51 protein-coding genes and 1 pseudogene (1 of these 52 cut by a window edge) are annotated in these 56,212 nt (G+C 75.0%); 31 read left to right on the top strand and 21 right to left on the bottom strand.

Annotation, left to right across the window (positions count from 1 at the left end; all coding sequences use genetic code 11):
- A pseudogene (locus AB0H75_RS11415) lies at positions 1–370 on the top strand (hypothetical protein); the annotation flags it as partial.
- Between the two features lie 143 nt (positions 371–513).
- Here AB0H75_RS11415 and AB0H75_RS11420 read toward each other — a convergent pair.
- Positions 514–1,737 carry a hypothetical protein gene (locus AB0H75_RS11420; RefSeq protein ID WP_367794262.1) on the bottom strand — a complete coding sequence of 408 codons (1,224 nt, stop codon included), beginning with the start codon at positions 1,735–1,737 and terminating at the stop codon, positions 514–516.
- Positions 1,734–2,249 carry a SigE family RNA polymerase sigma factor gene (locus AB0H75_RS11425; RefSeq protein ID WP_367794265.1) on the bottom strand — a complete coding sequence of 172 codons (516 nt, stop codon included), beginning with the start codon at positions 2,247–2,249 and terminating at the stop codon, positions 1,734–1,736. Before AB0H75_RS11425 ends, AB0H75_RS11420 begins: the two co-directional genes overlap by 4 nt.
- Before the next feature lie 211 nt (positions 2,250–2,460).
- Between AB0H75_RS11425 and AB0H75_RS11430 the strand changes: the two genes are divergently transcribed.
- The 4 genes from AB0H75_RS11430 to AB0H75_RS11445 all read left to right on the top strand — a co-directional run bounded on the left by AB0H75_RS11430 (position 2,461) and on the right by AB0H75_RS11445 (position 6,926).
- On the top strand, positions 2,461–3,453 hold the full coding sequence (locus AB0H75_RS11430) for a LacI family DNA-binding transcriptional regulator (protein ID WP_367795979.1): 993 nt from the start codon (positions 2,461–2,463) through the stop codon (positions 3,451–3,453).
- Positions 3,454–3,844: 391 nt separating this feature from the next.
- Positions 3,845–5,176, top strand: a complete 1,332-nt coding sequence (locus AB0H75_RS11435; RefSeq protein WP_367794268.1) for an extracellular solute-binding protein — start codon at positions 3,845–3,847, stop codon at positions 5,174–5,176.
- On the top strand, positions 5,176–6,096 hold the full coding sequence (locus AB0H75_RS11440; RefSeq protein WP_367794271.1) for a carbohydrate ABC transporter permease: 921 nt from the start codon (positions 5,176–5,178) through the stop codon (positions 6,094–6,096). Before AB0H75_RS11435 ends, AB0H75_RS11440 begins: the two co-directional genes overlap by 1 nt.
- Positions 6,093–6,926, top strand: coding sequence for a carbohydrate ABC transporter permease (locus AB0H75_RS11445; RefSeq protein WP_367794274.1), 834 nt, complete (start codon positions 6,093–6,095; stop codon positions 6,924–6,926). Before AB0H75_RS11440 ends, AB0H75_RS11445 begins: the two co-directional genes overlap by 4 nt.
- 24 nt (positions 6,927–6,950) lie before the next feature.
- Here AB0H75_RS11445 and AB0H75_RS11450 read toward each other — a convergent pair whose 3' ends face one another.
- Positions 6,951–7,805 carry a calcium-binding protein gene (locus tag AB0H75_RS11450; protein ID WP_367794277.1) on the bottom strand — a complete coding sequence of 285 codons (855 nt, stop codon included), beginning with the start codon at positions 7,803–7,805 and terminating at the stop codon, positions 6,951–6,953.
- 166 nt (positions 7,806–7,971) lie between these two features.
- On the opposite strand from AB0H75_RS11450, the gene AB0H75_RS11455 reads away from it, so the two are divergent.
- The 3 genes from AB0H75_RS11455 (at position 7,972) to AB0H75_RS11465 (ending at position 11,268) form a co-directional block, all read left to right on the top strand.
- Complete coding sequence (locus tag AB0H75_RS11455) at positions 7,972–9,150, top strand: glycosyltransferase family 4 protein (RefSeq protein WP_367794280.1); 1,179 nt, start codon at positions 7,972–7,974, stop codon at positions 9,148–9,150.
- 100 nt (positions 9,151–9,250) lie between these two features.
- Positions 9,251–10,132, top strand: coding sequence for a D-alanyl-D-alanine carboxypeptidase family protein (locus AB0H75_RS11460; RefSeq protein ID WP_367794283.1), 882 nt, complete (start codon positions 9,251–9,253; stop codon positions 10,130–10,132).
- Positions 10,133–10,197: 65 nt separating this feature from the next.
- Entirely contained in the window at positions 10,198–11,268 is a 1,071-nt protein-coding gene (locus AB0H75_RS11465) for a WD40/YVTN/BNR-like repeat-containing protein (RefSeq protein ID WP_367794286.1), read from the top strand.
- Between the two features lie 84 nt (positions 11,269–11,352).
- Here AB0H75_RS11465 and AB0H75_RS11470 read toward each other — a convergent pair whose 3' ends face one another.
- On the bottom strand, positions 11,353–11,982 hold the full coding sequence (locus tag AB0H75_RS11470; RefSeq protein WP_367794289.1) for an alpha-ketoglutarate-dependent dioxygenase AlkB: 630 nt from the start codon (positions 11,980–11,982) through the stop codon (positions 11,353–11,355).
- 86 nt (positions 11,983–12,068) lie between these two features.
- The gene (locus AB0H75_RS11475; protein WP_367794292.1) at positions 12,069–13,283 is read right to left on the bottom strand and encodes an amidohydrolase family protein; all 1,215 of its coding nucleotides are present in this window, start codon (positions 13,281–13,283) and stop codon (positions 12,069–12,071) included.
- Between the two features lie 78 nt (positions 13,284–13,361).
- Here AB0H75_RS11475 and AB0H75_RS11480 point away from each other — a divergent pair, with 78 nt between their 5' ends.
- Positions 13,362–13,976, top strand: a complete 615-nt coding sequence (locus AB0H75_RS11480) for a TetR family transcriptional regulator (protein ID WP_367794295.1) — start codon at positions 13,362–13,364, stop codon at positions 13,974–13,976.
- Between the two features lie 164 nt (positions 13,977–14,140).
- Complete coding sequence (locus AB0H75_RS11485) at positions 14,141–15,325, top strand: MFS transporter (protein ID WP_367794297.1); 1,185 nt, start codon at positions 14,141–14,143, stop codon at positions 15,323–15,325.
- Positions 15,326–15,379: 54 nt separating this feature from the next.
- Here the strand turns inward: AB0H75_RS11485 and AB0H75_RS11490 are convergent, their stop codons facing one another.
- The 3 genes from AB0H75_RS11490 to AB0H75_RS11500 all read right to left on the bottom strand — a co-directional run bounded on the left by AB0H75_RS11490 (position 15,380) and on the right by AB0H75_RS11500 (position 17,069).
- Positions 15,380–15,925, bottom strand: coding sequence for a CGNR zinc finger domain-containing protein (locus AB0H75_RS11490; protein ID WP_367794300.1), 546 nt, complete (start codon positions 15,923–15,925; stop codon positions 15,380–15,382).
- Positions 15,926–16,019: 94 nt separating this feature from the next.
- The gene (locus AB0H75_RS11495) at positions 16,020–16,379 is read right to left on the bottom strand and encodes a DUF2203 domain-containing protein (RefSeq protein WP_367794303.1); all 360 of its coding nucleotides are present in this window, start codon (positions 16,377–16,379) and stop codon (positions 16,020–16,022) included.
- A 9-nt stretch (positions 16,380–16,388) separates the two neighbouring features.
- Positions 16,389–17,069 carry a GntR family transcriptional regulator gene (locus AB0H75_RS11500; protein WP_367794306.1) on the bottom strand — a complete coding sequence of 227 codons (681 nt, stop codon included), beginning with the start codon at positions 17,067–17,069 and terminating at the stop codon, positions 16,389–16,391.
- Between the two features lie 93 nt (positions 17,070–17,162).
- Here AB0H75_RS11500 and AB0H75_RS11505 point away from each other — a divergent pair, with 93 nt between their 5' ends.
- The 5 genes from AB0H75_RS11505 (at position 17,163) to AB0H75_RS11525 (ending at position 21,428) form a co-directional block, all read left to right on the top strand.
- Positions 17,163–18,503 (top strand): MFS transporter, encoded by a 1,341-nt coding sequence (locus AB0H75_RS11505; protein ID WP_367794308.1) that lies wholly within the window; start codon positions 17,163–17,165, stop codon positions 18,501–18,503.
- 85 nt (positions 18,504–18,588) lie between these two features.
- Complete coding sequence (locus AB0H75_RS11510) at positions 18,589–19,332, top strand: SPFH domain-containing protein (protein ID WP_367794311.1); 744 nt, start codon at positions 18,589–18,591, stop codon at positions 19,330–19,332.
- A gap of 125 nt (positions 19,333–19,457) precedes the next feature.
- Entirely contained in the window at positions 19,458–20,225 is a 768-nt protein-coding gene (locus tag AB0H75_RS11515; RefSeq protein ID WP_367794314.1) for a sirohydrochlorin chelatase, read from the top strand.
- 43 nt (positions 20,226–20,268) lie between these two features.
- Positions 20,269–20,820 carry a GNAT family N-acetyltransferase gene (locus AB0H75_RS11520; RefSeq protein ID WP_367794317.1) on the top strand — a complete coding sequence of 184 codons (552 nt, stop codon included), beginning with the start codon at positions 20,269–20,271 and terminating at the stop codon, positions 20,818–20,820.
- A 146-nt stretch (positions 20,821–20,966) separates the two neighbouring features.
- The gene (locus AB0H75_RS11525; RefSeq protein WP_367794320.1) at positions 20,967–21,428 is read left to right on the top strand and encodes a hypothetical protein; all 462 of its coding nucleotides are present in this window, start codon (positions 20,967–20,969) and stop codon (positions 21,426–21,428) included.
- A gap of 18 nt (positions 21,429–21,446) precedes the next feature.
- On the opposite strand, the gene AB0H75_RS11530 is transcribed toward AB0H75_RS11525, so the two are convergent.
- Complete coding sequence (locus AB0H75_RS11530) at positions 21,447–28,253, bottom strand: CHAT domain-containing protein (protein ID WP_367794323.1); 6,807 nt, start codon at positions 28,251–28,253, stop codon at positions 21,447–21,449.
- Positions 28,254–28,388: 135 nt separating this feature from the next.
- Here AB0H75_RS11530 and AB0H75_RS11535 point away from each other — a divergent pair, with 135 nt between their 5' ends.
- Positions 28,389–28,793: a nitroreductase family deazaflavin-dependent oxidoreductase gene (locus tag AB0H75_RS11535; RefSeq protein WP_367794326.1), complete on the top strand. Its 405-nt coding sequence runs from the start codon at positions 28,389–28,391 to the stop codon at positions 28,791–28,793.
- 108 nt (positions 28,794–28,901) lie between these two features.
- On the opposite strand, the gene glgA is transcribed toward AB0H75_RS11535, so the two are convergent.
- Complete coding sequence (glgA, locus tag AB0H75_RS11540; protein ID WP_367794329.1) at positions 28,902–30,068, bottom strand: glycogen synthase; 1,167 nt, start codon at positions 30,066–30,068, stop codon at positions 28,902–28,904.
- A gap of 159 nt (positions 30,069–30,227) precedes the next feature.
- On the opposite strand from glgA, the gene glgC reads away from it, so the two are divergent.
- Positions 30,228–31,463 (top strand): glucose-1-phosphate adenylyltransferase, encoded by a 1,236-nt coding sequence (gene glgC, locus AB0H75_RS11545; RefSeq protein ID WP_367794332.1) that lies wholly within the window; start codon positions 30,228–30,230, stop codon positions 31,461–31,463.
- Between the two features lie 241 nt (positions 31,464–31,704).
- On the opposite strand, the gene AB0H75_RS11550 is transcribed toward glgC, so the two are convergent.
- The gene (locus AB0H75_RS11550) at positions 31,705–32,085 is read right to left on the bottom strand and encodes a hypothetical protein (RefSeq protein WP_367794335.1); all 381 of its coding nucleotides are present in this window, start codon (positions 32,083–32,085) and stop codon (positions 31,705–31,707) included.
- A gap of 178 nt (positions 32,086–32,263) precedes the next feature.
- Between AB0H75_RS11550 and AB0H75_RS11555 the strand changes: the two genes are divergently transcribed.
- Positions 32,264–33,742, top strand: coding sequence for an Nramp family divalent metal transporter (locus AB0H75_RS11555; protein ID WP_367794338.1), 1,479 nt, complete (start codon positions 32,264–32,266; stop codon positions 33,740–33,742).
- Here the strand turns inward: AB0H75_RS11555 and AB0H75_RS11560 are convergent.
- The 4 genes from AB0H75_RS11560 to AB0H75_RS11575 form a co-directional block, all read right to left on the bottom strand.
- Positions 33,732–34,373 carry a hypothetical protein gene (locus tag AB0H75_RS11560; protein ID WP_367794341.1) on the bottom strand — a complete coding sequence of 214 codons (642 nt, stop codon included), beginning with the start codon at positions 34,371–34,373 and terminating at the stop codon, positions 33,732–33,734. The two genes, AB0H75_RS11555 and AB0H75_RS11560, sit on opposite strands and share 11 nt — an antisense overlap.
- A complete protein-coding gene (locus AB0H75_RS11565) occupies positions 34,370–34,732 on the bottom strand; it encodes a hypothetical protein (protein ID WP_367794344.1) in 363 nt (120 codons plus the stop codon). Before AB0H75_RS11565 ends, AB0H75_RS11560 begins: the two co-directional genes overlap by 4 nt.
- A 122-nt stretch (positions 34,733–34,854) precedes the next feature.
- Positions 34,855–36,984, bottom strand: a complete 2,130-nt coding sequence (locus AB0H75_RS11570; protein ID WP_367794347.1) for an alpha/beta hydrolase-fold protein — start codon at positions 36,982–36,984, stop codon at positions 34,855–34,857.
- 343 nt (positions 36,985–37,327) lie between these two features.
- Positions 37,328–38,302 carry a sporulation protein gene (locus AB0H75_RS11575; RefSeq protein ID WP_367794350.1) on the bottom strand — a complete coding sequence of 325 codons (975 nt, stop codon included), beginning with the start codon at positions 38,300–38,302 and terminating at the stop codon, positions 37,328–37,330.
- A 169-nt stretch (positions 38,303–38,471) separates the two neighbouring features.
- On the opposite strand from AB0H75_RS11575, the gene AB0H75_RS11580 reads away from it, so the two are divergent.
- The gene (locus AB0H75_RS11580) at positions 38,472–39,077 is read left to right on the top strand and encodes a hypothetical protein (protein ID WP_367794353.1); all 606 of its coding nucleotides are present in this window, start codon (positions 38,472–38,474) and stop codon (positions 39,075–39,077) included.
- A 21-nt stretch (positions 39,078–39,098) separates the two neighbouring features.
- Here AB0H75_RS11580 and AB0H75_RS11585 read toward each other — a convergent pair whose 3' ends face one another.
- Positions 39,099–40,610, bottom strand: coding sequence for an IclR family transcriptional regulator C-terminal domain-containing protein (locus AB0H75_RS11585; RefSeq protein ID WP_367794356.1), 1,512 nt, complete (start codon positions 40,608–40,610; stop codon positions 39,099–39,101).
- A gap of 115 nt (positions 40,611–40,725) precedes the next feature.
- Between AB0H75_RS11585 and AB0H75_RS11590 the strand changes: the two genes are divergently transcribed.
- The 8 genes from AB0H75_RS11590 to AB0H75_RS11625 all read left to right on the top strand — a co-directional run bounded on the left by AB0H75_RS11590 (position 40,726) and on the right by AB0H75_RS11625 (position 49,137).
- Positions 40,726–41,475 carry a CoA transferase subunit A gene (locus AB0H75_RS11590; RefSeq protein WP_367794359.1) on the top strand — a complete coding sequence of 250 codons (750 nt, stop codon included), beginning with the start codon at positions 40,726–40,728 and terminating at the stop codon, positions 41,473–41,475.
- Positions 41,475–42,104, top strand: coding sequence for a CoA transferase subunit B (locus AB0H75_RS11595; protein ID WP_367794362.1), 630 nt, complete (start codon positions 41,475–41,477; stop codon positions 42,102–42,104). Before AB0H75_RS11590 ends, AB0H75_RS11595 begins: the two co-directional genes overlap by 1 nt.
- The gene (locus AB0H75_RS11600) at positions 42,101–43,246 is read left to right on the top strand and encodes an acetyl-CoA C-acyltransferase (RefSeq protein ID WP_367794365.1); all 1,146 of its coding nucleotides are present in this window, start codon (positions 42,101–42,103) and stop codon (positions 43,244–43,246) included. Before AB0H75_RS11595 ends, AB0H75_RS11600 begins: the two co-directional genes overlap by 4 nt.
- A gap of 16 nt (positions 43,247–43,262) precedes the next feature.
- On the top strand, positions 43,263–44,015 hold the full coding sequence (gene pcaH, locus AB0H75_RS11605) for a protocatechuate 3,4-dioxygenase subunit beta (protein WP_367794368.1): 753 nt from the start codon (positions 43,263–43,265) through the stop codon (positions 44,013–44,015).
- Positions 44,012–44,539: a protocatechuate 3,4-dioxygenase subunit alpha gene (gene pcaG / locus AB0H75_RS11610; RefSeq protein ID WP_367794370.1), complete on the top strand. Its 528-nt coding sequence runs from the start codon at positions 44,012–44,014 to the stop codon at positions 44,537–44,539. The genes pcaH and pcaG overlap by 4 nt, the downstream gene beginning before the upstream one ends.
- 67 nt (positions 44,540–44,606) lie before the next feature.
- The gene (locus tag AB0H75_RS11615; protein WP_367795982.1) at positions 44,607–45,815 is read left to right on the top strand and encodes a lyase family protein; all 1,209 of its coding nucleotides are present in this window, start codon (positions 44,607–44,609) and stop codon (positions 45,813–45,815) included.
- Positions 45,816–45,819: 4 nt separating this feature from the next.
- Positions 45,820–46,902 (top strand): 4-carboxymuconolactone decarboxylase, encoded by a 1,083-nt coding sequence (gene pcaC, locus AB0H75_RS11620; protein ID WP_367794373.1) that lies wholly within the window; start codon positions 45,820–45,822, stop codon positions 46,900–46,902.
- Positions 46,903–47,043: 141 nt separating this feature from the next.
- The gene (locus AB0H75_RS11625; RefSeq protein WP_367794376.1) at positions 47,044–49,137 is read left to right on the top strand and encodes a SpoIIE family protein phosphatase; all 2,094 of its coding nucleotides are present in this window, start codon (positions 47,044–47,046) and stop codon (positions 49,135–49,137) included.
- A gap of 28 nt (positions 49,138–49,165) precedes the next feature.
- On the opposite strand, the gene AB0H75_RS11630 is transcribed toward AB0H75_RS11625, so the two are convergent.
- Positions 49,166–50,125, bottom strand: a complete 960-nt coding sequence (locus tag AB0H75_RS11630; protein WP_367794378.1) for a cation diffusion facilitator family transporter — start codon at positions 50,123–50,125, stop codon at positions 49,166–49,168.
- A complete protein-coding gene (locus tag AB0H75_RS11635; RefSeq protein ID WP_367794381.1) occupies positions 50,125–50,538 on the bottom strand; it encodes an ArsR/SmtB family transcription factor in 414 nt (137 codons plus the stop codon). Before AB0H75_RS11635 ends, AB0H75_RS11630 begins: the two co-directional genes overlap by 1 nt.
- A 102-nt stretch (positions 50,539–50,640) precedes the next feature.
- Here AB0H75_RS11635 and AB0H75_RS11640 point away from each other — a divergent pair, with 102 nt between their 5' ends.
- On the top strand, positions 50,641–51,894 hold the full coding sequence (locus AB0H75_RS11640) for a cytochrome P450 (RefSeq protein WP_367794384.1): 1,254 nt from the start codon (positions 50,641–50,643) through the stop codon (positions 51,892–51,894).
- On the opposite strand, the gene AB0H75_RS11645 is transcribed toward AB0H75_RS11640, so the two are convergent.
- Genes AB0H75_RS11645 through AB0H75_RS11655 form a run of 3 tightly spaced genes read right to left on the bottom strand, consistent with a single transcriptional unit; the run spans position 51,860 to position 54,057 of the window.
- Positions 51,860–52,339 carry a VOC family protein gene (locus AB0H75_RS11645; protein ID WP_367794387.1) on the bottom strand — a complete coding sequence of 160 codons (480 nt, stop codon included), beginning with the start codon at positions 52,337–52,339 and terminating at the stop codon, positions 51,860–51,862. The genes AB0H75_RS11640 and AB0H75_RS11645 overlap by 35 nt on opposite strands.
- 48 nt (positions 52,340–52,387) lie before the next feature.
- Positions 52,388–53,446 (bottom strand): MaoC family dehydratase, encoded by a 1,059-nt coding sequence (locus AB0H75_RS11650; protein ID WP_367794390.1) that lies wholly within the window; start codon positions 53,444–53,446, stop codon positions 52,388–52,390.
- Positions 53,443–54,057 (bottom strand): MarR family winged helix-turn-helix transcriptional regulator, encoded by a 615-nt coding sequence (locus AB0H75_RS11655; RefSeq protein WP_367794393.1) that lies wholly within the window; start codon positions 54,055–54,057, stop codon positions 53,443–53,445. The genes AB0H75_RS11650 and AB0H75_RS11655 overlap by 4 nt, the downstream gene beginning before the upstream one ends.
- A 72-nt stretch (positions 54,058–54,129) precedes the next feature.
- Between AB0H75_RS11655 and AB0H75_RS11660 the strand changes: the two genes are divergently transcribed.
- From AB0H75_RS11660 to AB0H75_RS11670, 3 genes are all read left to right on the top strand, one after another.
- A complete protein-coding gene (locus AB0H75_RS11660; RefSeq protein WP_367794396.1) occupies positions 54,130–55,299 on the top strand; it encodes a flavin-dependent oxidoreductase in 1,170 nt (389 codons plus the stop codon).
- Entirely contained in the window at positions 55,296–55,745 is a 450-nt protein-coding gene (locus AB0H75_RS11665; protein WP_367794399.1) for a DUF3237 domain-containing protein, read from the top strand. Before AB0H75_RS11660 ends, AB0H75_RS11665 begins: the two co-directional genes overlap by 4 nt.
- A 148-nt stretch (positions 55,746–55,893) precedes the next feature.
- Positions 55,894–56,212: the 5' portion of a CocE/NonD family hydrolase gene (locus tag AB0H75_RS11670; protein WP_367794402.1), read on the top strand. The gene runs 1,280 nt beyond the window's last position; the window shows 319 of its 1,599 coding nt (coding positions 1–319); the start codon lies at positions 55,894–55,896; its stop codon lies off the right edge, out of view.

Consider the following 56,212-nt stretch of genomic DNA (forward strand, 5'->3'; position numbering starts at 1 on the left):
AGGCAGGGAGCCGTCTCCTTCGACTGTACGGGGACGCATGCACTGGCACGCCTACCTCTGGGCCGGCAACGGCCAGGAGCTCAAGCACGAGGCCGGGCGACGTCCCGCCTCCCCTGGCTTCACCACCTCCCCTCTGCCGCCGATGCGGACCGGAGATTGGCTGATCAAGCCACGGTCGAGGATCGCCGAGACGTTCGAGGACGTGGACAAGGCCGGGGAGTGGATGGCGGGTGCGTACGCGCCGCACCGGCCGGACCGGGACGTGATTCCCCTGCAACACCGGCTGGCCGGAGCCGCCGACCTGTTGCCCCAACCGGCATGTGACCCATCCGTGCCCGGCAGCCTGGAGTTCACGTACCGAATGACTTAGGCCCCATCACCGGACGAGGCTGAGTCGTTGAGAGGCCAAGCCGCAGCCCCAGCGACCGTGACCGGCGTTCCGGCGTCCTTCTTGACCCTGCTGCGCGACCTCGCGAGCCGCGGTGCGCCGTGGGTGCCTCTGGGTGATCATGATCAGGGGATTCTGGACAGGTCGATCACGTATCTGCCGTTCTTGGTGCGGTACGTCATGAACCGGCCGGTGCGGTCGGCGACCGGGACCTCGCCCTGGGCGGCCTCCTCCCCGATGCCCAGGTCCGCCAGGGTGCCGGTCTTCAGGTCGTACAGGCCGAGGCCGGGGCCCTGGCTGTGCAGCGTCCTGACGTAGAAGCGGCTCTGGCCGGGCGGCTCGGGGATCTGGAAGCCGGTCGGCACCTCCTGCTGCTCCGAGCCGTCCCGCTGGCGGGTGAAGGCCCTGGCGCCGCCGGACGTCGTCACCAGGCAGGACCGCACGCCGCAGGCGAGCAGCTGCTCGCCCTCGCGGGCCGGGGCGGCGTCGTCGGCCTGGCCGGTCTCCAGGTTGACCAGGTGGGTGAAGGGCGCGCCGTCCTTCGGCGACCAGCTTCCGGGCGAGCCCGCCCACGGCCAGGTCAGCAGGTGCAGCCCGTCGCCGTGCTCGACCGGCCGCACCTGTCCCCCGGCGACGGGGACGCCGAACACCCCGCCCCCCTGCACGGAGAACACGATCGAGCCCTTCGCCACGGCCAGGCTGTCGATCATGTCGCCGCCGGTCTCGTACGCGGCCACCTGCCTGGCCTGGCCGCCGGTCAGCGGCGCGGTCCAGAGGCGGACGGACTTCTTCGCGGAGGTCCACCACGCCACCACGCCGTCGCCCATGCCGAACCCTTCGGCGGGCCCCTCGCTCTTCCTCTTCGGCCGGGGCAGGTCGGCGACCTCGCGCAGCACCGCCTGGTCGAGGTCGTACCGGTAGAGGACCTCGTCGGCGGAGCCGCCCTCCGCCCTGCCCCGGGCGACCACCAGCAGGGTCCCGTCGCCGTCCAGGGCCACGGGGCGCAGCTCCCGGCCCGCGGAGTCCTCGGCGGGCATCGTCCTGACCGCCCGCGGCCAGACCTTCTCCACGGGCTCGGCCGGGGTGCTGATCATCGCGGACGGCACCGCCGACGGGCCGGTGGCGGGCCCCGGGCCGTCCCCGCCCGGTCCGCGCAGGAGGCCGATCACCCCGCCGATCACCCCGCCGGTCACCACCACGACGGCCGCGGCCGCGACCAGCGCCCGGGAGCGGTGCCTGCGCCGCCGGTAGCCGCTCTCCAGCCGGTCCGCCGCCGAGGCGGCGAGCCTGGGCGCCCCCTCGGCCGCGTTCCCCAGCGTGCTGCGCAGCCGTTCCTCGAAACCGTTCACCGCCGCCTCCCGTGATCCCCCATGACGCCTTCCTCGATGTCCTCGCTCATCGCGGCCCGCAGCTTGCCGAGCGCCCGGGACGCCTGGCTCCGCACGGTGCCGCGCGAGATCCTCAGCGCGGCCGCGATCTCCTCGTCGCTCAGCCCCTCGTAGTAGCGCAGCACCAGCACCACCCGCTGTCTTCGCGGCAGCCCGGCCAGCGCGTCCCACATCGCCCGCTCCTCCTCGCCGGACAGCGCGTCGTGGTGCCCGCGCTCCGGCGGGTCCCAGGTGAGCAGCTCGCGCCGGCGCAACCGCCAGGCGGCGACGTGCAGCCTGGCCATGGTGGTCCGTACGTAGCTCTCGGGGTTGTCCTTGGCGCGCAGCCGGGACCAGGACGCGCGGAGCTTCAGCAGCGCCTCCTGCACCAGGTCGGCGGCGTCGTGCGGGTTCCCGGCCAGGACATAGCCGTAACGCAACAGCGCGTCGCCGCGCTCGGCGACGAACCCGGCGAACCGGGGGTCTGCTTCCAACTGCCTTCGCCTTTCGTCGTCCATGTCATGTCCCAGATGGACTCGCCCGGCGAACTGTTGCATCGACCGGGAAACAGGCGGCGGGCAACCCTTCCTGTCCTGATCGTGACTCCCGTATGTGATCGCGCGCGCTTACCCCTTGCGCCTGTTAGCGTTACCGGCAAGGGGGTGAGCCGCGGTGAAATCCAGGACGGGCAGACCTGCGGTGCTCATGGACGTCGCCGTCCTCGCAGGGGTCTCCACGATGACGGTCTCCAGGGTGCTCAACGCGCCCGAGCGCGTCCGGGCCGAGACCAGGGCGCGGGTGCTGGCCGCCGTCAAGGAGCTCGACTACCGGCCCAACCACGCGGCCCGCCAGCTCGTGACCGGCCGCTCCGGCGTGCTCGGCGTGGTGAGCATCGACACCACGCTCTACGGCCCGGCCTCCACGCTCTACAGCGTCGAGCAGGCCGCCCGGCACGCCGGCTACAACGTCAGCATCGCCAGCCTCAGCTCGCTCGACCGCACCTCCATCCGGGAGGGCGTGGAGCGGCTGCGCGCCCAGGCCGTGGACGGTGTGATCATCGTGGCGCCGCACGAGTCGGCCGCCGACGGGCTGCGCCACCTGCCGCCGGAGATGCCGGTGGTGGCGGTGGACGCCGGTGACGACATCCCCGTGCCGGTGGCCAAGGTCGACCAGCGGGCCGGCGCGGTCCGGGCCACCCGCCACCTGCTCAGCCTCGGCCACGAGACCGTCCGGCACGTGGCCGGCCCGGCCGACTGGCTCGACGCCAACGACCGCATCGCGGGCTGGCGCGAGGTGCTGGAGGCCGCCGGCCGGCCGGTGCCGGAGGTGCTGCGCGGCGACTGGAGCTCGCGCTCCGGCTACCAGCTCGGCCGCCGCCTGGCCGCCGACCCCGAGGTCACCGCGGTGTTCGTGGCCAACGACCAGATGGCGCTCGGGGTGCTGCGGGCGCTGCGCGAGGCGGGGCGCCGGGTGCCCGAGGACGTCAGCGTGGCCGGGTTCGACGACCTTCCCGAGGCCGCGTACTTCTGGCCGCCGCTGACCACCGTCCGGCAGGACTTCGGCGAGGTCGGCCGGCACGCCTTCCACATGTTGCTGGACCGGATGGCCGGCGCCGAGCCCGAGGCCCGGCGCATGGTGGAGCCGGAGCTGGTCGTGCGCGAGAGCACCGGCGCCGCGCCGGGGCTCAGCCGAGCCTGATCACGTTCCAGGAGGCCGGGGGCGGCAGGACTGTCATCGGGTCGTGCCGGATGTCGGGGCCACGCGCAAGGCGGGCCGATCGTGGGTTCGGCCTGGTGCACGAAGGCGGCTCCTGTGGTGTGAGCGTGACGTCGTGAGACTGATTGATAGCGCTATCAGCGGACGCGGTCAAGAGGGACGGGGACGCGGCGGGGAGCGCGGGAAGCGGTTGCTCCCTGGGCCTTGACACGCTCCGTGTTACCGCTAACACTCGGATAACCCGTTCGCCACGCCTCGCCGCGCACCGCGCGCCGGGGCTCCTTCCTTACTGGCTCGATCCCTCCCTCCCACCGCGAGAAATCCGACCGCGAGAATCTGGCCGAACGACAGCTCGGTGAAGGAAGAGGCCACCGTGCAAGGTCCCCCTCACGTCTCCCGCCGGACCCTCCTCGGCGGCAGCCTGGCGCTCGCCGGAGCGGCCGCCGCAGGCTGCGCCCTCCCCGTGGGGCTCGGCTCGTCCCGGACCCACGTCCAGTACTGGCACTTCCTCGGTGCCAGCGACGGCATCATCATGAACCAGATGGTCCAGGCGTTCGCCAGGACCGCCCCGGACATCTACGTCGAGGAGAACGTGCTCGCCTGGGGCGAGCCGTACTACACGAAGATCGCCATGGCCGGCTCCGGCGGGCGCTCCCCCGACCTGGCCACCTTCCACCTGGCCCGGCTGGCCGGCATCGGCGCGGGCGCCATCCTCGACCCGATCGACGTCAAGCTGATGGAGGAGGCGGGGCTGCGCGGCTCCGACTTCTCGCCGCCGATCTGGGAGCGCGCCCACCTCGACGGCGTGCTGTACGCGATCCCGCTCGACGCCCACCCCATGGTCCAGTACTACAACACCGACCTGTGCGCCAAGGCCGGCCTGCTCGGCTCCGACGGCAAGCTGCTGCCCACCAAAGGCGAGGACGAGCTGCTGGCCATGCTGCGCAAGGCCAAGGACGCAATGGGCGGCAAGCCGCCGCTCGCCTTCGACGCGCTCGGCCTCGGCACGGTCGGCCCCTGGCGGGTGTGGTGGTCGCTCTACCCGCAGAGCGGCGGCACCCTGCTGTCGCCGGACGGCACCAGGATCACCATCGACGACGACAAGGCCCTGGCCGCGCTGCGCCTGATGGCCCGCCTCGGCTCGGAGGGGCTGTGCGACTGGCGCACCGACTACGGCGCCTCGGTCGCGAACTTCACCAACGGCGAGGCGGCGTTCCTGTGGAACGGCGACTGGGAGGTCACCGGGCTCAAGGAGCGCAAGACGCCCTTCAGCATGGCCCGCTTCCCCAGCGTCTTCGGCGGCGCCTCGGCGCAGGCCGACTGCCATGCCTTCGTGCTGCCGCACCAGCGCGACCGCGACCCCGAGGTGGAGCGGGCCGTGTACCGCTTCATCGCCTACCTGGTCAAGAACAGCGCCGACTGGGCCGTGGCCGGGCACGTCCCGGCGTACCTGCCGACCCTCGACCAGCCCGACTACCTCGCGCTGCACCCGCAGTCGGAGTACCGCTCGGTCGTCACCGAGGTCGCGCTCGACCCGCAGGTGTGGTTCACCGGCTCGGCCTCGCGGTTGTGGATCGAGTTCGGCGAGGCGTTCTCCCCGGTCATCAGCGGGCAGCGCTCGCCCGAGGACGGCCTGGCCGCGGCCAAGGCGTCGCTGGCCAGGCTGCTGGCCGCCCCGAACCCCTTCCCCAGGCAGGAGCGCTGATGGCGACCACCGTCGCGGCCCCCGCGGCCGCCCCGCCCGCCGCCGAGGTCAAGGTCAGGCGCGCCTGGACGCAGCACGGCCTGCTGTTCGTCGCGCCCTTCCTGGCGGTCTACCTGGCCTTCCTGGTCTGGCCTGTGGTGCTGGGCCTGCGGATGAGCCTGTCCAGCGTCAACATCGCGGGCACCAACGACGCCTTCGTCGGCTTCGCCAACTACGCCGAGGCGTTCGGCGACCCGCGCATGTGGCGCTCGTTGTGGAACACGCTGGTCTTCACCGCGCTCAGCACGGTGCCGCTGGTGCTGCTCGGGCTCGCCTTCGCGCTGCTGGTGCACCACCTGCGGTTCGTGCAGTGGTTGTGGCGGCTGTCGTTCTTCGGGCCGTTCCTGCTGCCGTCGGCCGTGGTGTCGCTGCTGTGGCTCCAGATGATCTACCCGCCGAGCTACGGCCTGATCAACGGCACGCTCGGCATCGACGTGCTGTGGCTGGGCGACCCGTCCACGGCCATGTGGTCGGTGGTGCTGACCACGGTCTGGTGGACGGTCGGCTTCAACTTCCTGCTCTACCTGGCCGCGCTCCAGTCGATCCCGCAGCACCTGTACGAGGCCGCCGCCATCGACGGGGCCAACGCCTGGAACCGGCTGCGCTCGATCACGCTGCCCCTGCTGGGCCGCACCACGGCGCTCATCGTGGTGCTGCAGTTGCTGGCCTCGCTGAAGGTCTTCGACCAGATCTACCTGATGACCGGCGGCGGCCCCCAGGACAGCACCCGGCCCATCATCGAGTACGCCTACGACGTCGGCTTCACCGGCTATCGCGTCGGCTACGCCTCGGCCGTGTCGTACATCCTGTTCGCCATCATCGTCGTCGTCTCCCTGGCACAGCTGCGGCTGTTCCGCAAGCGCGCGGAGGGCTCCTCATGACCAAGCGGTTCCGCCCCGGCCAGCTCGTGCTGCTGCTGGTGGCGCTGGTGCTGGCGGCCATCTGGCTGGCGCCCGTGGCCTGGGCGGTGGCCACCTCGCTCAAGCCCGAGACCGAGACCACCAAGATCCCGCTGGAGTGGTTCGGCAGCACGCTCACGCTCGACGCCTACCGGCTGGTCCTCGGCACCGGCGGCATCGTCAAGTGGGCGATCAACTCGACGGTCACGGCGGTGCTGGTCACTTTCCTGACCGTGCTGCTGTCGGCGATGGCCGCCTACGGGTTCGCCCGCACGCACTTCCGCGGCCGGCGGGCGCTGCTGGCGGTGATCCTGGCCGGGATCATGGTGCCGCCGCAGGTGCTGATGGCGCCGCTGTTCGCCGAGATGGTCGCGCTCGGCCTGGTGGACACCTGGTGGGCGATCATCCTGCCGCAGGTGGCCGCGCCGCTCATCGTGTACGTGCTGTTCAAGTTCTTCCAGGACGTGCCGCCGGAGCTGGAGCAGGCCGCGTTCGTGGACGGGGCGGGGCGCTGGCGGGTGTTCTTCACCATCGTGCTGCCGCTGTCGCGGCCGGTGCTCGCGGCGGTGTCGATCTTCACCTTCATCACCACGTGGAACAACTTCCTGTGGCCGTTCCTGGTCTCCACCGACCCCAACACGATGACGCTGCCGGTGGGCCTGGCCAACGTCGTGCAGGGCACCTTCGGCCTGCGGTACGCGCAGATCATGGCCTCGCTGGTGCTGGCCGGGCTGCCGCTGCTCGTGGTGTTCGTGTTGTTCCAGCGGCAGATCGTGCGCGGCGTCGCGCACACCGGCCTGGCCGGGCAGTGACGGCCGGGCCGGTGGCGCCGCGCCCTAGAAGTTGATCACTTCGGTGGTCTCGCAGCCGACGAAGGTGTCGACCGGCTCCGGCGCGAGCCGGATGTCGGAGGTGCAGTGGTCGGCGTTCGCGCCGCCGTCCAGGGTGCCGCCGCCCCTGGCGGTGAGCCGGTCGTCACCGGCCAGGCCCTTGATCCGGTCGTGGCCGCCGGTGCCGTCGATGACGTTCGGGCCCGCGTTGCCGGTGAGCACGTCGTCGAATCTGGTGCCCACCAGGTTCTCCACGTCGCCGGCGATGGTGTCCCTGGCGCCCGCGGGCCCGTCCTCGGCGCTGCCGTCGTCGCCGGTGGCGCCGTCCAGGTCGGCGGTGACGCCGGTGCCGACCGGCGGGCCCGAGTAGCCGGCGGTGTCGTCGCCCGCGCCGCCCTGCACGAGGTCGGCGCCGGCCCCGCCGATCAGCTCGTCGCCGCCGGTGCCGCCGGTCAGGCGGTCGTCGCCCGGGTCGCCGTTCAGCTCGGCGGGGAAGGAGGTGGCGTTGGTGATGACGTCGTCGCCGTCCAGGCCGCGGATGCGGATCCGCGGGGACGGCCCGATCGGGCAGCGGGCCTGGTGCGGGGTCACCAGGGCGCAGCCGGTGCCCGCGGTGATCGTGGCGGCGGGGTCGGTGAGCACGTAGAACCCGTTGGCGGCGGTGACCGTGATCTGGTCGTCGAGGCCCACCGGGGCGTCGTACCTGAGGTCGCCGGAGCCGCGGACCAGCCCCGGCTGGCAGTCGCCGTAGCAGGGCTTCGCCGCGGCGGGCTGCGTGAACAGCGCGGCCGAGGCCAGGGCCAGCGCCGCGCCGCCGCCGAGCGCCCGGGCCAGACGGTGCTTTCCTTCGATTCCGAACAAGGCGGACTCCTCTTCCTCATCGGCGGGTGCTCCTGCGGCACCCGCCCATGAGGCGTTCCACGGGGTTCCACGCCGGTCCACCGGGGGCGCGGGACGTTGCCAGGGAACTGCCAGGTACGGGCGGTAGCGTGCCGTGGCATGAACCGGCAGGCCGAGGGTCCGTGACGTGAAGATCCGCTATCTCATGCTGCACGCGTACGGCATGGGCGGGACCATCCGCACGGTCGTCAACCAGGCGAACGCGATGGCCGCGGCCGGGCACGAGGTCGAGCTGGTCAGCGTGGTGCGGCGGCGGGACGAGCCGCGGTTCGGGCTGGACCCGCGCGTCACGCTCAGCACGCTGGTGGACCAGCGCGGCGGCCGGCGGCCGGACTCGGTGGCGCGCAGGGCGTGGCGACGGGTGCGCGGCAGGATGGTGCCGCGCGGGGAGTTCGCGGCCGACTACTTCACCGAGCGCGTGGAGTGGGCGGTCATGCGGTACTGCGCCGGGCTGCGCGACGGCGTCCTGGTCACCACGCGGCCCGCGCTGAGCCTGATCTCCGCCCGCCGCACGCCGCCGGGCGTCGTCCGGGTCGCCCAGGAGCACATGAACCTGTCGGCCTACCCCGAGACCATCCGGGGGGAGATCGCCCGGCACTACCCCCGGTTCGACGCGATCACCGTGCCGACCCGCGCCAACCTGCTGGAGTACCGGCGGCTGGTGCCGGGCACGCCCGTGGTGCGGATCCCGAACGCCGTCCACAGGGTGGACCAGGAGCCGTCCCGGCAGGTGAACCCGGTCGTGGTCGCGGCCGGGCGGCTGGTGCCGCAGAAGGGGTTCGACCTGCTGATCGAGGCGTTCGCGCAGGTGGTGACCGAGCACCCGGAGTGGCGGCTGCGCGTCTTCGGCACCGGGCCGCGCCGGGGGCAGCTCACCGGGCTCGTCGAGCGGCTCGGGCTCGGCGGGCACGTGTCGCTGCCGGGGCGTACCGACCGGCTCGAACGGGAGCTGGCCGACGCCTCCGTGTACGCGCTGAGCTCGCGCTTCGAGGGCCTGCCGATGGTGATGATCGAGGCCATGGCGCACGCGCTGCCGGTGGTCGCCTTCGACTGCCCGACCGGCCCGGGGGACGTGCTGACCGACGGCGTGGACGGCCTGCTCGTGCCGCCGCGCGACGTGGACGCGCTGGCGGCCGGGCTCGGGCGGCTGATCGCCGACCGGCGGCTGCGGCAGCGGATGGGGCGCGCGGCGGCCAGGACGGCGCGGGCGTACGCGCCGGAGCTGGTGATGCCGCTGTGGGAGGACCTGTTCTCCCAGCTCCTCCAGGGCGAGCGGGTGGACGACGACTTCTGGACCGGCCGCTGAAAGATCTACCCGCCCGGCATCGCCGACGGTGTCGGCCTTTCCGGGCGACTTGCCGCATTTTTTGGAGAATCCACACCAAAACGGGCGGCAACCTGGGGTAATGCGTAACCGGAAAGCCCGCCTGGCCGCCGTGGCCGGCGCCCTGGCCCTGGCCACGGGGCTCGCGGCGCCCGCGTACGCGGACGCGCCGGCCCCGATCACCGCTCCCGCCGCCGCCCTGGACACCCCCGTGGTGCACGGGCGGGCGGCGTACCTGCTCGACGCCTCCACCGGCAAGGCGCTCCTCGACGACGACGGCGGCGAGCGCATGCCCGTCGCCAGCCTCACCAAGACGATGACCGCGTACGTGGCGCTGAAGCTCGCCAGGCCGACGGACGTGGTCGAGATCTCCGACGCGGACGTGGCGTACGCCGAGGACGGCGGCGGCACCACCGCCGGCCTGCGGTCCGGCGACCGCCTGACCGTGGGCGAGCTGCTCTACGGCCTCATGCTGCCCTCGGGGGCCGACGCCGCGCACGCCCTGGCCCGCACGTACGGGCCCGGCGTGGACGGCTTCGTCGCCAGGATGAACGCCACCGCCCGTGAGCTGGGCATGAACGACACCCTCTACGTCAACGCCGACGGCCTGCCCACCCCGGAGGGCGACGGCTACTCCACGGCCCGCGACCAGGCCGTCCTGGCCGCCGCCGCGCTGCGCGTCCCGCTGATCGCGCAGGCCGCCGGCGCCCGCTCCCACAGCCTGGCCGCCGGCGACGAGCACGGCGCCTACACCTGGCGCAACACCAACCGGCTGCTCGGGACGCCGGGCGCGATCGGGGTGAAGACGGGGTTCACCCGCGCCGCCGGGTACTGCCTCGCCTTCGCCGGCCGGGAGGACGGGCGCGTGCTGGTGGGCGTGATCCTCGGCGAGTCCGTCTCCAGCAGGCGGTTCTCGACGGCGGAGTCCCTGCTGGCGTGGGGGACGGACCGCGCGGCGGCCTGACACGGCCTCCGGCGCCGGCCGGGACCCCGTGGACGGGATGATCCCTTTGGTCTAGTTTGCCCGGCATGAGGCTTCGCATCGTGGTGAGCGTGCTGTCAGCGGCCGCCGTGCTCGCGGCGGCCCCCGTCCCCGCCTCCGCCCGGGCCGGGGACGACGGGCCCCGGCTCGGCTGGGACCTCAAGCAGACCGGGGTGGGCGCGCGCCTGCGCGGGCTCTCCCCCGTCAGCCGGGACGTCGCCTGGGTCTCCGGCTCGGAGGGCACCGTGCTGCGGACGGTGGACGGCGGGCGCACCTGGCAGGACGTCTCCCCGCCCAGCACGGACGCGCTGCAGTTCCGCGACATCGAGGCGTTCGACGCGCGCCGGGCCGTGGCGCTGTCCATCGGCGAGGGCACCGACTCGCGCGTCTACCGGACCGAGGACGGCGGGCGCACCTGGGCCGAGACGTTCAGGAACGACGAGCCGCGGGCCTTCTACGACTGCCTGGCCTTCTTCGACACCCGGCACGGGCTGGCCATGAGCGACCCGGTGGACGGCAGGTTCCGCGTCCTGGCCACCGACGACGGCGGCCGGAGCTGGCGGGTGCTGCCCGCGGACGGGATGCCGGAGGCGCTGCCGGGCGAGGCCGGGTTCGCGGCGAGCGGGCAGTGCCTGGTCACCGCCGGCGGCCGGGACGCGTGGCTGGCCGGCGGCGGGGGCGAGCGGGCCCGGGTGTTCCACTCGCGCGACCGCGGGCGCACCTGGACCGTCGCCGACACGCCCGTCCCTGCCGGGGACCCGGCCCGGGGAGTGTTCGGGCTCGCCTTCCGCGACCGGCACCGGGGCCTGGCGGTCGGCGGCGACTACCGGCCCGGGCAGCCGTCGCCCAGCGCCGCGGCGATCACCGGGGACGGCGGGGCCACCTGGCGGGCCGCCGCCGTGCCGCCGCCGGCGTACCGGTCGGGGGTGGCGTGGCTGCCGTACGCGCCGGCCGCGGCGGTGGCCGTGGGGCCGAGCGGGAGCGACGTGACGTGGACGGGCGGGCGGACGTGGCGGACGTTCGACGCCGGCTCGTTCGACACGGTGGCGTGCGCGCGCGACGGCGCCTGCTGGGCCGCCGGCGAGCAGGGCCGCGTCGCCCGCCTCCGCCTCGCCTGACGACCGGCCGCCGCCCGGGAACCCACGGCGGGCGCCGGGGTGTCAGCAACGGGCGGCGGGGCGTCAGCAGCGGGCGCCGGGGCGTCAGCGGACGTCGCGCGGGCGGAACTGGACGCTGATCCGCGGCCCCGCCGGCCGGGCGCTCTTGGGAACGGCGTGCTCCCAGGTGCGCTGGCAGCTACCGCCCATCACGATGAGGTCGCCGTGCCCCAGCTCCCGCCGGATCGACGGCCCGCCGCCCCGGGGCCGCAGCAGGAGCGGGCGCGGGTCGCCGACCGAGACGATGGCGACCATGGTGTCCTCGGTGCCGCCCCGCCCGGCCGTGTCGCCGTGCCAGGCCACGCTGTCGCGCCCGTCGCGGTAGAAGCACAGGCCCGCGGTGCGGAACGGCTCGCCCAGCTCCTCGCCGTAGTGGGCGTCGAGCGCGCGCCGGGCCTCGTCGAGGATCGGGTGCGGCAGCGGCTCGTCCTCGTCGTAGAACTTCTGCAGCCGGGGGACGTCCACGAGCCGGTCGTACATGCGCCGCCGCCCGGCCTGCCACGGCACCGTGTGGGCCAGGTGCTCGAACAGCGTGTCGGCGCCGGAGAGCCAGCCCGGCCGCAGGTCGATCCAGGCGCCGTGGGCGAGGTGCGTGCGGCGCACGGACGCGCCGAGCGGCCCGAGCCCCAGCTCCTCGCCGAGGCCCAGCAGGGATGCTTGGAAGGCGACCTTCATACTCCGATCCTACGCCGCGCTTCAAACACGTTTTCGATAGTGTTCGGGCACGTCCTGCGTCTCGCGGTGACCCAGGCCGTCCGCCCTCAGCCGGTGAGCGGGCCTTCGTCCCCGAGCCGGCGCTCGCGCGCTATGCGCTGCCCGCCCCGCCAGACGCCGAGGATGTCGAGGGTGTGGTCGATGTCGGCTGTGGGATCGCCGTCGACGAGCACCAGGTCGGCACGGAGTCCGGGCGCGATTCTGCCCCTGTCGGCGAGGCCGAAGCAGCGGGCGGGGGCCGCCGTGGCGGCGGTCAGGGCCTCCCGGGGCGTCAAGCCCGCGGCCACGAGCCGGCGCAGTTCATGGTGCAGGGTCGCGCCGTGGGCGGTTCCGATGTTGGAGGCGTCGGAACCGGCCAGCACGGTGACGCCGGCGTCGCGCAGCTCTGCCAGCGTACGGGGGGCCACGTCGAAGTCGTGGCGTGCGCCTTCGCCGAGCGGCACGGGTCCCATGGTGAGCATGTGCCGCGCCCCTTCGCCCAGGTAGGGCGCGACCCGGGGGTCCGCGGCCAGTCGCCGGCCTTGCGGCCTGCCGAACAGCTCGCCGAGCGCGGCGAGCGTGGGGATGACCACGGTCCCCCTTGCCGCCAGCTCATGAGCCAGCTCCGGGGCCGGCTCGTCGACGAACAGGTGGCCGAGCACGTCGACACCCGCGGCGACCGCCAGCCGGGCGGACTCCGCGGTCAGCGCATGGGCGACCGTCAGCCTGTCCCTGTCATGGGCGGCGGCGACCAGCGCGTGGAGTGTCTCGTCGGGCATCGCCGGGGTCGGCGCGCCTACGGTCGAGCCGTCGTCGAGCAGGATCTTCAGGTAGTCGGACCCTTCGGCCAGCCGCTCGGCCACGAAGGCGTCGGCCTGCTCGGGGGCGGTGAGCGTGGGGAAGGGCGGCAGGAGGCCCATCTCGACGAGGTACCAGCCGTATCCGCCGGGAATCGTGGCAGCGGTGCCCGCGGTACGCAGGTCCGCCAGCGCGGGGGCGGCCGTGGCCGCGACACGGAGCCCGGCGGCCTGGACGGGGTCGGCCATCATGTCGAGCACGGTCGTGACCCCGAATGCCGCGGCCTGTTCCAGATCGCCGGGGAAGGCGTGCGCGTGCGCGTCGATGAGGCCGGGCATCAGGGTGGCCCCGCGCCCTTCGACGACGACCGCTCCGGGCGCCTCCGCCTCTCCGACCGCGGCGATGAGCCCTTCGGCGACGGTGACGTGCGTGGGCGGAAGGGTCCTCTCGCCGTCGAACACCTTGACGTCGCGGAACAGCAGCATGGCGGACTCCCTTACATACATTCACGTACGTATCTTTGGTGAAGCATACATGCCGGCACGTATGTGAGAATGTTCGTCATGCGAAGGACTGCGGAGGAAGCGGCGGCCACCCGCCGTGCCCTGCTGGTCGCGGCACTCGCGGAGTTCGCCGAGCTCGGTTACGCGGCGGCCACCCTCGCCGGGATCGCCGCACGGGCAGGAGTCACCCGCGGCGCGCTCTACCACCACTTCACGGACAAGGCGGCGCTCTGCCTCGCGGCGATCAGCGAGCTGTGGGCCGAGGCCGCGACGCCCGTCTGGAACAAGCTCGAGGGCCCGGAACCACCTCTCCGGCGCCTCACCGACTTCCTCGTCGCGTTCTTCACGGCACTGGAGGAGGATGCGACGTTCCGGGAAGTGTTCGCGCTGTCGATGCGCAGCGCCGAGGGCGTGGCCGAGCTGGAACGCGGCCTGCGCGACAAGCAGGCCGTCATGGAGAGCTGGCGGCGGCAGATGGTGCGGCTGCTGACCGAGGCCGAGCTCCGCCCGGGCGTCACGGCGGACACCGCGGCGCTCGCGATCATCAACGCGGTCAACGGCACCGCCGCCACCTGGCTGGCCTGCCCCGCCCTGTTCTCGCCCGCGCGACAGGCCCGGTCACTCGCCGACGCCGTCCTGCACGGATTCGCCCAGTCCCCGCCCGCCGCCCCATAGACACGCCTCGGCCGATCGTGCGCAGGCGCCGGCGGGCGGGGTCCGGCCTGCGCGGTACGCAGTCCGCACAGGCCGGGCCGCGCCCGTGGTTCGTTCTCCCTTCACGACTTTCCCGCCCTTTATCCCCTTAACACCCGCCCGTGATCCGCTGTAACGTCCCAAATGTGTTATCGCGTTACATGGCGGGGGCGGTCGCCGCCCGGACCGCGAACGAGATGTCCGGGCCCGCGTTGCTGATCGCCGGGCTGGCGGTGACCGGGTCGCCGGTGGTGGCGTCCTGGCTGCTGGCCGGGCTGACGGTCACCGCCGCCGTCGGAGGGCCGCTGCTCGGCGTGCTGCTGGACCGGGCGCGGCGCCCCGGGCTGCTGCTGGGCTGGTGCGTGGCCGGCTACGCGGGCGGGCTGCTGGTCATCGTGTCCGGGCTGGGACGGCTGCCGGACGCCGCCCTGGTCGCGGTGGCGGTGGCCGCCGGCGTGCTCGGCCCGGCGTTCACCGGCGGCTGGACGGCCCAGCTCCCGGCCGTCGCCGGGCCCGCCCGGCTGGAGCGGGCCAACGCGCTCGACGCGATGACGTACAACGTGGCCGGGCTCGCCGGGCCCGCGCTGGCCGGCCTGATCGCCGCCGCCGGCGTCGGCTCCAGGACCGGCGTCCTCGTCTGCGCCGCCCTGCTGGCCGCCGCCCTCCCCGTCGCCTGGACCCTCCCGCCGGCCCGGACGGGGGACGGGCCGCGGCCCGCCGGCGCGGGGATCGGCGCGGAGCTGCGGGCCGGGTTCGCCGTCATCGTCGGCAACCCGGCGCTGCGGCGGGCCACGGCCGGGTCGATGGTGTCGTGCGCGGGGATGGCGATGGTGGTGGTGGCCGCGCCGGTGCTCGGCGTCCGGCTGACCGGCGCGAGCGGGCACGGGGCGCTGCTGCTCGCCGTCGTCGCCGGGGGCGGGCTCGTCGCGAACGTGCTGGCCGCCAGGAGGGAGCGCGCGCCCCGGTGGTGGGACGCGGCGCTGGCGTGGGGGACGGCGGCGATGTGCGCGGGGACGGCGCTGGCGGCCGTGTCCGGGACGTTCTGGCTCGCCGTGGCGGCGGCGGTGCTGGTGGGGCTGGGCGAGGGGCCGCAGCTGACCGCCCTGTTCTCGGTACGGCACCGCGAGGCGCCCGACCGGCTGCGCGCCCAGGTGTTCACGACCGGGGCGAGCCTGAAGATCACCTCGTTCGCCCTCGGCTCGGCCGTGGCCGGCCCGCTGGCGGCGCACTCGGTCACCGTGGCGCTGCTGGCGGGCGCGGCGGCGCAGGCGGTCGCGGTGGCCGTCCTCGCCCTGGGCTCCCGCCGCCCCAGCCCCGCACCGGCCCCCTGACCGGCCCCCTGACCGGCCCCCTGAGCGGCCCCGGCTCGTGGCGGTGTCAGGTGGTCAGGTGGGGACGCCGGAGGCGGCGCGGGAGCGGTGGGCGGCCACGCGCTCGCGGGTGGCGCACCGGGCGCTGCAGTAGCGGCGCGGGCTGCCCCCGCCGAAGTCCAGGTACGGCCGGCGGCAGCTCGGCGACGCGCACAACCCTCCCGGCACCCGCTGGTAGTCGGCCAGCAGCACGGCCAGCGCCATGGCCGACGACGCCAGGTACCACTCGGCCCACGGCGCGTCGTCGGTGCTGTCCACGTGCACGTGCCAGCTCGTCGTGCCGCCGTGGTCGGTCAGCCTGGGCGCCCCGGCGGCGTCGGCGAGGAGCCGGTTGAGCAGCGCGGCCGCCCGGTCGGCGTCGGGGGCGGCCAGCACCTCGCGCAGGCGGGCCGCCGCCGCCCGCATCGCGGCGACGTCCGCCTCGCCGAGGCCGAGGTCCCCGGCCTCGCCGTGGGCGCGCAGGACCCGCGACACCGACTCGATCGACGGCTGCTCGTGCAGCAGCGCCACGCAGAGGTCGACGGCCCGCACGGCCATCGCCTTGGTCGAGTGAGCCTCCACGCTTGCAGGGTAAGCCCGCCCGCCCACACCCGCCCACGCCTCGCCCCGTCCGCGTCCCCCGCCCCCGCGCGCACCGCCGGGACGGCGGGGGGAGTCAGAGGGGGCGGCGGCCGGCGAAGCCGAGCTCGGTGCGGTGGTACCAGGCGAGCTCGCGCTCCCCCTCGATCCAGCACAGCCGCACCGACACCCCGTTCAGCACCGACGGGAAGTCCACCAGGACGGGCGCGACGCCCTTCACCTCCACCCCCCGCTCGGTCCACCCGCTCAGGACCTCCTCGATGCGGGCCTCCAGCCCCTTGATCTCGGGGATGCCGCCGAGCTCGGAGGAGCCGAGGGCCTGCCGGTCGTGGGCGATCTCGGCCAGGTCGGCGCGGGCGGCGATCACCAGCCCCACGTCGTCGATGATCTCAGGCAGCAGGGCGCGAGCCTCGTCGAGGGTGAAGATCCGGTCCATGCGCCCACGTTAGCGGTTCGGCTCGTAGGCGTGGACGAGCAGTTTCTCCGCGTGGTCGAGATAGGCGTCGAGATAGGCGGCGGCCTCGTCAGCACGGCCGGACTCGACGAGCCCGAGCAGCACCCGGTTGCGCTCGACGAACGGCTCGTGGAAGGCACGCGGGTTGTCCATGACGTGGAAGACGAGGCGCAGCTCGGCCAGGAGCTGGCGCATCAGCTCGTCGATCCTCGGGCTGCCGTTGAGCGAGACGAGGGCCTGGTGGAAGCGGATGTTGGCGGTGCCGACGCGCTGCCAGTCGTCCCCGGCGGCGGCCTGCTCGGCCTCGCGCACGGCCTCCCTGATCACCGCGAGGGCGTCCGGCGTCGGCGGCCGGCGCACGGCCGCGCCCTCCAGGACGCGCCGCACGCGGTAGAGGTCGAGGACGTCCTCGGCGGACGGGAGGCGGACGAACACGCCGCGGTTGAGCTGGTGGTCCAGCAGCCGCTCGTGGCCGAGCAGCCGGAACGCCTCGCGCAGCGTGTTGCGCGAGACGGTCAGCGCCTCGGAGATGGCCTCCTCCGACAGCCGCTGACCGGGCCGGAAGAAACCCTCGCTGATGCGCTCGCGCAGGATGTCGGCCACGCGCTCGGCCGTGCTGCTGCGCCCCAGGCGCGGCCGGTCCTGGGAGAGATCGGCGACGAAGTCATCCACATTCGTCAGCGAATCATGGAGCAAAACTCTTGTCGAATTGTTCAACGATCCTTACGTTGATATCACCCCCTCTCCGAGGACAAGGAGCGTCGGATGGCAGGCTCCCCACAGCAGACCCGGCGGGTGATCCTCGCCGGCCTCATCGGTACCTCCCTGGAGTGGTACGACTTCTTCCTCTACACCACGGCCGCGACCCTGGTGTTCCCGAAGCTGTTCTTCCCCTCCCTCGACCCGTTCACCGCGACGCTGGCCTCGCTGACCACCAACGCGGTGGCGTTCGTGGCCCGGCCGCTCGGCGGGGTGGTGTTCGGCCACTTCGGCGACCGGGCCGGACGCAAGACCGTGCTGGTGGTGACGTTGCTGGTGATGGGCGTCTCGACGTTCCTCATCGGCGTGCTGCCCGGGTACGCGAGCGTGGGCGTGGCCGCGCCGGTCCTGCTGGCACTGCTGCGGTTCGTCCAGGGGCTCGGGCTGGGCGGCGAGTGGGGCGGCGCGGTGATCATGTCGCTGGAGCACGGCGACGGGCGGCGGCGCGGCTTCAACGCGAGCTGGCCGCAGGTCGGCGTGCCGGCCGGGTACGTGCTGGCCACCGGCCTGCTGACGCTGCTGTCCTTCGTCCAGTCGGACGCGGCGTTCCTGGCGTGGGGATGGCGGGTGCCGTTCCTGCTGTCGGGGGTGCTGGTGTTCGTGGGCCTGTGGGTGCGGCTGAGGATCAGCGAGTCGCCGCTGTTCGCCGAGGTCGAGCAGCACGGGGCCAAGGCGCGGATGCCGCTGGTGGAGGTGCTGCGCACGCACCCGCGCGCGCTGCTGTCGGCCTTCACCGCGCGCATCGGGGTGGACGTGGCGTTCTACACCTTCACCGCGTACATCATCGTCTACCTCACCGGGCAGCTCGGCCTGCCGCGCTCGTACGCGCTGAACGCCGTGCTCATCGGCTCGGCGCTGCAGCTCGCGCTGATCCCGCTGTTCGGCGCGCTGTCGGACCGGGTGGGGCGGCGGCCGGTGTACGCCGCGGGCGTCGTGGCGGCGGCGGCGTGGGTGTTCGCGTTCTTCCCGCTGCTGGACACGAGGTCGTTCCCGCTGATCGCGCTGGCCGCCGTGGTCGCGCTGGTGACCCACGCCGCCATGTACGGGCCGCAGGCGGCCTTCATCGCCGAGCTGTTCAGCACCCGGCTGCGCTACAGCGGGGCGTCCATGGGTTACCAGGTGGCCGGGATCGTGGGCGGCGCGCTGGCGCCGATCATCGCGTTGCAACTGTTCGAGACGTACCGGAGCACGGTCGCGGTCTCCCTGTACGTGGTCGCCGCCCTGGCGGTCACCGCCGTGGGCCTGGTCATCGCGCCGGAGACCCGCGACCTCGACCTCGCCGCCGAGCCCGAGCCCGCGCCGGGCCCCGGCCACGGGATCCCGGGCCAGGTGGGGCCGTTCGCCTAAGCCGTTCGCATGAGCCGTTCTCGCCGCCGCGAAACCGCGGGCGGCGGCTGCCACCGCCGCCCGCGCACCCAGGAGGGTCATCGACATGAGGATCGTGTATCCGGCGCAGCAGCGCTTCTACACCATCACCGCCGACGCCAGGCGCGCCACGACGCTGGGCGTGGACGTGGTGACCGTGCCCAGCAGCGACGGGGTGAGCCTGGGCATCGAGGGCACCCTGTACTTCACGCTCAACCTCGACCATGACACACTCAAGCGCTTCGACGACAGGTACGGCACCCGCACCTTCCGCGCCCAGGACGACCGCTCGCTCTACCCGTGGGACGGCGAGGAGGGCTGGTCGGCCTTCTTCGGGCAGGCGGTCCGGCCGGTGGTGGACAACGCGCTGCGCGGCCAGATCGGCGCGATGCGCTGCGCCGAGCTGGTGCCGTCCTGCTCGCTGCTGCAGAACGCGGCGCTGAAGGCGGGTGACGGCAACGCCACCATCTCCAGGGTGCAGGACGCGGTCAACGCCTCCCTGGCCCGCGACCTGCCGGCCGCGCTGGGCGGCGAGTTCCTGACCGGGCCGCGGTTCACGCTGGTGAAGGTGACGCTGCCCGCGGAGGTGCAGAAGGCGGTGGACCGCTCGCTGGCCGCCTCGGCCGCCGTGTCGGAGGCCCGGGCCAAGGTGGAGCAGGCCAGGGCGGAGGCGGAGGCGAACCGGGCCCGCCAGGACGGCTACGACAGATGCCCCGCCTGCGCCGAGATCGAGAAGCTGAGGTCGCTGCCGCAGGGCATCACGGTGTACGCCCCCGGCAACCCGCAGTCGGTGGTCGTGCCGGCACGCTGACCCGGCGGTGCCGGACGGATGTCCGGATGATCACGATGTGATCCCGATCACTGCCGGAGTGTTGTGACGCAATCGCCATCTATTCCCAGAACAACGGTCAGGGAATAGGCATAAACTGCGCGCCTGTGAGCCTGCCTGTACGTGAACGTTCCCCCCGGCCGGGCGGCGGCCGCCACCGCCGTCCTGTCCCCACGTCCCTGCCGCCGGACGCCCCCGTACTCGTGCTCGCCACCCCCGGCGAGACCGCCGGCGTGGCGGAGGAGATCGCGGCCGTCGTCCGCGTCGACAACCCGCAGATCGAGGTGCGGCTGACGAGCGTCACCGACCTGGCGGACACGCTGCCCGGCGGCCGCGAGGCCGTCGTGGTGCCCCTGCTCACCTGGGAAGACCCCGTCGTCATGGCCGAGATCGGCAAGGCCGTGGCGGCCACCGGCACCGGCGCCGTGGTGACCGACGCGCTCGGCCCGCACCCGCTGCTGGCCGAGGCCCTGCACATCCGGCTGGCCGAGCGCGGCCTGGCCCGCGCCGACCGGGTGCGCCTGCTCAACGTCTCCAGCCCCGTGGACGCCGTCATCCTCGGCACGGTCGGTGGCGAACGGGCGGTGCGGGCCGTGCAGGCCACCGCGGTGCTGCTCGCCTCCCGGCTCACCCTCCCGGTCGTCGCCGCCTCCCTCGACACCGAGCCGGGCGTCGGCGTGGCCGCCCAGCGCCTGCGGGCGGCCGGCGCCCAGCGGCTGGCGATCGCCCCCTGCATGATCGGCCACGAGGCTCCCGCCGGGATCGTCGAGCGCGCCGCCGCGCAGATCGACGCCGGGTACGCCGAGCCGCTCGGCGCCCACGGCGCGGTCGCGGAACTTGTCGCCCGAGCTTACGGTAGTCAACTCGCCACTTGACAAGGGCTTGTGAAGATCACGGGAATCGCGTTACCGTCTCCGCATGCGTCGCGTGGTGTGCAACGGTGACCGGATCGGCCTCCGCGACGTCACGGAGGCCGACGTGCCCGCCCTGCACGCCGTCTACGGCGACCCGGCGGCGACCCAGCACATGCCCTTCGCCCCGCGCTCCCTCCAGGAGGTCACCGACCTCGTCGAGCAGGCCGTGGCGGCCGCCCGCGCGGAGCCGCGCCTGCTGTACGTCCTGGCCGTGGTGGACGCCGAGCACCGCGAGGTCATCGGCGTGGCCCGCCTGCGCGTCGAGGCCGAACACCCGCACAGCGCCGAGATCGGCTTCGGCCTCCATCCCCACCAGTGGGGCCGCGGCATCGGCACCGACCTGGTGCGGCTGCTGCTGTCGTTCGGGTTCAAGCAGCTCGGCCTGCACCGCATCTGGGGCGCCCGCTCCCCCGCCAACCTGCCCGCCCAGCTCGCGATGCTGACCGCCGGCATGGTCGAGGAGGGCCGCATCCGGCACCACGTGCACACGCCCCACGGCTGGCGGGACTCGGTCGTGCACTCCGTGCTGGAGGACGAGTGGATCGAACGCCGCTAGCCCCGGCCCCACCCTGTCAAGGAACGGTCCCTCATTCCCCCGCCCCCGCCGGGCGCCGGTCAAGCCCGCCGGGCGGCGCGCGTGCCGCGCACGGGAATTGTCGGTGGCGCCTTCTACGATGAGCCTCCTCATGGAGGGAGGGTCCTATGCTCGACTCGCTGATCGTGCCGTTGTTCGTCACGACGGACCTGCCGCCCGGCGCCGACCTGGCCGAGTTCGGGGAGCTGCTCGCCGAGACGATGCGCGAGCTGGGCCCCCGCGACGGCGGCTACCAGGGCTTCCTCGCCGGGCGGGTGTTCTGGCTCGACCAGCCGGCCCCGGCCGGGCCGCGGCCGGGGCCGGGCGGCGAGGGCGAGCTGCGCTACGCGGGCATGCTGGGCTATCTCGCCGCCGCCGGGGCCGGGCACACGGTGCGGCAGGTGGTGGGTGACGTGCGGCGGGCGATCGGCGCGGCCGTCGCCGGGCGTTACGGCGACGTGGGCGTGGCCCCGGCCGTGTTCGCCATCCGCGACCATGACGTACGCGAGCGCACCCCCGACTCCGCCCTGCCCGTCGGCACGCGCGACGGCGCGGCGGACCTGGTGGGAGCCACCAGGTCATACCTGTGACCTCCGGGCGGCCGCCCGTCACTCGGGCAGGCCGACCAGCACGTACGGTGCCCACAGCTCGGGCTCGGCGGGGCCGTACAGCTCGCGCAGCGACAGCACGGCATCGCGCAGCGCCTGGGCCGGGGCGGTGCCCGTACGGACCGCGGTGTGGAAGTCGCGCACGAGCGCCCGGGTGATCTCGGCGGCGGGCGGCCAGAGGGTGAGGAGCGCGGCGCGGGCGCCGGCGTGCAGCAGCGCGTGACCGAGGGCGGCTACGCCGTCACCGGTACGGGGGCCCCGCTCGCACCCGGCGACGACGACGAGGCGGGCCCGCAGGTGCATGCCCATGATCCGCCGCGCGGTCAGCACGCCGTCGGCCAGCCGCACCCCCGCGGCGAACGGATCCCGCCCACCGGACGCCGCGCCGGACACCATGCCGGATGCGGTGCCGGACACCATGCCGGACGCTGCGCCGGGCGCCATGCTGGATGCTGCGCCGGGCACCGTGCCGGATGCGGTGCCGGACGCCGCGCCGGATGCGGTGCCGGATGCGGTGCCGGATGCGGTGCCGGACACCATGCCCGGCACCATGCCCGGCACCATGCCGGACGCCATGCCCGGCACCGCGTCCGGTACCGCGTCGGCGGACAGGTGGACGACGTCCCAGCTTCCGGCCAGGTGGGCCGAGGTGGCGGCGCGGCCGGTGAGCGGAGCGGCGCCGAGCAGGGCCGCCACCTCCGCGACCGCCGCCTCCGCCGCGCCAGAGCCCGTGCCTCCGCCCGTACCGAAGCCCGCGCCCGTACCCGCGCCGAAGCCCGAGCCCGTACCCGCGCCCGCGCCGAAGTCCGAGCCCGTACCCGTGCCGAAGCCTGCGCCCGTGCCGGAGCGCGTGCCCATACCGAAGCCCATCACCAGTGACCGCCCGCCGGCGCGGATCGGGGCGCGCTGGGCCACGCGCGCCAGGGCGGCGGCCGACGGGGCGTAGGTGACCGGGCAGCGCTCGATCAGCGGAGGCCCCCCGCCGGGGGCGAGGGCGTGCAGCGGGAGGCGGTGCAGCTCGCGGTGCGGGAGGAGATGGAGCATCGCCAGGTCGTCGCCCAGCGCCTGGAGCGCGTCGGCCAGCAGCAGGTCGGCCAGGCGGCGCCACAGGTCGAGACGGCGCCTGCGGGCCGCGAGGTCGAGCAGGCCGGGCCGGTCGCCGTCGACGGTCGCGGTGAAGTCCGCCAGCAGGCCGGGATCCGCCGCGGACGGGAAGGCGCGGGGCTCGGACCATCCGGTGCGGTGCGCGAGCACGGTGATGCCGCCCTCCCCCACGTGGAAGCCCAGCAGCCCGGTCGCCTCGCCACGCGTGACCAGGGCGTCCAGCTCGGGCCTGGCGAGCGGCGCGGCGCGGCGGGCGGCCACGTGACCGGGGGCGGCGGGCTCCAGGTGCCGCCACAACGTCTCCAGGCCGTCCCGTACGGCGTGGGCGCGGTGGACGAGCGCGGCCGCCTGGACCGGATCCCGGGTGCGGGCGGCGGCCGAGACGAGGGCGCGGGCGGCGCGGAGGTCGCGTTCCTCGCGTTCCAGCAGCTCCGCGGGGACGTCGGGCGGCGCGGGCCAGCGGCCGCCGCCGAGCTGCGCGGCCAGTGTCCACGCCTTGGCCTGCTCGGCGCGGGCCCAGGCGGCCATGCCGTGCCCCAGGCGTACGGCGAGGGAGACCGCCCGGTCGGCCACGGCCGTGCTCCCGCCGAAGCCGGGGGCCGGCGTGCGGTGAGGGGCGGGGTCGCGAGGATCGAGGACGGCGGCGAGGTCGAGGTCGCAGGCGTGCTCGGCGTCGGCGAGGGCGGCGGCCAGGTCGCCCGTGCGCTCGGCGGCGGCGGCGCGGCGTTCGAGGGCGAACCCCAGCGCCGGCTCGTGCCCCAGAGCCCGCAACAGCTCGACGGCCCGGGACAGCCGGTCACGGGCCTGGGCCGGATCTGCGGCGACGGCGGTGGCGGTGGTCTCGGCGGCAGTAGCGGCGGCGGCGTCGATGGCGGTGGCGGCGAGGTCCAGTGCTCCGAGCCCGGCCAGCGCGAGCGCCTCCCCGGCCTCGAACCCGATCCGCCGCGCCAGGTCCAGCGCCTCCTGCAGGTGGACCGCCGCCGGAGGAGAGGACGTCTCCGGGGCGGGGGCGGGGGGTGCCGGGGTGGAGGAGGAGTTCTCCAGGTCGGCGAGGGCGAGCAGGGTCAGGACGGCCGCCCGGTCGTCGCCGGTCTCGCGGTGGACGGCCAGGGCACGTTCGAGGAGGGGCCGGGCCTCGGCGCTCTCGCCCCGGAGGAGGTGGACGAGGGCGAGGCCGGCGTGGTCGTCGCCCAGGCCGGCTCGTTCCTCCCGCTCCTCGCGCAGCGCGATGGCCTCCCGGTAGCGCGAGGCGGCGGCGTCCAGCTCGCCCAGCTGGAGGTGCAGGGCGGCGCGGCCGGACAGGAGGGGCGGGCGCAGGGCGCGCCACACCGGGGCCGTGGTCAGCGCCAGGCCCTCGTCGTAGGCGCGGGCGGCGTCCGTCCAGCGGGCCTGGCCGGCGAGGGCCGGGGCCAGCGCGGTCAGGGCCCGGACCAGGGACACGGGGAGGGCCGGGCGGCTGTCGTCGCGGGCCAGCTGCACCGCGCGGGTGAGATGGCCGATCGCCTCGTCGGGACGGCCGAGGGCGCGGGCGGCGGCACCCAGGTTGCGCAGGTGCTCGACCACCCTGGCGTCGCGCAGCTCGTACCCTTCGGCGGCGTGGCTGTAGGCGGCGGTGGGGTCGCCCAGGGACAGGCAGTAGGCGGACAGCTTGGCGAGAAGGTGGGAACGGTCCTGCGGGAGGAGCGGGGCGGGGGCACCCGAACCGTCGCGGTCGCCGTCGCCGTGGCGGTCGCCGTCGCCGTGGCGGTCGCCGTCGCCGTGGCGGTCGCCGTCGCCGTCCCGGGCGGGTGGTGAGCCGGTGCCGGCCGCCGGGGGTGGCGCCTGGGCGAGGAGCTGCTCGGCCACGGCCCGGGCCAGGGGGACGTCTCCCGCCGCCTCGGCCTCCTCCAGGCGCAGCCACGTCTCCAGACGCTCGCCCGCCGCCGAGCGGGCGCGGGCGGCGGGGAGGGCGGCGACGGCCTCCGCCAGGGTGGCCCGGCCCCGGGTGAGGTCGCCGAGGGCGAGCTGCATGGCGGCCACCCGCGCCAGGACGCCGGCCTCCAGGTCCCCCGACGGCGCCAGGGCCACGACGATCTCGAACGGCGCCGCCCCCGTGGCATCGGGCCGGATGGCGGCCTGGGAATCGGGCCGGGGATCGGGCCGGGCATCGGGCCAGGCGGTAGGGCGGGCGTCGGACGGGGTGGCGGGGCCGGGGGGTGGCGGTGGGGCGGAGGTGGGGGTGAGGGCGGTCAGGGCGGTCAGGGCGGATTCCAGGGTGGTGCGGGCGCGGCGGTACTCGCCGCGTTCCTCCAGGACGAAGCCGAGCTTGAGCGCGGTGAGCGCGGCCAGCCGGGGCTGGGCGGCGGCGCGGAAGCCGTTGACCGCCTGCTCCAGGGCGTCGATCCTGGCGGGCAGGTCGCCGAGGCGGGCCGACAAAAAGGCCAGCCGGGCGTGGACGACGGCTTCCTTGAGCGGGTCGGCGGCGGCCAGACCGAGGGCGGCGCGCAGGCGCTCGCCGGCGGCGCGCGGGTCGCCCAGGTGGTCGTCCAGGACCGCGCGGTGCAGGGTGGCGAGGAAGAGGGCGTGCGGGTCGCCCTCCCCGGCGGCCAGCTCCAGGGCCCGGTCCAGCTCCGCGACCGCCTCGTCCGGACGGCGCAGGGCGGTCAGGCAGGCCGCGCGCATGGTCAGGGCGGTGGCCTCCCGTACGGCGGCGCGCAGCCGGGCGAAGGTCCCGGCCGCCGCCCCGAACTCCTCCAGCGCCCGCCCGGCGTCCCCTTCCGCGTAGGCGAGGGCGCCCAGGTTGTAGCGGACGGAGGCGGAGCCGTCGGGGTGGCCGATCGCCTGGTACTCGTGCTCGGCCAGCTCGAAGGCGGCCCGCGCGCCCGCCGGGTCGCCGGTGGCGCGGCGGCGCTGCGCGATGCGGTACCACTCGTCGGCGGGCTCGCGCCGCCCGCCCCGGCGCCGTACGACCTCGACCAGGCGGGCCTCGCAGGCGGCGGCCTGCGCACGGTGGCCGCGCCCGGCCAGCAGGACGGCGTGGGCGTCCAGCGCCCGGCAGGCGTCCTCCCAGGCTCCGGCGGCCTCCAGCTCGATGGCGCAGGCGGCGATGCGTTCCACGGCGGCCGTGAGGTCGTCCTGGTCGATGGCGGCGCGGGCGGCCGGGACCAGCACCAGGGCGGCCTCGCGGGGCTCGCCGAGCGCCAGGTACAGCTCGCGGGCGCGGGCCGCGCAGGCCAGCGCGGCGGCGGGGTCGCCGGCGGCCAGGTAGGCGTCGGCGGCGCGTACCTGGTGGGCGGCCTCCTCGGCCGCCAGGCCGGCGCCCGAGCACAGGGCGACCGCCCGCAGGCGCTGCTCGATGGCCCCGGCCGGGTCCCCCGCGCGCAGGAGGACGTCGCCCAGGTGGCCGAGCTGCTCGGCCTCCGCCCGGGTGTCGCCCAGCGCGCGGTGGACGGCCGCCGCGCGCTCGAACGCCTCGGCCGCGGCGGCGGGGTCGTCCAGCCGGTCGTGGTTGAAGCCCTGGAGGGAGAGGGCGCGGGCGGCGCGGATGCGGTCGCCCTCCTCGTCGAAGGCGGTCGCGGCGCGGGCCAGGACGGCGTCGGCGGCGCGGTGGCGGCCGAGGGCGGTGAGCCGGAGGGCGGCGTCGAGCAGGAACGCGCCCCGGCCGGTGGCCGTCGTCGCGTGGTGGCGTTCGGCGTAGTGGAGGAGCTTGAGCGCCAGGTCCTCGTCGGAGGTCTGGAAGGCCAGTTCGGTGGCGGAGCCGGCGAGGTGGTCGTCGATGGGCAGGACGGCGGGGGCGGCGAGGAGGGCGTCCAGCCGGGCCAGCACGTCGGGGTCGTCGTCGCCGGCGAGGGCCAGGCACTCGCCGAGGTCGCGGGGGTCGGCGAGGAGGGAGAAGCGGGCGATCAGGGCGCGGGACAGGAGGCGGTGGGCGGAGGGCTGGTCGCGGGAGCTCTTCGTCGCCAGCTCGACGGCCTGGCGGGCGGCCAGGACGGCGCCGTCGAGGTCCTCCGCGCGGCCGGCGCCGCCGGGCCCGTCCTCGGGGTGGGTGGCGCGCCGGAGCAGCAGCTCGGACAGGAGCGTGTACGCCTCCAGGCGCGAGGCCAGGCGGTCGCCGGCGGCGAGGGCCTCGCGCAGGGCGGTGACGGCTTCGCCGGTGGCGGCGGGGGTGAGGTGGAGGTGGAGGGCGCGGGCGAGGAGGAACAGGGCGCCAGGGCGGGCCGGGTGGCCGTGGGGGTGAGCGGCCAGGGCCGTGCGGGCGGCGGCGACGGGCCCGGCGGGGTCGCCGCCGGTGGCCAGGGTGTGTTCGAGGAGGGCGGTGGCCAGGTCGGCGAGGAGCCGGGGGCGGTCGGGGTGGCCGGGCGGGGCCACCTGGACGGCCTCGCGCAGGGTGGCGACGGCGACGTCCAGGTCGGGCTGCGCGCCGGTCGTCTCGTAGCGGCGCCAGCGGCGCTCGCCGAGCAGCACGAGCCGGGCGAGCGGATCGGCCCCGAGCCGCCGCGCCAGGTCACCGGTGACGCTGGAGGCGGCGGTACGGGGATCGAGCCGGTGGCCGAGGACGCGGACCCGGGCGTGACCGGCGGAGAGGGAGCCGCCGGACGCCGGATCGGCGGGCACGGGGCCACCGGGCCCGGGACCGGCGGGCCCGGGCCCGATGGGGGCGGAGGCGAGGCCGGAAGTGGGAAGGGCGGAAGCGGGAGAGGCGGAAGCGGGAGAGACGGAAGCGGGAGGGGTGGAAGCGGGAGAGGCGGGGATGCCGAGGGCCTGGAGCATTTCGCGGCCGGCCTCCAGCGACCGCTCGTCCCCCGTCACCACGTACCACTCGACGAGCCCCGCCGCGTACGGCGCCAGCACCCCCGGATGCGCCCACTGCTCGTGCCAGAAGTCCAGCGCGCACTGGCCCACCCGGATGAAGGCGAGAAGGTCGTCGTCCAGCCAGGAGCGGACGGCGCGGGCCTGGGTGAGGTCCACGAGGGTGAGCAGCGCCCGGGAGCGGTCGCGGGTGCCCGGCTCGGACTCGGCCGCCGCCAGGTACGCCCGGGTCAGCTCCTCGTCGCCGGGCACGGCCAGGGCGAGCGCCGCGGCCAGCTCCGCCCGCCAGGCGCTCTCGCCCGGAGCGCCCAGCGCGGCCCTGAGCAGGACGTGTACCGCGTCGTCGATGTGCTCCCGCTCCCCCGTCTCGCCGAACAGCCGCACCAGGCCGCCGCCGAGCAGGGCCAGCGCGCCGGGCGCCCAGGACGGGTCGGCCGAGCGCATGGCCTGCTGGAGCAGCAGCTCGCCGAGCCGGCCGGCGGCGTCGGGGGTGAGGTGGGCCACGGCGCGCCGGACGAGGGCGTGCACGAGCAGCCCGGCGTGCCAGTACGCGGCCGGGTCCACGTGCCGGAGCACCTCCTCGACGAGCCCGGTCCAGGTGGCGGCCGTGTCACCGGGCGGTACGCGGGCGCCGCGCAGCTTGGGCGGCAGCCGTCCGGGGTCGAGCACGGCCACGGCGGCGAAGAAGGCGCCCGCGACCGCCGCGTCCTGGGCGGTGCGGGGGTCGAGGCGGTAACGGGCGAGGTGGAGCATGCCGATCAGCCGCCAGGTCGCGGCGTCGGAGCGGTCGCCGGCGCATGCCCGCATCGCCTGCTCGGCCTCGGCCAGCGCCGCGGGATCCCAGATCAGCTCGGGATCCGCGGCCTGCTCGAACCGCTCGATGCGGGCGGCCAGCGCCCCGGCCGGATCGGTCATGGGCTCAGGCTCTCACCGGCGCGCGGCGGCGTACAGCCGGGGCCGGGCGGTGGGGTGATCATGGTGGTGGCCAACTCTTCGTACAGACCCCGCGGGCGGCGATGTAGGCGCGCCCGTGGTGGGTAGGTCGCGGGCATGCTCTATGGCAAGGAACACGTCCAGCGCTATCAGGAGACCGACGGCGCGGAGGGACACGACTGGAACAACACCACCGTCCTGCTGCTGACCACCAAGGGCCGCAGCTCGGGCCGGCCGTACACCACGCCGCTGATCTACCAGCCCTACGGCGACGACTACCTGGTCGTGGCCTCCTACGGGGGCGCGCCCGACGACCCGCAGTGGTACAAGAACCTGAAGGCGGAGCCCGAGGTCGAGGTGCAGGTGAAGGGCGACAAGTTCAAGGCCAGGGCCCGCACGGCCCGCCCGGAGGAGAAGTCGGACATGTGGCGGGTCATGGCCGCGACCTGGCCCCAGTACGACGAGTACCAGCAGAAGACCGACCGGGAGATCCCCGTGGTGGTGCTGGAACGGGCGAGGTGACCCCCGGTCCGGCGGGGCCCGCGCGGCCCCGCCGGCGGCGGCTCACAACCCGGCTCACAACCCGGCTCACAACCCGGCTCACAATCCGGCGCGCGGCTCCAGGGCGGCTCACAGCCCGGCGTACAGCTCCAGGGTGCGGTGGGCGATGCGTTCCCAGGAGAAGTGCTCGACCGCCCGCGCCCGGCCCGCGAGGCCCATCTCCCTGGCCCGTCCCGGGTCGCCCAGCAGGGCGTTGACCCGCTCGGCGAGGTCGGCGGCGAAGCGGTCGGGGTCGTGCGGGGTGCCGTCGCGGTCCTGGGAGATGGGGACGAGCAGGCCGGTCTCGCCGTCGGCCACCACCTCGGGGATGCCGCCGGTGGCGGTGGCCACCACGGCCGTCTCGCAGGCCATCGCCTCCAGGTTGACGATGCCCATCGGCTCGTAGACCGACGGGCACACGAACACCGTGGCGTGCGTCAGGAGCTGGATGACCTCGGGCTTGGGCAGCATCTCCTGGATCCAGAGGACGCCGTCGCGGTCGAGGTCGCGGACCAGCCCGCTCACCTCGGCGGCGATCTCGGGCGTGTCGGGCGCGCCCGCGCAGAGCACGAGCTGGGCGTCCGGGTCGAACGAGCGCGCCGCGTGCAGCAGGTGCACCAGGCCCTTCTGGCGGGTGATGCGGCCGACGAAGATCACGTACGGGCGGCCGGGGTCCACGCCGTGCTTCTCCAGGACGGCGGTGCCGGGGTCGGGGACGTACTCGGCCGTGTCGATGCCGTTGTGGATCACGGTGACCCGGCCGGGGTCGATCTCGGGGTAGGCGGCCAGCACGTCGCGGCGCATGCCCGCCGAGACGGCGATGACGGCGTCGGCGGCGGCCAGGGCGGTGCGCTCGGCCCAGGAGGAGATCGTGTAGCCGCCGCCGAGCTGCTCGGCCTTCCACGGCCGCAGCGGCTCCAGGCTGTGCGTGGTGATCACGTGCGGGACGCCGTGCAGCATCTTGGCGACGTGCCCGGCGAAGTTGGCATACCAGGTGTGGGAGTGGACGACGTCCGCGCCCTCGCAGGCGGCGGCCATCTCCAGGTCCACGCCGAGCACCTGGAGGGCGGCGTTGGCCCGCTCCAGCCCGCCCGGCACCCGGTAGGCGGAGACGCCCGGCTCGTCGCGGTCCGCGCCGAAGCAGCGCACCCGCACCTCGGCCAGCCGGCGCAGCTCCCTGGCCAGGTATTCCATGTGCACGCCGGCGCCGCCGTACACCTCGGGCGGATACTCCCGGCTGAGCAGATCAACACGCATAGAGAAGACCTTACGAGCAACGCGAGCATAGGGAACACAATCGACATGCCCAGGGTCGGTAACCCCGACCCGGCCATCAGCCGCAAATCAGGACACAAAGGAAGTCTCGCGTGCCGGGATTCGTCGATAGAACGGCTATTTGAGGGTAGCGTCTCGGGCATGAGGTCCCGGAGGGTGCTTGCGGTTGTGCTGGCAGGTGGAGAGGGCAAGAGGCTCATGCCGCTCACGGCGGATCGGGCCAAACCGGCGGTGCCGTTCGGGGGGATATATCGGCTCATAGATTTCGTGCTGTCCAACTTGGCCAACGGCGGCTTCCTGAAGATCGTCGTGCTGACCCAGTACAAGAACCACAGCCTCGACCGGCACGTCTCGCGTACCTGGCGGCTGTCGGCGATGCTCGGCAACTACGTCACGCCCGTCCCCGCGCAGCAGCGGCTCGGGCCCCGGTGGTTCTCCGGCTCGGCCGACGCGTTGTTCCAGAACCTGAACCTGATCTACGACGAGATGCCCGAGCACGTCATCGTGTTCGGGGCCGACCACATCTACCGGATGGACCCGCGGCAGATGGTCGAGCAGCACGAGGACTCCGGCGCGGACGTGACCGTGGCCGCCATCAGGCAGCCGCTGTCGCTGGCCGACCAGTTCGGAGTCATCGAGACCGACCCCCAGGGGCGCAGGATCGTCGCGTTCAGGGAGAAGCCGAAGGACGCGGTGGGTCTCGCGGACTCGCCCGACGAGGTGTACGCCTCGATGGGCAACTACGTGTTCAAGACCCAGTCGATGATCGACGCGCTGCGCGAGGACGCGCTGGACCCGTCCAGCAAGCACGACCTGGGCGGGAACATCATCCCGATGCTGGTCAAGTCGGGCGGCGCCGAGGTGTACGACTTCAAGAACAACATCGTGCCCGGCTCCAACGAGCGCGACCGCGGCTACTGGCGTGACGTGGGGACGCTGGACGCCTACTACGAGGCCCACATGGACCTCATCTCGGCGCACCCGGTGTTCAACCTGTACAACGACAAGTGGCCGATCTTCACCGGCCACGACCCGCTGCCGCCGGCCAAGTTCGTCCACAACGACGGCGACCGGGTGGGGCGGGCCCTCGACTCGCTCGTCTCGCCCGGCGTCATCGTCTCCGGCGGCACGGCCGTGCGCTCGATCCTGTCGCCCAAGGTGGTGCTCCACTCGCACTCGCTGGTGGAGGACTCCGTGCTGATGGAGAACGTCAAGGTCGGGCGGGGCGCGATCGTGCGCAAGGCGATCATCGACAAGAACGTCGTGATCCCGGACGGCGCGCGGATCGGGTTCGACCTGGAGTACGACCGCACGCGCTTCGCCCTGACGCGGGGCGGGGTCGTGGTCATCGGCAAGAACGAGATCGTGGACCGCTGAGCGCGGATCGCCGCCACCCGGTCGCCGAGGAGGGCGGCCGGGCCGTCGGCGTGCCCTGGCACGGGGTCCGGGCACGGGACAGGCGCGGGGTCCGGGCACGGGACAGGCGCGCGGGGTCCGGGCACGCAGAAAGGCCCGCACGGTCGCGGGCCGAGGAGGTGGAGGGGGCGTGACGCCCGGGGAGCCGGAGCAGGTCCCGGGGCACTCGCGTGGCCCCGGGACCGGGCCGGTCCAGAAGAGCCTAGAAGCGGCCGATCCGGTTCACCGGGTAACGGGACTCCCGGCCCCAGCCGTGGCCCGAGTCGCTCCAGTCCGAGCCGCCCCAGCCGGGACCGCCCCAGCCGGAGCCGTGCTCGTGGCTACGCCACCTGCCCCAGTCCTCGTCCTTGCCCCAGCCCTCGTCCTTGTTCCAGTCGCGGTGGTCGTGCCAGCTGTACCTGTCCTTGCAGGCCTCGGCGTCGCGGCGGCCGGCGAAGACGCCGTGGGCGTCGATGCCGAGTGTGTGGGTGTCGTCGTTGACGCTGAGGTCGCAGACGGTGTGGGCGTTCGCCGGGCCCGCCAGGCCGACGATCGCGACAGCGGCGCCGAGCAGACCGGCGACGGCTATGAGGTTACCTTTCACAATCCCTCCCCTGTAGTCACGGAGTGACAACACTCATTAACACTACGTAGTCACTCCCGTAACGCCGTGTAACGCCACGCGCGAACCCTCCGATCCTTTCCCCCCGCTTCCGGCCGGTCGATTTGGGCCTTGATGCAGCTCCCGCCCGGGATCACCCTGAACGGCAGGAGGCAGTGCCATGACACACCCGCTCGGAGTCAGCCGCCCGGATCTCCAGGTCACCGACCTGCCCACGCCCGAAGAGGTCTTCAAGGTCTCCAGGATCGGGCCCAAGGAGATCGTCAAGTACGCCGTCGGCCCCAGCCTGATCGCGCTCGGCATCTCGATCGGCAGCGGCGAGTGGCTGCTCGGCCCGCTCAACGTCGGCCAGTACGGCTTCGTCGGCGTCGGCTGGGTGATCGTGGTGTCCGCGCTGCTCCAGACCTTCTACAACGTGGAGTGCTCGCGCTACGTCCTCGCGACCGGCGAGACGCCGGTGGTCGGCTGGGGACGGGTGCCGCCGGGCTGGACGCTGTGGGTGCCGCTGTCGGTGCTCATCGTGATCTTCGCGTTCATCGCGGGCGGCTGGGCCGCCTCGGCGGGGCAGGGCGTCTACGCGCTGGTCCACGGCGTGGCCCCGGCCGCCGCGGACGCCGAGCCGCGCTGGTGGGCCGTCGCCCTGCTCGTGCTGGTCTTCCTCATCACCGCCTTCGCCCGCCGCATCAGCCGCGCGCTGGAGCTGGCCAACTGGGTGATGGTCGGCGCGATCCTGCTCGCGCTGGTGGCGGTCGACCTGCTCGTGGTGCCGTTCGGCCAGTGGTGGGAGGGCATCCGCGGCTTCGTCACCCCGGCCGCGCCGCCCGCCGGGATCACCGCCACGCAGCTCGGCGCGCTGGCCGGGTTCACCGCCCTGGCCTCCGGCCTCAACTGGTACGTCATGGGCCACTACCGCGACAAGGGCTACGGCATGGGCCACCGCGTCGGCTACCTCTCGGGGCTGCGCGGCGACCGGACCCGGGTCCTGGCCAGCGGGGTCACCTTCCCCGACGACGAGCGCAACCGGGGACTGTGGCGCCGCTGGTACCGGCTGCTGATGATCGACATGTGGGGGGTGTTCTTCGTCGGCGCCGTCCTCGGCATGCTGCTGCCGACGATCCTCATGGCGCAGGCGGTCACGCTGTCGGGCGAGAGGCCGACGCGGGCGAACGTCCCGACGTTCGTGGCGGGGGTGCTCGGCGACGAGTACGGGCGGGTGGTGTTCTACCTCGCGCTGGTGATCGGGGTGCTGATCCTGTTCTCCACGCAGCTCGGCATCTTCGAGGCGATGGTGCGGGTGACGACCGACGCCGCCAACGCCACCAGCCCGCGCCTGCGCGCGCTCGTCGAGGGCGATCCGCGCCGGTTCTACTACCCGTTCATGATCGTGCTGCTGGTGGCCATCTCGGTCGTCATCTTCCAGTCGCTGCCGGTGGGGCTGGTGGAATGGTCGGCCAACATGTCCAACCTGGGCGCGCTGATCTACCCGTTCCTGCTCATGTACCTGAACAGCAGGCTGCCCAGGCCCGCCCGGCCCCGGCCGTGGCACTACGTCATCCTCGTGCTGAACTTCCTGTTCTTCGGGTTCTTCTTCGTCAACTTCATCGCCGACTTCGTGGGGGACCCGCTGGTCACGTTCTGAGGGTGAGCTTCACGCGCCCGCCGGACGGCTCGCCGAACACGACGGTCACCGGGCCGAGGGCGTGGGTCAGCAGGCACAGCGGCCGGCCGGGGACGACCCGGCGGTCGAGCTTCCCCGGGGCGCGGGGCGCGGCGAGCGGGCCGGGCGGGCACCCGCCCGCGCGGGCGCGGGTGCCGTCCACGAGGACGCGCGAGCCCGAGACGGCGAAGTCCGCCCGCGCGGCGGCGGCGGGCGACGCGCCGTCGGGGACGACCCGCCACAGGCTCCTCCCCCGCCGCGGGACGCGCAGGACGCGGGTCAGGGCGACGTGCCGCTCGCCCGGCCGGGCGGTCTCGACCGCGGGGGACGGCGGTCTCGCGGCGACGCCCCCGCCCGGTTCGCGCCGCGGGGCGAACACGGTGACGCCCAGGGCGAGCGCCAGGCCGGCCACCGCGACGGGCACCAGGCCCAGCCGCAGGAACGGCAGGAGCCCCCGCCGCGGCGGCGACGGGGCGGGCGGTCCCGGAGGGAGGCCCAGGAGGGACGCCCAGTAGCGCCGCCACAGGCTGCCCCGGCGGTCGAGCGGCGGCACCGGCACGACCGGCCGGGTGTCGATGAGGGCGTGCCAGTAGCGCTCGCCCAGACTCCTCACCGTGCCGCCTCCCGCGACTCACCGGACGCCGCGGGCTCCTCCTGCGGCGTCCCCTGCAACGTGCGCAGGGTGCCGACCTGGCGCAGCAGCGCCGGGGCGGAGGCGCCCACGGCGATCGCCGCCATCGTGCCGGTGATCTGGTCCCTGAACAGCAGGGCCGCGGCCGCCCCCAGCGCCAGCCGGGTGGCGGCGACCAGGGCGTCCGCGACCGGGTCCAGGTACTCGTCCAGGCGCGGCAGCCGCGCCCGCCGCCGCTCCCTGGCCTTCCTGCGGGCCTGCTGCCACGCCGTCAGCGAGCTCCACACGTAGAGGATCTCGACGATCGTTCCCCCCACGGCCCCCAAGCCCGCGGCCGCCATCCATTCCACCACTCCGCCCCCCGGCTCAGGTTGTCCGCCAAGCATGCGCGGGCGGCCGCGGGGCGGGCGAGGACTGCGGCGGTCAGGGGATGCTCACCTCCGGGATCGAGGAATGTGCCGGGTCAGGAGGGCAGGCCCGTGGACGGCGCGACCGTGGCGAGGAAGACGTCCCCGTTGCCCGGGGCCGCGCCGCCCCGCGGGGAGCCGTAGGTGAGGCCGGAGACCGCGACCTGTCCGGACGGGGTCGCGGCGGCGTACAGGTCGGTCTCGGCGAACGGGTCCACGGCGTCGTCCCTGGCGGTGCCGAACTGGGCGGCGGCCCGCTGCTCGCCCCCGCCGCCGAGGCGGGCGGTCAGCACGTCCGCGCCGCCCGCCTGCACGCCCACCCGGCCGCGTGTGTAGCCCACGACCTCGGCCTCGCCGCCGGGCAGCGGGACCACCGCCGCGCCCTCGTCGGCGGCGGGCGTGGCGAGCGTGTGCGTCCAGCGCCGCTTGCCGCGGGCGGTGTAGGCCGCCGTGTGGACGTCACCGGCGACCGCGCCCGTGGCCACGGCCAGGCCGCCGGTGGTGACGGTCACCGCGTTCAGCCGGTCGTCGCCGGCGCCGCCGGCGGACGTGGCCCACGCCCGGCCGCCGTCGGCGGCGGTGAAGGCGGCCAGCCAGCCGTCGAGGCCGCCGAGGGCGGTCGTGCCCGGCAGCGCGGCGGTGGTGCTGCCCGCGACGTAGAGGCTGGTCGCGTCGGCGGCCACGCCGTGGGCCTTGTCCTCGCCGGGGCCGCCGTACTGGCGCAGCCAGGCCAGCTCGCCGGACGGGGTCAGGCGGGCCACCAGGGCGTCCTTGTCACCGGCGTTCGGGCCGTCGAGCGCGCCCTTGGTGTAGCCGGCCACGTACGCGCCGCCGTCGGGCGCGGCGGCCAGGCCGTAGAGGCGGTCGGCGGCGTCCGGCGCGCCGAACTGGGTGATCCAGCGCACCGCGCCGTCCGGGCCGAGCCTGGCCACGAACGCGTCGTCGGCGGCGTTGCCCGGGTGCTCGCCGTCGAGGTCGCCCTTGGTGTAACCGGCGGCCAGCACGCCGCCGTCGGGCAGCGGCGCGACCCCGTACAGGCGCTCGTCGGCGGCGGTGCCGAGCAGGCGGGTCCAGCCGTTCGCGCCGGTACGGGTGAGGACGGCGTCCAGGCGGCCGGCGGGCCGCTGCCCGGCCACCGGCCCGCCGGCCGCGTAGCCGACCGTCAGGGAGCCGTCGGCGTGGGCGGCGACGCCGCCGGCCCAGTCGGTGGCGGAGCTGCCGTGCAGCGGGCCGGGCAGGCCGGCCGGCGGCGTCACGCTGAGACCGGGGCCCAGCTCGGCCAGGGCCTGCTCGAAGGCGGGCGCCCAGACCGCCCAGTCGTGGCCGCCGTCCAGGACGCGGAGCTGGGCCGAGATCGCGGGCGAGCGGCGGGCGGCGTTGTAGAGGGCGGCGGACTCGAAGTCGAGGTCGTGGCGGGCGTCGGCGGGGTCGGGGTTGGCGTACTCGTCGTCGCCGACGGCCACGAACAGCCGTACCGGCAGGTCGGGGTCCAGCTCCGGCAGCAGGGCGGGGTAGTTGAGCTCGCGGTAGACGTCGTCGGAGAACTTCTCCGCGCCCTGGCCGAAGGCGCCGTAGTCGCGGGCGGAGGAGTCGCCGGGCGGCAGCGGGGTGTAGACGGCCGGGCTGAGGACGGCGGCGGCGCTGAAGACGTCCTGGTGGGCGAGGGCGAGGCGGAGCGCGCCCGCGCCGCCCATCGAGTAGCCGCCGACCAGGCGGGCCTCGCGGATCGGGGCGGTGCGGTAGGTGGCGTCCACGTGCGCCACCAGGTCGCGGGCGAGCGCGGTCTCCACCTTGCGGCCGGGCAGGTCGGAGCCGGTGTAGCGGGAGTCGGTGTACCAGCTTCCGCGCCCGCTCCACGGCGCGTCGGGCATGACGGCGATGACCGGCGGGATGCGCCTGGTGCGGATCAGGTCGTCGAGCGTGGTCTTGACGCGGGTCCACGCCTGCATGGTGTCGCCGCGGCCGTGCAGCAGGTAGAGGACGGGGTGGCGGGCGCTGCCCCGGTCGTAGCCGGCGGGGAGGTAGGCGGTGTAGGCGACGGCCTCCCCGCCGAGGGCCGGCGAGGGCGCCGAGCCGGTGGTGAGGGTGCCGCTCGCGCGCGTGCCCGTCTCGCCGGGCGGGGCGAGGAGGGTGAGCGTGGTGAGGACGGCCAGCGCGGCGGCGCCGATCCAGCGGGACAGGGGCATCGACCACTCCGAGGGGAGCTGTAAACGTTTACAGTAGGCGCCTTGCGGCGTTCCGAGAGAGTTTCGTGGGGTGGGGGGTGCCGTGTCAACGGGAGGCGGGCGCTCCGGCGGCACTCGGCGTGCCGTCGGAGCGCCGCCGGGGCGCCGGCCCGTAGGTCGGGCGCCGCCGGCAGCGGGCGGGCGGGCGGCCACGGGATGATCCCGCGACCGCCCGCCGCCGAGTCACCGGCACGCGGTCAACGGCGCACCGTCAACGGCGCACCATCACCGGCGCACCATCACCGGCACGCAGTCACCGGCACGCGGCCACCGCACCGCCGCCGCTCGCCGTCGCCGCTCGGTGTCACCACTCGTCGCCGCCGTCGTCGTCGCCCTCGAAGATCTCCTCGACGATCTCGCCGGCCACCAGGCCGCCCGCCACGCCCATGGCGCCCGCAGCGGCCACCGCGCCGAGGCCCATGCCGCCGCCCCCGTGGTGGCGGCCGTGGTGGTGGTCGTCGTAGTGGTGGCCGTAGGGGTCGCCGTGCAGGACGCCGGGGCCGTGGTGGCCGCCGTACGAGGCCAGGCGCTGGAGCCAGCTCTCGATCTCGCCGGACCAGTTCGTCCGCAGGGCGTCGTCGTGGCTGACGGTGAAGTGGTCGATGGCGTCACCGGAGTAGCGGCCGGCGCGCTTGTCGGCCTCCAGGACGACGGTCAGCCCGTCGGGGGTGGCGACGAAGGTCACCTCGACCTCGTTGACGTGGCCGCGGTGCTGCGGCGGCGGGTAGAACTCGATCTCCTGGTAGAACGGCAGCCGCTGGTCCACGCCGATCAGCCGGCCGGACTCCAGGTCGGCGGACTTGAACTGGAAGCCGAGGTCCAGGAAACCCTCCAGGATGCGCAGCTGCGAGGGCAGCGGCTCGACCGCGAACGGGTCGAGGTCGCCCTTGTCGACCGCCTTGGCGATGGCCAGCTCGGTACGCACGCCGAGCACCATGCCGCGCAGCGGCTGCCCGTCGATCTCGCTGACCGGCGCCTCCCACGGGACCGGCATCGTGAAGGGGAGCACGCGGTCCTCGCCCTTGCGCAGTGTGAACGGCCCGGAGACCTGCGTGCGGGCGAACTCGTTCACCCCGGCGCCCTCCGAGTCGCCGTACTCGATCTCCACGCGGGCCACCAGGCCGAGCGTGACGTGCTCGATCTCGGCGTCGAAGTCGCCGCCCTTGAGCCGGACCTCGCCCCGCAGCGTGCCACCCGGACGGGTGCGCGGCGTGGACAGGACGGTGTCCACCGAAGGCGCGCCGACGCCGAGCGCGCCCAGCATCCGTTTGAAGACCACGGCTCTACTCTCCCTGTTGATGATCGACTGCTTGCGCCGACACAACGAGCGGTCGCCCGGCCGAGTTCCGGCGGGACGCAGCCGAAGGTCTCCCAGCGGTGAGGCTTACGGCACTCCTCCTCCGGGCAGGTGAGGCGCACCCCTGTGTCCTCGAGCAAGTAGGTGCGCGATGAAGACTGCCCTCGAATCCCTCATGCCCCTCGTGCGCAGGTACCGGCTGGACGACAACCCGCTGCGCCGCCGCTCGGACCGCTTGGAGTCCGCCTTCGTGGCGGTGGCGATCCTGCTGGTGGTGCTGAGCGCCTGGCCCGCGGTGCTGGCGGGGCAGGCGGCCTACCGGGCGGGGATGGCCGAGACCCGGGTGGGGCCGGACGGGCGGCAGCAGGTGACGGCGACCCTGCTGGAGGACGCGCCGCCGGCCAGGGCGTCGTTCAGCGAGGTGCCGGCGCAGCCGCCGCGGGCGCGGGCCTGGTGGACGACCCCGGCGGGCGCGGCGCACACGGGCGAGGTGGTGGCCCCGGCGCTGGCCGCGAGCGGCACGCGGGTGCGGATCTGGATCGACGCCGAGGGCAGGCCGGCCACCGCGCCGAAGAAGCCGCTGGAGATCCAGCTCCGCGGGGTGGGGATGATGGTCTTCGTGGTGCTGACGGCGGCGTTGCTGGCCTCCGGCGGCCTGCTGGCCGGGCGGTGGCTGCTCGACCGCCGCCGCTACCGCGAGTGGGACGCGGCCTGGGCCGTCACCGCCGGGCGGTGGCACCGGCGGCAGCGCGGCTGACCCCGCGAGGGGGCCGGGCGGTCAGCGGCCCAGGCGGACCAGCTCGGGCAGGGAGCCGTTCCAGGCGGGGCCGTGCACGAAGGCCAGGTCGGCCTCCATCCGGGCGGCGGCCTCCCGCAGCTCGGGCAGGACGTCGCGTACCAGGCCGGCGGGGGTGGCGCGGCTGGCGTGGGTGGCGACGTTGACGGCGGCCACCACCCGTCCCGAGCCGTCGCGGATGGGCACCGCCAGCGACCGCACCCCCTCCTCCAGCTCCTGGTCCACCAGGGCGTAGCCGTCGGCGGCGGCCCGGCGCACGGCGGCGGCCAGCTCGGCGTTCGTGGTGACGGTGTGGCGGGACAGCGGCTTGACGGCGATCCCGGCCAGCCGCTCCGCCGGCAGGTCGGCGAGCAGCACCCGGCCCATCGAGGTGGCGTAGGCGGGGAAGCGGGTGCCGACCGTGATGTCCACGCTCATGATCCGCCGGGTCGGTACGCGGGCCAGGTAGACGATGTCCTCGCCGGACAGCACGGCGACCGAGGCCGACTCGCGCACCCGGGCCACGAGGTCGGCCAGGTGCGGCTGGACGACGTCGCGGAAGGACAGCCCGGACAGGTGGGCGTACCCCAGCTCCAGGACCTTCGGCAGCAGGACGAAGCGGGTGCCGCCGGCGGGGGCGGCGTAGCCGAGCCGTTCCAGGGTCTGGACGGCGCGGCGGACGGTCGCCCGGGGCTGGCCGGTCGCCCTGGAGGCGTCGGCGAGGGTGGCGCCGCCCGGCCTGCCGAGCGCGGTCATGACGGCCAGGCCGCGCGCCAGCGACTGCAGGTAGCCGGCGCCCAGCTCCTTCTTGGCCGCCAGCGAGGCGTCCTCGGCCGCCGTCGCCCGGGCGCCGGCCGCGCGCGGCGCGGGGGACGGGCGGGCCAGGGCGGCCTCCATCTCCGCCACCGTCTCGCGCAGCCGGGGCAGGGCGTGCTCGCGCAGCCCCTCGGCGGTGTGCCGGCTGGTGTGGCTGACCACGCTGAGCGCGCTCACCGGCGTCCCGCCGGGATCCCGTACCGGCACCGCGACCGCCACCAGCCCCGGCTCGACGAGCTGGTCGTCCACGGCCCACGGCGCGGACGGGTCCAGCAGCGCCAGCCCGGCCGCGCACCGCCGCGCGGGCAGCAGGTCGCCGACGCGGAAGGCCACCGACATGGTGCGCCGCCGGGTGAACTGGGCGATGAAGCGCACCCCTCCCCCGTCCGGCACGGCCAGCGACACCGACTCGTCCAGCTCCTCGGCCAGCCGCCCGGCGAGCGGCGACAGCGCCTCGCGCAGCCCGCAGCCCGACAGGTAGGCCTCGCCCAGCTCCATCAGCCGCGGCGCGAGCAGCACCTCCCGCTCGCCGGTGCGCACGTAGCCGAGGTGGGCGAAGGTGACCAGCACCCGGTCCACCGCGGACCTGGCCAGCCCGGTGGCGCGCACGAGGTCGGTCGCGGCCACGGGCCGGCCCGGCTCGCCCGCCAGCACGCGCAGCACGGCCAGGCCGCGTTCCAGGGTTCCGGCCGCTTCCATCGCGCCTCCTCGGCCGAGGGAGGTCCTTTGACAGGAGCGCTCTCGTTACGGATACTCGACAGCATAATAGTGGACAAAAGTTCACTATGCGAACACTCCCGGTGAATGGAGCGTCGTGCGGAGAGACAAGGTGGTGGCCTCGGCCGAGGAGGCGCTGGCCGGCGTACGGGACGGCGCGTCGTTCGCGGTCGGCGGGTTCGGCCTGAGCGGCATCCCGAACGTGCTGATCCGGGCCCTCTACGACACCGGGGTGACCGGCATCTCCGTGGTGTCGAACAACTGCGGCGTGGACGGCGGCGGCCTCGGCGTGCTGCTGGCCGCCGGGCGCATCGCGCGCGTGACGGCCTCGTACATCGGCGACAACAAGGAGTTCGCCCGCCAGTACCTGGGCGGCGAGCTGGAGGTCGAGCTGACCCCGCAGGGCAGCCTGGCCGAGCGGCTGCGCGCGGGCGGCGCCGGCATCCCGGCCTTCTACACCCCGGCAGGGGTGGGCACGCCGGTGGCCGAGGGCGGCCTGCCGCTGCGCCACAACCCGGACGGCTCGATCGCCGCGGCCTCGCCGCCCAAGGAGGTACGCGAGTTCGACGGCCGCCCGTACGTGCTGGAGCACAGCATCAGGACGGACTTCGCGCTGGTCCGCGCGGCCAAGGGCGACCGGCACGGCAACCTGGTCTTCAACAAGGCCGCGCGCAACTTCAACCCGCTGGCCGCGATGGCCGGGCGCGTCACGGTCGCCGAGGTGGAGGAGCTGACCGAGCTGGACCCCGACGAGGTCCACCTGCCCGGCGTCTTCGTCCAGCGCGTCCTCGTGCTGACCCCGGAGCAGGCGGCGGACAAGGGCATCGAGAAGAGGACGACTCGCTGATGAGCTGGACGCGGGACGAGATGGTGGCCCGCGCGGCGGCCGAGCTGCGCGACGGTGACTACGTCAACCTGGGCATCGGCCTGCCCACCCGCATCCCGTCGTTCCTGCCGGACGACGTGGACGTGATCCTGCACTCGGAGAACGGCGTCCTCGGCGTCGGCCCCTACCCGGCGGCGGACGAGGTCGACCCCGACCTGATCAACGCGGGCAAGGAGACGGTGACCGTGCGGGAGGGGGCGTCGTTCTTCGACTCCTCGCTGTCGTTCGGGATGATCAGGGGCGGGCACATCGACGTGGCGGTGCTGGGCGCGATGCAGGTGTCGGCCGCGGGCGACCTGGCCAACTGGATGGTGCCCGGCAAGCTGGTCAAGGGCATGGGCGGGGCGATGGACCTCGTCCACGGCGCGCGCAAGGTCATCGTGATCATGGATCACACGGCCAAGGACGGCTCGCCGAAGATCGTCAAGGAGTGCTCGCTGCCGCTCACCGGCAGGGCGTGCGTCCACCGCGTCATCACCGACCTCGGCGTGCTCGACGTCACCGGGGACGGGCTGCGGCTGGTGGAGACCGCGCCGGGGGTGAGCGTGGCGGAGCTGCGCGAGCGTACGGAAGCCGAGGTCCTGGCATGAAGACCGTCTACGTCGTGGACGCCGTCCGCACCCCGTTCGGCAGGCACAACGGCGCGCTGGCCGGGGTCCGCCCCGACGACCTGGCCGCGCACGTGGTCAGGGCGGTCGCCGAGCGCAACGGCGTCGAGGCCCCCGACGAGGTGATCCTCGGCAACGCCAACGGCGCCGGCGAGGAGAACCGCAACGTCGCCCGCATGGCCGCGCTGCTGGCCGGCCTGCCGGTGACCACGCCGGGCGCGACCGTGAACCGGCTGTGCGGGTCCGGCATGGAGGCGGTCGTCCAGGCGTACCGGATGATCGCGCTCGGCGACGCCTCCACGGTGATCGCCGGCGGCGTGGAGTCGATGACCCGCGCCCCGTGGGTGCTGCCCAAGCCCGACCGGGCCTTCCCCGCGGGCGGCGCCGAGCTGGTCTCCACCACGCTCGGCTGGCGGCTGGTCAACCCGAGGATGCCCGCCGAGCACACGGTTCCGCTCGGCGAGGGCGCCGAGCTGATCGCCGACAAGCACGGCATCACCCGCGAGCAGCAGGACGCCTACGCCCTGGCCAGCCACCGGAAGGCGGCCGGAGCGTCCTTCGAGCGGGAGATCGTCCCCGTCGGGGACGTGACCCGGGACGAGGGCATCCGCGAGGACACCTCCCTCGACAAGCTCGCCCGGCTCAAGCCGGCCTTCCGCAAGGAGGGCACGGTCACCGCCGGCAACTCCTCCCCGCTCAACGACGGCGCGGCGGCGCTGCTGCTCACCGACGAGGACGGGCTGGGCGGCCGCGAGCCCCTGGCGCGCATCACCGCCGGCGCCGCCAGCGCCCTCGAACCCCGCTACTTCGGCCTCGGCCCGGTCGAGGCCGCCCAGCGCGCCCTCGCCAAGGCCGGCAGGACCTTCGCCGACCTGGCCACGGTCGAGCTGAACGAGGCCTTCGCCGCGCAGACGCTCGGCTGCCTGGCCGAGCTGCCCGACCTGGACCCGGCGCTGGTCAACCCGGAGGGCGGCGCGATCGCGCTCGGCCACCCGCTCGGCGCGTCCGGCGCCCGGATCACCGGCGCGGTGGCGCACCGGCTGGCCGCGGCCGGGTCCGGCACCGGCCTGGCGTGTCTCTGCATCGGCGTCGGCCAGGGCATGGCCGTCGTCCTGGAAAGGTAGCCAGAAAGGTAGCCCGATGACCCCACCCCTCAGCCAAGCCGACATCGATCGCGAGATCGCCGAGCTGCACCAGGCCCACGACGGCGAGGAGGCGAACCAGCCGCTGCGCGACTTCGCCCCCTACCGCAGCAGCGTGCTGCGCCACCCGAAGCTGCCGCTGCTGGCGGTCAAGGACCCGGAGGCGGCCGAGCTGTCCGGGCCGGTCTTCGGCGTCACCGACGTGACCGCGCTCGACAACGACCTCACCAAGCAGCACCCGGGCGAGCCGCTCGGCGAGCGAATCACCGTCCAGGGCCGGGTGCTCGACCGCGACGGGCGGCCGGTGCGCGGCCAGCTCGTCGAGGTGTGGCAGGCCAACGCCGCCGGCCGCTACCCGCACCAGCGCGACGACCACCCGGCCCCGCTCGACCCCAACTTCTCCGGGGTGGGGCGCTGCCTGACCGACGACGAGGGCCGCTACTCCTTCACCACGATCAAGCCGGGGCCGTACCCGTGGCGCAACCACGTCAACGCCTGGCGGCCGGCGCACATCCACTTCTCGGTGTTCGGCACGGCGTTCACGCAGCGGCTGGTCACCCAGATGTACTTCCCGGGCGATCCGCTGTTCCCGTTCGACCCGGTGCTGCAGTCGGTGACCGACGAGCGGGCCCGGCAGCGGCTGGTGTGCGCCTACGACCACGAGCTGTCCGTGCCCGAGTTCTCGCTGGGCTACCGCTGGGACATCGTCCTGGACGGCCCGGCCGCGACCTGGATGGAGGAGGGCCGATGAAGCCGACCCCTTCGCAGACGATCGGCCCGTTCTACGGCTACGCGCTGCCGTTCCCCGGCGGCGGCGACCTGGCCACCGGCGGGATCACCGTCCACGGCTACGTCTACGACGGCGCGGGCGAGCCGGTGCCGGACGCGCTGCTGGAGTTCTGGCAGGCCGACCCGTCGGGCGACCTCAGCGGCAAGCCGGGCACGCTGCGCCGCGACCCGGTGAACGGCGCCGTCATCGGGCGGCACGGGCTGGACTTCACCGGTTTCGGCCGGGTGCCGACCGAGGCCGACGGCCGCTACGGGTTGCGTACGCTCATGCCGGGTAACGGCTACATCAGCGTGTGCGTGTTCGCCCGTGGCCTGCTGCACCACCTGTTCACCCGCGTCTACTTCGACCGGGGCGCGGCCTTCCTGGACACGCTGCCGCCGGAGCGGCGCGAGACGCTGGTCGCCCGGCCGGAGCGCGAGGGCGTCTACCGCTTCGACATCCACCTGCAGGGCGAGAAGGAGACGGTCTTCCTTGACTTCGGCTGACGGGGGGACTCCGGCTGACGGGGGGACTCCGGTTGACCGGGGGGCCGACCTCGGGTTGTTGTCCCCCATGCGGGGCGCGGCCGAGGAGACCGGCGACGCCGCGTTCCTGCGGGCCCTGCTGGACGCCGAGGTCGCGCTGACCCGCGCGCAGGCCGCGCTCGGCCTGGCCCCGGCGGACGCCGCCGAGGCGGTGGCCGCGGCGGCCCGGGTGGCGGCCTTCGACCTGCCGGGGCTCGCCGCGCGGGCCCGCTCGGGAGGCAACCCGGTCATCCCCCTCGTCGAGGACCTGCGCGCGGCGGCCGGGCCGCACGGCGCGTACGTGCACCGGGGCGCGACCAGCCAGGACATCGTGGACACGGCGCTCATGCTGGTGGCGCACCGCACGCTCGGGCCGGTGCTGGCCGACCTCGACCGGGTGGCCGCCGCCCTGGCCGGGCTGGCCGGGGCGCACCGCGACACGGTGATGGCCGCGCGGACGCTCACCCAGCAGGCGGTGCCGACGACGTTCGGGCTGAAGGCGGCGGGCTGGCGCAAGCTGGTCCTCGACGCCCGCGCCCGGCTGCGCGCCGCCAGGGACGCCCTCCCGGTGCAGCTCGGCGGGGCCGCGGGCACCCTGGCCGCCTTCCACCCCGAGGAGCCCCGCCCCGGCACCGGGACCGACACCGGGACCGGCACCGGCACGGACGCCGGGGCCGCCACCGGCGCCGGCACCGGCGCGGACACCGGGGCCGGGGCCGGAGCCGACGCCGGCGCGGACGCCGGGCTGCGGCTGGTGGCGCGGTTCGCCGCCGAGCTGGGGCTGGCCGAGCCGGTGCTGCCGTGGCACGTGCTGCGCACGCCCGTCGCCGACCTGGCCGGGGCGCTGGCGTTCGCGTCCGGGGCGCTCGGCAAGGCGGCGGCCGACGTGCTGGTGCTCTCGCGCACCGAGGTGGGCGAGCTGTCCGAAGGGGTGGGCGGCGGCTCGTCGTCGATGCCGCACAAGCACAACCCCGTCCGCTCCACCATGATCGTCGCCGCCGCCCGGCAGACCCCGGCGCTGGCCGCCGTCCTGTACGGCTCGCTCGCCGCCGAGGACGAGCGCCCCTCCGGCGCCTGGCACGCCGAGTGGCAGCCGCTGCGCGAGTGCCTGCGCCTGGTCGCCGGTGCCGCCCGCGACGCCGCCGAGCTGGTCGCCGGCCTGCGGGTGCACCCCGAGCGCATGCGCGCCAACCTGACCCTGTCCGGCTCGACCGGCTCCGCCCGCGCCCTGGTGGAGCGGGCGCTCAAGGAGGACTGACCCCATGTTGCAGCACCGGCTGGACGGCCCCGAGGGCGGCGAGCCGCTGATCCTCGGGCCGTCGCTCGGGACGTCCCTGCGCCTGTGGGAGCCGCAGCTCGCCGCGCTGGCGCGGACCTTCCGGGTGCTGAGGTTCGACCTGCCCGGCCACGGCGGCGCTCCCCCGGCGGAGGTGGCCACCGTCGAGGACCTGGCCGGCCTGGTGCTGGCGACGGCCGACGCGCTGGGGTTCGACGGCTTCCACTACGCGGGCGTCTCGATCGGCGGCGCGATCGGCGCGACCCTGGCGCTGCGCCACCCCGGCCGGGTGCGGTCGCTGGCGATGGTCTGCTCCTCGGCCCGCTTCGGGGAGCCCGGGGCGTGGCACGAGCGGGCCCGGCTGGTCCGCGCCGAGGGCACCGGCCCGCTGCTGGGTCCCACGGCCGGGCGCTGGTTCGCCGGGCCGCCCCGCCAGGAGCTGCTGGACGACCTGGCCGCCGCCGACCCCGAGGGGTACGCGGCCTGCTGCGACGCCCTGGCCACCTACGACGTACGCGGCGAGCTGCCCGCGATCAAGGCGCCCACCCTGGTCGTGGCCGGGCGGGACGACCCGGCGACGCCGCCCGCGCACGCCCGGCTGCTGGCCGACGGCATCCCGGGCGCGACCCTCGTGGAGCTGGCCGGGGCCGCCCACCTGGCCCCGGCCGACCAGCCCGAGCGCGTGACGGCCGCGCTGCTCGCCCACCTGCCCGCCGTGCCCGGCATGCGGGTACGGCGCGAGGTGCTGGGCGACGCGCACGTGGACCGGGCGGCGGCCCGCACCACCCCGTTCACCCGGGACTTCCAGGACTTCATCACCCGCTACGCCTGGGGCGAGATCTGGACCAGGCCCGGCCTGGACCGGCGTACGCGCAGCTGCGTCACGCTGACCGCGCTCGTGGCCCGCGGCCACCTGGAGGAGCTGGCCATGCACGTGCGCGCGGCGCTGCGCAACGGGCTGACGCCGGACGAGATCGGCGAGGTGCTGCTGCAGAGCGCCGTCTACTGCGGGGTGCCCGCCGCGAACGCCGCCTTCGCCGTCGCCCAGCGCGTCCTGTCGGAGGAGTGACCCACCGGCCCGCGCAGGCCAGACCCGGATATCAACGTAAAGTGAGCGATTGACTACGCTCAAGCGTGTATCCTGCCCCTATGGGGGGTTTGAAACTGCGCTCGCGCTCACCATCCGTGAGCGAGGGGACGGGCTGAGACGGTGCGTGAGGACGCCGCGCCGCGCCTGGACGACCTGCTGATCCAGGCCGTCACCGGCACGGGGGCCCACATCGGTGCCGTCTACCTCCTGGCCGGCGACGGCCGGCTGCTGATGGACGTCCAGCTCGGCATGCCGGCCTCGATCGCCCTGGCGTGGGCCCGGCTCAGGAGCGACGACCCCCTGCCGGTCGCCACGGCCGCGCGCGAGGGGCGCCTGATCTGGGTGTCGGGGCGCGAGGACCTGGCGCGGCAGTTCCCGGCGGTGGCGCTCACGCTGCCGTACCCCTTCGCGATGGCCGCCTGCCCCGTCCGCGCCGGCGCCCGCGTCCGGGGCGTGCTGCTGCTGCTGTGGCCCGCGGGCCGGTCGGACCGGCTGTCGCGGGAGCAGCTCGACGCCATCCACGCGAGCTGCTCGGCCCTCGGCGACCTGCTCAGGCGGGCCGACCAGCGGGGCGAGCCGGTCACGCCGGGGCCCCGGCCGCGCCCGCTCGACCCGGGCCCGGCCCTCGCCACCGCCCCGGACGCCGAGCTCGTGGCGCTGGGCTGCCTGAACCGGCTGCCCGAGGGCTACTGCTCGCTCGACGTCGGGGGCCGCGTCACGCTGGTCACCGCGCCGGCCGCCGACCTGTTGCGCGCCGGCCCGTCCGAGCTTCGCGGCACCCGCCTGGGCGAGGCGCTGCCGTGGCTGGACGGCCCCGTCTACGAGGACCGCTACCGGGCCGCGGTGCTCAGCCGGCGGGCCACCTCGTTCACCATCCGCGGCCCGTCGGGGCGGCCGCTGACCTTCCACCTCTTCCCCGGCCTGACCGGCGTCACCGTGCGGGTCACCGCCGGCGGGCCGGAGCGGGCCGGGCCGGAGCCGGGCACCGGCGGCGAGCGTCCCGACGGGGGCATCGCCCTGCACGAGATGTTGCACCTGGCGACCACGCTCGCCCGGGCCGTCACCGCGCAGCAGGTCATCGACCTCGTCGCCGACCACGTCATGCCCGTCCACGACGTGCAGGCGATGGCCATCCTCACCACGAAGGGCGGGCGGCTGCGGGTGGCCGCCTCGCGCGGCTACAGCCGGCGGGCGGTGGGCGAGTTCGACGGGCGGCCGGTGGGCCCGCCGCCGACGGAGCGGGCGTACGACGCGACCCGGCCGGCCTTCTACGCGGACCTGGACGAGCTGCGCGCGGCGTACCCGGACGCCGTCGCCTCCGACGACATGAAGGCGTGGGCGTTCCTGCCGCTGGTGACCTCGGGGCGGCCCATCGGCACCTGCGTCCTGGCCTACGACCACCCCCACCGCTTCGGCGTGGACGAGCGCGCCACGCTCACCGCGCTGGCCGGCCTGATCACGCAGGCGTTCGAGCGGGCCCGGCTCTACGACGTCAAGCACCAGCTCGCCCAGTGCCTGCAGGCGAGCCTGCTGCCGCGCACGCTGCCCGACATCCCCGGCCTGGACCTGGCCGCCCGGTACGTGCCGGCCACCCCCGGCATGGACATCGGCGGCGACTTCTTCGACCTGATCCGGCTGAGCGGCACCCAGGCCGCCGCCGTCATCGGCGACGTGCAGGGCCACGACGTGACCGCCGCCGCCCTGATGGGCCAGGTCCGCACCGCCATCCGCGCCCACGCCGGCGCCGGGGCCTCCCCCGGCGAGGTGCTCGCGCACACCAACCGGCTGCTCGTCGAGCTGGCCCCCGACCGGTTCACGAGCTGCCTGTACGTCAGCCTCGACCTGGCGCGGCACACCGCCTGCCTGGCCAGCGCCGGCCACCTGCCGCCGCTGCTGGGCCGGCCGGGCGCGCCCACGCGGGTCGTCGAGACGGCCGCCGGGCTGCTGCTGGGCGTCGACCCGCGGGCCGAGTACGCCACCCTGGACGTGGACCTGCCGCCCGGCGGCGTGCTGACCCTCTACACCGACGGCCTCGTCGAGCAGCCCGGCCTGGACCTCGGCGAGGCCATCCAGGGCCTGGCCGAGCGCTTCAACCCCACCCGCGACGGCCCGCTGCGGGACCTGGCGGAGTCGCTGATCGAGCCGGCCGCGCTGGAGCGGCGCGCCGACGACATCGCGGTGCTGCTGCTGCGCTGCGCGGGCGGCGACTCCTGAGCGCCGCCCCGGCCGCCCGCCCGCCGGGTCACCAGCCCAGCTCGTCGCACCCCTGGTGGTCGGCGGGCTCGATCTGGAGCGTGGCGTGCGCGATGTCGTGGCGGTGGCGCAGCACGTCCCTGGCCCGGTCGAGGACGGCGTGGGCGTCGCTGCCGTCGGCGGCGACCAGGTGGGCGGTGGCCACGTTCATGCCGGAGGTGAGCGTCCACAGGTGCAGGTCGTGCACGTCGCGCACGCCCTCGACGGCGGCCAGGTCGGCGGCGACGGCGGACGGGTCCACCCCGGCGGGCACGTGCTGGCCCAGCACCGCGAAGACCTGCCGCCCGAGCGAGACCGCGCGCACCGCCACGAAGACGCCGATGGCCAGCGCGACCGCCGTGTCCCAGAACGGCTGCCCGGTCGCCGCCACCAGCCAGCCCGCCACGATCACACCGGCCGATCCCGCCGTGTCGGCGACGACCTCCATGTAGGCGCCCTTGACGTTGAGGCTCTCGGCCGCGCCGGCACGCAGCAGCAGCAGGGCGGCGACGTTGACGGCCAGGCCGAGCGCGCCCACGACCAGCATCGGCCCCGACGACACCCCGGCCGGGCCGCCGATCCGGCCGACGGCCTCGACGGCCACGTAGACCGCCACGCCCAGCATGAGCACCACGGCCAGCAGCGAGGCGAACACCTCGGCCCGGTAGGAGCCGTAGCTGCGTCGGCCGGTCGGGTCGGGCCGGGCCGCGATCCGGGTGGCGACCAGCGCCGCGCCGAGAGCGACCACGTCGGCGGCCATGTGCCCGGCGTCCGACAGCAGCGCCAGCGACCCGGACGCCAGCCCGAAGGCCAGCTCCACCACGAAGAAGCCGCCGATGAGGACGAAGGCCGTGGCGAGCCGCCCGCGGTGCCGCCCTCCGGCGTGCCCGTGGCCGCCGGTGTGCCCGCCGGCGTGGCCGTGACCGTGGCCGTGACCGTGGCCGTGGCCGTGGCCGTGGCCGGCGCCCACTACCCCTCCCCGCCGCGTTCGGGATGCATGAGGTCGGTGTGCTCGGCGTGGGCGAGCGCCAGGTCGAGCAACATCCGCACGTGCGGGTCGGCCAGCCGGTAGTACGCCATGCGCCCGGCCCGGCGGGCGGTCACCACCCGGTGCGCGCGCAGCAGCCGCAGCGCGTGCGAGGCGGCGGACTCGCTCTGCCCGGTCACCGCCGCCAGGTCGCACACGCACAGCTCGCCGTCCAGCAGCGCGACCAGCAGGCGCAGCCGGTTGGGGTCGGACAGCAGGCCGAAGACCTCGGCCGTGTCGGCCAGGTCGGCGGGGGCGGGCATGCGCTCGCGCACCGCCGCCACCCGCTCGGCGTCCACCACCTTGACCGCGCAGCCGTCCACTGCCACCGGCACAACACTTGAAGATCTATTCATATGTGCAGGATAGCAGCCGGCCGCCGCCGTCGGCATGCCCGCGCCGCGCCGCGGGAATGCCCATCACACCCGTACAATCCGCATGTCGCCGGAGGCTGACTCGTGGCCACGACCCTGACGTCCGCGGAGGAGGCGGGGCGCCTGCTCGCCACGCCCGCCACGTACACCGACGAGCCGCGCCTGCACGAGGCACTGACCCTGTTGCGCCGCGAGTCCCCCGTGCAGCGGGTGGAGGCGCCCGGCTACCGGCCCTTCTGGGCCGTCACCCGGCACGCCGACGTGCTGGAGATCGAGCGGGACAACGCGTTGTGGCTCTCCGCCCCGCGGCCCGTGCTGCGCCGGGCCGAGATCGACGCCGCGCTCGACGCGCAGCGGGCCAGGGGCGGCGGGCTGAGGACCCTCGTCCACACCGACGACCCCGAGCACCGCGCGCTGCGCGCCGTCGGCGCCGACTGGTTCGGCCCGAAGGCGATGCGCGCCCTGGAGCCGCGGGTACGGGAGCTGGCCAGGCGGTACGTGGACCTGATGGCCGGGCACGGCCGGTGCGACTTCGCGGTGGAGGTCGCGGCGCACTACCCGCTGTACGTCATCCTCTCGCTGCTCGGCCTGCCCGAGTCGGACTTCCCGATGATGCTGCGGCTGACCCAGGACCTGTTCGGCCACGACGACGAGAGCCGCCGGCGCGGCGACGAGGCGGAGGCCCACACCTCGGCGCTGAGCGACCTGCTCGCCTACTTCCACGAGCTGACGGCCTCCCGCCGCGCCCGCCCCACCGGCGACCTGGCCTCGGCCATCGCCAACGCCCGCGTGGACGGCCGGCCGCTGAGCGACACCGACGCGGCCTCGTACTACGTCATCATCGCCACGGCCGGGCACGACACCACCAGCTCCACCATCACGGGCGGGCTGGAGGCGCTCCTGCGGCATCCCGGCGAGTTGCGGCGGCTGCGGGAGGATCCCGGGCTGCTGCCCTCGGCGGCCGAGGAGATGATCCGGTGGGTGAGCCCGGTCAAGGCGTTCATGCGTACGGCCGCCGCCGCCACGTCCGTGCGCGGGACGGCGATCGGGGCGGGCGAGTCGGTGCTGCTGTCGTACCCGTCGGCCAACCGGGACGAGCAGGTGTTCGCCGAGCCGTTCCGCTTCGACGCCGGGCGCGCGCCCAACCGGCACCTGGCCTTCGGCGCGGGCGTCCACTACTGCCTGGGGGCGGCGCTGGCGCGCATGGAGATCCAGGCGCTCTTCGCCGAGCTGCTGCCCCGGCTGGACGACGTCGAGCCGGACGGCGAGCCGGTGTGGCTGGCCACGACGTTCGTGGGCGGGCTCAGGCACCTGCCGATCCGCTACCGGTTGCGCTGACGGGCGCGATGCCGCGCTGGTCGCGGCGCAGGGGGTGGCCGGGCGGGACCTCCACCAGGACGAGGCGGTGACCGTCCGGGTCGGCGATCCACAGCTCGATCAGCCCCCACGGCTCCTGGCGGGCCTCGCGCAGCACGGTGACCCCGGCCCGCCGCAGGTGCTCCTCCTCGGCCGCGACGTCGCGTACCTGCAACCAGAGCGACACCGCCGCCGCGCCGCCGTCATGCCCGCCGCCGTGCCTGCCGTCGTGCCTGCCGTCGTGCCCGCCGTCGTCGTGGTGTCCCGACAGCTCCAGGAAGCCCTGGCCGAGGAAGAACACCGTGCCGGGATGCTCCGGCGGGCCGAACTCGCGGTGGACGGCCAGGCCGAGGGTCTCGGCGTAGAAGCGGCGGCTGCGCGCGGGATCCCGCGGGCGCAGCAGCACGCGGCTGCTCAGCACCTCCATGCGGGGCCTTTTCCCCGCCGCCGGGACCCTCACGCGCGCCGGCCCGCATCAGGCCAGGACGGCGACGAAACGCCAGTCCAGCACGTCCCGGGACTCGCCGGACCCGGACCCGGACCCGGGGCCGGGGCCGCCGGGCGCCGTGGCCGCGACCAGCGAGCGCAGGTGCACCAGGCCGCCGCCCCCGGGCAGCGGCTCGCGGCGCTCGACGGTCACCTCGCTGGACAGCGTGTCGCCCTCGTGCACCGGGCCGAGGTGGTCGCAGCCGTGCCAGGCGACCACCGTGACCAGGGCGGGCAGCGCGCGGACGGCCTGCGAGAGGGCGAGGCCGATGGTGTGCCCGCCGTACACCAGCCGCCGGCCGCCCTCCCTGGCGTCGTGGTGCGCCCGCGCGATGTTGAGCGTGAGCCGGGCCAGCTCGGGGGCGGCCGACACCACGTCGCCGCCGCCGACCCGCCACCGCTCCCCCTCCGCCACGCCGTCGAGATGCGGGCCGGGGACGAGGGCGGCGTAGCGGCCGAGCCGCCACCCGGCCACCGCCGCGCCGAGCCCGCCGCCCGGGGCGGCACCGGCGTCCGGGGCGGTACCGGCGTCCGGGGTGAGGGCGCCGATCGTGTCCAGGTCGGCGTCGTGGCCGGTGCGGGCCCGGGGGTCGCGCAGCGGCAGCATCGCGCACCGCCAGAAGTCCAGCACGGGGCGGCCGTCCTGGTCCTCGGTGGTGACGCGCAGCGCCGCCAGGCCGGTCGGGTGGCGGCCGGGGCGGGGCCGGTTCTGGCGCAGCGCCACGACCCGCGTACGGGTGCGCAGCGTGTCGCCGATCACCGGGAAGCGGCGCAGGACCAGCCCCCGGTAGAACAGGTTGGCCTTGACGTGCTGGGTGACCAGCGTGGACTGGCCGATCGCGACGTCCCACACGAGCGCCGGATGGGCCTGCGGCGGCCCGCCGGTGACCTCCCCGCACAGGTGGGCGTCGAGCGGCAGCCGCAGCCGGTCGCCGCAGATCGCCTGGTGGGCGGCGGCGTGCCCGGCCGTGAGCGTGAGCCCGGGCGCGCCGTCGAAGACCTGCCCCGGCTCCAGCTCCTCGAAGAAGGGCCCCTCGGCCACCCTCATCGCGCCGCCTCCTCCGCGCCCAGGGGCGGCCGGGCCCGCAGGATGCGGACGAGCAGCCCGGTGAGCTGCTCCCGCTCGGCCGCGCCGAGCACCGCGAACCACTCGCGCTCGCGTCCGGTCTGCTCGGCGAACGCCTCCCGCACCGCCGCCTCGCCGGCCGGGGTCAGCGCGACCACGACCGCGCGGGCGTCGCCGGGCACCGGGCGGCGCTCGGCCAGGCCGGCGCGGACGAGGGTGTTGACCGCGTTGGTGACCGCCGAGCGGGACATGGCGGAGATCTCCGCCAGCCGGACCGGCTGCGTGGGGCCCAGCAGCCAGAGCTTGAACATCAGCCGGAAGCCGGGCAGCGTCCAGCCGCGCGGCCGGTGGATGCGGGTCTCCAGGTCGGTGACGAGCAGGTAGGCGAGCTGGAGCAGGTGATAGGCCAGCGCGAACGCCTCGGCGTCGGCCGGGGGCGGCATGGCGGCCAGGCGCTCGCGCGCGTACGCGGCGTAGCGCAGGTCGGCGGGCCCGGCACCCGGCGCGTCGGCGGGCCCGGCGCCAGGAACCCCGGCGGCCGGCACCCCTGCGGGTCCCGCGGCCGGCGCGTCGGCGGTCTGTGCGTCACTCACCGGCCAAGTCTTGCGCAGGTGCCGGGTGCCCGGAACTATTGTTTCGGCCATAACAATCCTGGAGGAGGGTTCGTGCGCATCGTCATCGCCGGAGCCGGCATCGGCGGCCTCGCCACCGCGCTCAGCCTGCACGCGGCCGGGTTCGGGGACGTGACCGTGCACGAGGCGGCCCCCGAGCTCCGGCCGCTGGGCGTCGGCATCAACCTGCTCCCCCACGCCGTACGCGAGCTGACCGAGCTGGGCCTGGCCGACCGGCTGGCGCGGATCGGGGTCGCCACCGCCGAGCTGGCCTACTTCAACCGCCACGGCACGCCGATCTGGTCCGAGCCCCGGGGCCTGGCCGCGGGCTACGCCTGGCCGCAGTACTCGGTGCACCGCGGCCGGCTGCAACGGCTGCTGCTGGAGGCGGTCACCGAGCGGCTGGGCCCGGACGCCGTCCGCACCGGCAGCCGCGTCACCGGCCCCGGCGAGGAGGACCTGCTCATCGGCGCCGACGGCATCAACTCCGCCGTCCGCGCCGGCCTCTACCCCGGCGAGGGGCCGCCGCCCTGGAACGGCCTGGTGCTGTGGCGCGGCATGACGTACGGCGAGCCGTTCCTGACCGGCCGGTCCATGATCATGGCCGGGGACGGCACCGCCAAGTTCGTCGCGTACCCGATCGAGACCGGCGGCCGCACGCTGATCAACTGGATCGCCGAGCGCCCCCTGGACGGCGAGCCGCCCGAGCGCGGCAACTGGAACCGGCCCGCCGACCTCGCCGAGATCGGCCGGCACTTCGCGGACTGGCGCTTCGACTGGCTCGACGTGCCGGGGCTCATCACCGGCGCGGAGGCGGCCTACGAGTACCCGATGGTGGACCGCGACCCGCTGCCCCGCTGGACCTTCGACGGGGTCACGCTGCTCGGCGACGCGGCCCACGCCATGTACCCGATCGGCTCCAACGGCGCCTCCCAGGCGATCATCGACGCCCGGGTGCTGGCGTACGCGCTGGCCCGGGGCGACCTGGCCGCGTACGAGGCCGAGCGCCGCCCGGCCACCACCGCGCTCCAGCTCGCCAACCGGCAGATGGGTCCCGAGATCGTCATGAAGCTCGCCCACGAGCGCGCGCCCGGCGGGTTCGACCACGTGGAGCAGGTCATCCCGCGCGCCGAGCTGGCCGAGATCGCCGCCTCCTACAAGCGCACGGCCGGGTTCGACCCGGTCGCGCTGAGCGAGCGCCCCTCCTGGAGCGTGGCCCGGTGAACCTCGAACCGCTCGCCACCTTCCACGTCCTGCTCGACCCCGTCCTCGACCTCGGCGACTCGCAGTGGGGGCAGCGGCGCGTCGTCAACATCACGGGCGGCACGTTCGACGGCCCCCGGCTGTCCGGGGTGGTGCTGCCCGGCGGCGCCGACTGGCAGATCGTCCACGCCGATGGCACGATCAGCATCGACACCCGCTACACGCTGCGCACCCACGACGGCGCCCATCTGTACATCACCACCAGCGGCGTCCGCCACGGCCCGCCCGGGGTGCTCGACCGGCTGGCCCGCGGCGAGGAGGTGGACCCGGCCGACTACTACTTCCGGCTGTTCTGCCGTTTCGAGACCGGCGACGAGCGGTACCGCTGGCTCAACCGCACGCTGGCCGTCGCCTCGGCGGCCCGCGCGGCCTCCGCCGTCCGCTACGACGCCTACCTGCTCACCTGAAAGCCTCCCCGAACGCCGCCCCACCTGAACCGCCCCACCTGAACACCGCCCCACCTGAACGCCGCCCCACCTGAACCGCCCCACCTGAACACCGCCCCACCTGAACGCCGCCTCACCTGAACGCCCCCTTCCGACAGGAGAGCCGCCCATGCCGAAGCTCGACCGCACGTCCCTGGTCGTCTCCACCGAGCACGACGCGCCCATGCCGATGCGCGACGGGACCGTCCTGCGCGGCTCGGTCCACCGGCCGGTCGAGGGCGGGCCGTTCCCCACGCTGCTGGTGCGCACGCCCTACGGGGAGCCGACGTTCCGGTCGGTGCCGGTCGTCCCTGCGTTGCAGGCGGGCTTCGCCGTGGTGTTGCAGCACTGCCGGGGGCGCGGCAGCAGCGACGGCGAGTTCCGGCCGTGGCGGGACGAGGGCGCGGACGGCTCCGACACGATCGACTGGATCACCCGGCAGCCGTGGT

The sequence above is a fragment of the Nonomuraea sp. NPDC050783 genome (genome assembly GCF_040802095.1).
Classification (GTDB): domain Bacteria; phylum Actinomycetota; class Actinomycetes; order Streptosporangiales; family Streptosporangiaceae; genus Nonomuraea.

Bases quoted from the DNA above. Each gene is read 5' to 3' on its own strand.
- AB0H75_RS11505 (WP_367794308.1), top strand. From the start codon at position 17,163: ATGGCAGGCTCCCCACAGCAGACCCGGCGGGTGATCCTCGCCGGCCTC.
- AB0H75_RS11645 (WP_367794387.1), bottom strand. From the start codon at position 52,339: ATGGAGGTGCTGAGCAGCCGCGTGCTGCTGCGCCCGCGGGATCCCGCG.
- AB0H75_RS11555 (WP_367794338.1), top strand. From the start codon at position 32,264: ATGACACACCCGCTCGGAGTCAGCCGCCCGGATCTCCAGGTCACCGAC.
- AB0H75_RS11460 (WP_367794283.1), top strand. From the start codon at position 9,251: ATGCGTAACCGGAAAGCCCGCCTGGCCGCCGTGGCCGGCGCCCTGGCC.
- AB0H75_RS11565 (WP_367794344.1), bottom strand. From the start codon at position 34,732: ATGGCGGCCGCGGGCTTGGGGGCCGTGGGGGGAACGATCGTCGAGATC.
- AB0H75_RS11445 (WP_367794274.1), top strand. From the start codon at position 6,093: ATGACCAAGCGGTTCCGCCCCGGCCAGCTCGTGCTGCTGCTGGTGGCG.
- AB0H75_RS11495 (WP_367794303.1), bottom strand. From the start codon at position 16,379: ATGGACCGGATCTTCACCCTCGACGAGGCTCGCGCCCTGCTGCCTGAG.
- AB0H75_RS11470 (WP_367794289.1), bottom strand. From the start codon at position 11,982: ATGAAGGTCGCCTTCCAAGCATCCCTGCTGGGCCTCGGCGAGGAGCTG.
- AB0H75_RS11525 (WP_367794320.1), top strand. From the start codon at position 20,967: ATGCTCGACTCGCTGATCGTGCCGTTGTTCGTCACGACGGACCTGCCG.
- AB0H75_RS11600 (WP_367794365.1), top strand. From the start codon at position 42,101: ATGAAGACCGTCTACGTCGTGGACGCCGTCCGCACCCCGTTCGGCAGG.
- AB0H75_RS11615 (WP_367795982.1), top strand. From the start codon at position 44,607: ATGCGGGGCGCGGCCGAGGAGACCGGCGACGCCGCGTTCCTGCGGGCC.
- AB0H75_RS11595 (WP_367794362.1), top strand. From the start codon at position 41,475: ATGAGCTGGACGCGGGACGAGATGGTGGCCCGCGCGGCGGCCGAGCTG.
- AB0H75_RS11440 (WP_367794271.1), top strand. From the start codon at position 5,176: ATGGCGACCACCGTCGCGGCCCCCGCGGCCGCCCCGCCCGCCGCCGAG.
- AB0H75_RS11535 (WP_367794326.1), top strand. From the start codon at position 28,389: ATGCTCTATGGCAAGGAACACGTCCAGCGCTATCAGGAGACCGACGGC.
- AB0H75_RS11510 (WP_367794311.1), top strand. From the start codon at position 18,589: ATGAGGATCGTGTATCCGGCGCAGCAGCGCTTCTACACCATCACCGCC.
- AB0H75_RS11635 (WP_367794381.1), bottom strand. From the start codon at position 50,538: ATGAATAGATCTTCAAGTGTTGTGCCGGTGGCAGTGGACGGCTGCGCG.
- glgC (WP_367794332.1), top strand. From the start codon at position 30,228: ATGAGGTCCCGGAGGGTGCTTGCGGTTGTGCTGGCAGGTGGAGAGGGC.
- AB0H75_RS11530 (WP_367794323.1), bottom strand. From the start codon at position 28,253: ATGACCGATCCGGCCGGGGCGCTGGCCGCCCGCATCGAGCGGTTCGAG.
- pcaH (WP_367794368.1), top strand. From the start codon at position 43,263: ATGACCCCACCCCTCAGCCAAGCCGACATCGATCGCGAGATCGCCGAG.
- pcaC (WP_367794373.1), top strand. From the start codon at position 45,820: ATGTTGCAGCACCGGCTGGACGGCCCCGAGGGCGGCGAGCCGCTGATC.
- glgA (WP_367794329.1), bottom strand. From the start codon at position 30,068: ATGCGTGTTGATCTGCTCAGCCGGGAGTATCCGCCCGAGGTGTACGGC.
- AB0H75_RS11580 (WP_367794353.1), top strand. From the start codon at position 38,472: ATGAAGACTGCCCTCGAATCCCTCATGCCCCTCGTGCGCAGGTACCGG.
- AB0H75_RS11585 (WP_367794356.1), bottom strand. From the start codon at position 40,610: ATGGAAGCGGCCGGAACCCTGGAACGCGGCCTGGCCGTGCTGCGCGTG.
- AB0H75_RS11465 (WP_367794286.1), top strand. From the start codon at position 10,198: ATGAGGCTTCGCATCGTGGTGAGCGTGCTGTCAGCGGCCGCCGTGCTC.
- AB0H75_RS11480 (WP_367794295.1), top strand. From the start codon at position 13,362: ATGCGAAGGACTGCGGAGGAAGCGGCGGCCACCCGCCGTGCCCTGCTG.
- AB0H75_RS11570 (WP_367794347.1), bottom strand. From the start codon at position 36,984: ATGCCCCTGTCCCGCTGGATCGGCGCCGCCGCGCTGGCCGTCCTCACC.
- AB0H75_RS11475 (WP_367794292.1), bottom strand. From the start codon at position 13,283: ATGCTGCTGTTCCGCGACGTCAAGGTGTTCGACGGCGAGAGGACCCTT.
- AB0H75_RS11430 (WP_367795979.1), top strand. From the start codon at position 2,461: ATGGACGTCGCCGTCCTCGCAGGGGTCTCCACGATGACGGTCTCCAGG.
- AB0H75_RS11650 (WP_367794390.1), bottom strand. From the start codon at position 53,446: ATGAGGGTGGCCGAGGGGCCCTTCTTCGAGGAGCTGGAGCCGGGGCAG.
- AB0H75_RS11520 (WP_367794317.1), top strand. From the start codon at position 20,269: ATGCGTCGCGTGGTGTGCAACGGTGACCGGATCGGCCTCCGCGACGTC.
- pcaG (WP_367794370.1), top strand. From the start codon at position 44,012: ATGAAGCCGACCCCTTCGCAGACGATCGGCCCGTTCTACGGCTACGCG.